The 56,823-nt window shown below is 69.6% G+C and carries 47 protein-coding genes and 6 pseudogenes (2 of these 53 cut by a window edge); 28 read left to right on the plus strand and 25 right to left on the minus strand.

Going from position 1 to position 56,823, the window contains the following annotated elements; translation table 11 throughout:
• The 3 genes from ACZ6TU_RS27970 to ACZ6TU_RS27980 form a co-directional block, all read left to right on the plus strand.
• Positions 1–13, plus strand: partial view of an SDR family NAD(P)-dependent oxidoreductase gene (locus ACZ6TU_RS27970; RefSeq protein ID WP_467677303.1) — the final stretch only. 746 nt of this gene lie to the left of the window's left edge; the window shows 13 of its 759 coding nt (coding positions 747–759); its start codon lies off the left edge, out of view; it ends in the stop codon at positions 11–13.
• Positions 10–1,077 (plus strand): aldo/keto reductase, encoded by a 1,068-nt coding sequence (locus ACZ6TU_RS27975; RefSeq protein ID WP_467677305.1) that lies wholly within the window; start codon positions 10–12, stop codon positions 1,075–1,077. Before ACZ6TU_RS27970 ends, ACZ6TU_RS27975 begins: the two co-directional genes overlap by 4 nt.
• Positions 1,078–1,539: 462 nt before the next feature.
• Positions 1,540–3,048, plus strand: coding sequence for a DUF1996 domain-containing protein (locus ACZ6TU_RS27980; protein WP_469551864.1), 1,509 nt, complete (start codon positions 1,540–1,542; stop codon positions 3,046–3,048).
• 675 nt (positions 3,049–3,723) lie between these two features.
• On the opposite strand, the gene ACZ6TU_RS27985 is transcribed toward ACZ6TU_RS27980, so the two are convergent.
• From ACZ6TU_RS27985 to ACZ6TU_RS27995, 3 genes are all read right to left on the minus strand, one after another.
• Complete coding sequence (locus ACZ6TU_RS27985; protein WP_469551865.1) at positions 3,724–6,117, minus strand: glycoside hydrolase family 95 protein; 2,394 nt, start codon at positions 6,115–6,117, stop codon at positions 3,724–3,726.
• Positions 6,118–6,399: 282 nt separating this feature from the next.
• Positions 6,400–8,418, minus strand: coding sequence for a glycoside hydrolase (locus tag ACZ6TU_RS27990; protein WP_469551866.1), 2,019 nt, complete (start codon positions 8,416–8,418; stop codon positions 6,400–6,402).
• A gap of 52 nt (positions 8,419–8,470) precedes the next feature.
• Positions 8,471–10,063 carry a glycoside hydrolase family 43 protein gene (locus ACZ6TU_RS27995; RefSeq protein WP_469551868.1) on the minus strand — a complete coding sequence of 531 codons (1,593 nt, stop codon included), beginning with the start codon at positions 10,061–10,063 and terminating at the stop codon, positions 8,471–8,473.
• Positions 10,064–10,431: 368 nt separating this feature from the next.
• Between ACZ6TU_RS27995 and ACZ6TU_RS28000 the strand changes: the two genes are divergently transcribed.
• Positions 10,432–12,078, plus strand: coding sequence for a glycoside hydrolase family 27 protein (locus ACZ6TU_RS28000; protein ID WP_469551869.1), 1,647 nt, complete (start codon positions 10,432–10,434; stop codon positions 12,076–12,078).
• Between the two features lie 284 nt (positions 12,079–12,362).
• Here the strand turns inward: ACZ6TU_RS28000 and ACZ6TU_RS28005 are convergent, their stop codons facing one another.
• The 3 genes from ACZ6TU_RS28005 to ACZ6TU_RS28015 all read right to left on the minus strand — a co-directional run bounded on the left by ACZ6TU_RS28005 (position 12,363) and on the right by ACZ6TU_RS28015 (position 17,678).
• Positions 12,363–14,816, minus strand: a complete 2,454-nt coding sequence (locus tag ACZ6TU_RS28005; RefSeq protein WP_469551870.1) for a SpoIIE family protein phosphatase — start codon at positions 14,814–14,816, stop codon at positions 12,363–12,365.
• Positions 14,817–15,107: 291 nt separating this feature from the next.
• A complete protein-coding gene (locus tag ACZ6TU_RS28010; RefSeq protein ID WP_467677317.1) occupies positions 15,108–17,339 on the minus strand; it encodes an alpha-L-fucosidase in 2,232 nt (743 codons plus the stop codon).
• 204 nt (positions 17,340–17,543) lie between these two features.
• A complete protein-coding gene (locus tag ACZ6TU_RS28015; protein ID WP_467677319.1) occupies positions 17,544–17,678 on the minus strand; it encodes a hypothetical protein in 135 nt (44 codons plus the stop codon).
• Positions 17,679–17,834: 156 nt separating this feature from the next.
• On the opposite strand from ACZ6TU_RS28015, the gene ACZ6TU_RS28020 reads away from it, so the two are divergent.
• Positions 17,835–18,557 (plus strand): FadR/GntR family transcriptional regulator, encoded by a 723-nt coding sequence (locus ACZ6TU_RS28020; RefSeq protein ID WP_467677321.1) that lies wholly within the window; start codon positions 17,835–17,837, stop codon positions 18,555–18,557.
• Positions 18,558–18,571: 14 nt separating this feature from the next.
• Here the strand turns inward: ACZ6TU_RS28020 and ACZ6TU_RS28025 are convergent, their stop codons facing one another.
• Positions 18,572–18,877, minus strand: a complete 306-nt coding sequence (locus ACZ6TU_RS28025; protein WP_467677709.1) for a DUF6805 domain-containing protein — start codon at positions 18,875–18,877, stop codon at positions 18,572–18,574.
• Between ACZ6TU_RS28025 and ACZ6TU_RS28030 the strand changes: the two genes are divergently transcribed.
• On the plus strand, positions 18,818–18,955 hold the full coding sequence (locus tag ACZ6TU_RS28030; RefSeq protein WP_467677725.1) for a hypothetical protein: 138 nt from the start codon (positions 18,818–18,820) through the stop codon (positions 18,953–18,955). The two genes, ACZ6TU_RS28025 and ACZ6TU_RS28030, sit on opposite strands and share 60 nt — an antisense overlap.
• A 138-nt stretch (positions 18,956–19,093) precedes the next feature.
• Here ACZ6TU_RS28030 and ACZ6TU_RS28035 read toward each other — a convergent pair.
• From ACZ6TU_RS28035 to ACZ6TU_RS28055, 5 genes and pseudogenes are all read right to left on the minus strand, one after another.
• A pseudogene (locus tag ACZ6TU_RS28035) lies at positions 19,094–19,186 on the minus strand (DUF4986 domain-containing protein); the annotation flags it as partial.
• Between the two features lie 46 nt (positions 19,187–19,232).
• Positions 19,233–19,397, minus strand: coding sequence for a hypothetical protein (locus ACZ6TU_RS28040; RefSeq protein WP_467677323.1), 165 nt, complete (start codon positions 19,395–19,397; stop codon positions 19,233–19,235).
• Between the two features lie 91 nt (positions 19,398–19,488).
• Complete coding sequence (locus ACZ6TU_RS28045) at positions 19,489–19,950, minus strand: GNAT family N-acetyltransferase (RefSeq protein ID WP_467677325.1); 462 nt, start codon at positions 19,948–19,950, stop codon at positions 19,489–19,491.
• Between the two features lie 116 nt (positions 19,951–20,066).
• Positions 20,067–20,822, minus strand: coding sequence for a metallophosphoesterase (locus ACZ6TU_RS28050; RefSeq protein WP_467677327.1), 756 nt, complete (start codon positions 20,820–20,822; stop codon positions 20,067–20,069).
• Positions 20,819–21,618 (minus strand): annotated as a pseudogene (locus ACZ6TU_RS28055) (NAD(P)-dependent oxidoreductase). The gene ACZ6TU_RS28050 and the pseudogene ACZ6TU_RS28055 overlap by 4 nt, the downstream one beginning before the upstream one ends.
• On the opposite strand from ACZ6TU_RS28055, the gene pdxR reads away from it, so the two are divergent.
• Positions 21,518–22,936: a MocR-like pyridoxine biosynthesis transcription factor PdxR gene (gene pdxR, locus ACZ6TU_RS28060; RefSeq protein ID WP_469551874.1), complete on the plus strand. Its 1,419-nt coding sequence runs from the start codon at positions 21,518–21,520 to the stop codon at positions 22,934–22,936. The pseudogene ACZ6TU_RS28055 and the gene pdxR overlap by 101 nt on opposite strands.
• A 153-nt stretch (positions 22,937–23,089) precedes the next feature.
• Here pdxR and ACZ6TU_RS28065 read toward each other — a convergent pair whose 3' ends face one another.
• The 4 genes from ACZ6TU_RS28065 to ACZ6TU_RS28080 all read right to left on the minus strand — a co-directional run bounded on the left by ACZ6TU_RS28065 (position 23,090) and on the right by ACZ6TU_RS28080 (position 27,707).
• Entirely contained in the window at positions 23,090–23,791 is a 702-nt protein-coding gene (locus ACZ6TU_RS28065; protein ID WP_467677331.1) for a FadR/GntR family transcriptional regulator, read from the minus strand.
• 87 nt (positions 23,792–23,878) lie between these two features.
• Complete coding sequence (locus tag ACZ6TU_RS28070; protein WP_467677333.1) at positions 23,879–24,922, minus strand: ABC transporter permease; 1,044 nt, start codon at positions 24,920–24,922, stop codon at positions 23,879–23,881.
• A 2-nt stretch (positions 24,923–24,924) separates the two neighbouring features.
• Positions 24,925–26,535, minus strand: coding sequence for a sugar ABC transporter ATP-binding protein (locus tag ACZ6TU_RS28075; protein WP_469551876.1), 1,611 nt, complete (start codon positions 26,533–26,535; stop codon positions 24,925–24,927).
• 119 nt (positions 26,536–26,654) lie between these two features.
• Entirely contained in the window at positions 26,655–27,707 is a 1,053-nt protein-coding gene (locus ACZ6TU_RS28080) for a sugar ABC transporter substrate-binding protein (RefSeq protein WP_469551878.1), read from the minus strand.
• Positions 27,708–28,560: 853 nt separating this feature from the next.
• On the opposite strand from ACZ6TU_RS28080, the gene ACZ6TU_RS28085 reads away from it, so the two are divergent.
• The 7 genes and pseudogenes from ACZ6TU_RS28085 to ACZ6TU_RS28115 all read left to right on the plus strand — a co-directional run.
• Positions 28,561–29,412, plus strand: coding sequence for a fumarylacetoacetate hydrolase family protein (locus ACZ6TU_RS28085; RefSeq protein WP_469551880.1), 852 nt, complete (start codon positions 28,561–28,563; stop codon positions 29,410–29,412).
• A gap of 14 nt (positions 29,413–29,426) precedes the next feature.
• A complete protein-coding gene (locus tag ACZ6TU_RS28090; protein WP_467677341.1) occupies positions 29,427–30,764 on the plus strand; it encodes an L-fuconate dehydratase in 1,338 nt (445 codons plus the stop codon).
• On the plus strand, positions 30,761–31,534 hold the full coding sequence (locus tag ACZ6TU_RS28095) for an SDR family NAD(P)-dependent oxidoreductase (RefSeq protein WP_467677343.1): 774 nt from the start codon (positions 30,761–30,763) through the stop codon (positions 31,532–31,534). Before ACZ6TU_RS28090 ends, ACZ6TU_RS28095 begins: the two co-directional genes overlap by 4 nt.
• On the plus strand, positions 31,531–32,559 hold the full coding sequence (locus ACZ6TU_RS28100) for an aldo/keto reductase (RefSeq protein ID WP_469551883.1): 1,029 nt from the start codon (positions 31,531–31,533) through the stop codon (positions 32,557–32,559). The genes ACZ6TU_RS28095 and ACZ6TU_RS28100 overlap by 4 nt, the downstream gene beginning before the upstream one ends.
• Positions 32,556–32,867: an L-rhamnose mutarotase gene (locus ACZ6TU_RS28105; protein WP_467677347.1), complete on the plus strand. Its 312-nt coding sequence runs from the start codon at positions 32,556–32,558 to the stop codon at positions 32,865–32,867. Before ACZ6TU_RS28100 ends, ACZ6TU_RS28105 begins: the two co-directional genes overlap by 4 nt.
• On the plus strand, positions 32,864–33,772 hold the full coding sequence (locus ACZ6TU_RS28110; protein WP_469551884.1) for an amidohydrolase family protein: 909 nt from the start codon (positions 32,864–32,866) through the stop codon (positions 33,770–33,772). Before ACZ6TU_RS28105 ends, ACZ6TU_RS28110 begins: the two co-directional genes overlap by 4 nt.
• A 67-nt stretch (positions 33,773–33,839) precedes the next feature.
• Positions 33,840–34,094: pseudogene (locus ACZ6TU_RS28115) on the plus strand (expansin EXLX1 family cellulose-binding protein); the annotation flags it as partial.
• A gap of 118 nt (positions 34,095–34,212) precedes the next feature.
• Here the strand turns inward: ACZ6TU_RS28115 and ACZ6TU_RS28120 are convergent.
• Together ACZ6TU_RS28120 and ACZ6TU_RS28125 are read right to left on the minus strand one after the other, a co-directional pair.
• Positions 34,213–35,352, minus strand: coding sequence for a glycoside hydrolase family 12 protein (locus tag ACZ6TU_RS28120; RefSeq protein ID WP_467677351.1), 1,140 nt, complete (start codon positions 35,350–35,352; stop codon positions 34,213–34,215).
• 234 nt (positions 35,353–35,586) lie between these two features.
• On the minus strand, positions 35,587–36,609 hold the full coding sequence (locus ACZ6TU_RS28125) for a LacI family DNA-binding transcriptional regulator (RefSeq protein WP_467677353.1): 1,023 nt from the start codon (positions 36,607–36,609) through the stop codon (positions 35,587–35,589).
• A gap of 133 nt (positions 36,610–36,742) precedes the next feature.
• Here ACZ6TU_RS28125 and ACZ6TU_RS28130 point away from each other — a divergent pair.
• Positions 36,743–37,011: pseudogene (locus tag ACZ6TU_RS28130) on the plus strand (cellulose 1,4-beta-cellobiosidase); the annotation flags it as partial.
• Positions 37,012–37,595: 584 nt separating this feature from the next.
• Here the strand turns inward: ACZ6TU_RS28130 and ACZ6TU_RS28135 are convergent.
• The 5 genes and pseudogenes from ACZ6TU_RS28135 to ACZ6TU_RS28155 form a co-directional block, all read right to left on the minus strand.
• Entirely contained in the window at positions 37,596–39,542 is a 1,947-nt protein-coding gene (locus ACZ6TU_RS28135; protein ID WP_469551886.1) for an alpha-L-fucosidase, read from the minus strand.
• A 101-nt stretch (positions 39,543–39,643) separates the two neighbouring features.
• Positions 39,644–39,829, minus strand: a complete 186-nt coding sequence (locus ACZ6TU_RS28140; RefSeq protein ID WP_469551888.1) for an RICIN domain-containing protein — start codon at positions 39,827–39,829, stop codon at positions 39,644–39,646.
• A gap of 43 nt (positions 39,830–39,872) precedes the next feature.
• Positions 39,873–40,016: pseudogene (locus ACZ6TU_RS28145) on the minus strand (beta-xylosidase); the annotation flags it as partial.
• Between the two features lie 20 nt (positions 40,017–40,036).
• The gene (locus ACZ6TU_RS28150; protein ID WP_469551890.1) at positions 40,037–40,375 is read right to left on the minus strand and encodes a hypothetical protein; all 339 of its coding nucleotides are present in this window, start codon (positions 40,373–40,375) and stop codon (positions 40,037–40,039) included.
• Positions 40,372–41,187, minus strand: a complete 816-nt coding sequence (locus ACZ6TU_RS28155; RefSeq protein WP_469551891.1) for a phytanoyl-CoA dioxygenase family protein — start codon at positions 41,185–41,187, stop codon at positions 40,372–40,374. Before ACZ6TU_RS28155 ends, ACZ6TU_RS28150 begins: the two co-directional genes overlap by 4 nt.
• A gap of 146 nt (positions 41,188–41,333) precedes the next feature.
• On the opposite strand from ACZ6TU_RS28155, the gene ACZ6TU_RS28160 reads away from it, so the two are divergent.
• A complete protein-coding gene (locus ACZ6TU_RS28160) occupies positions 41,334–42,188 on the plus strand; it encodes a helix-turn-helix transcriptional regulator (protein WP_469551892.1) in 855 nt (284 codons plus the stop codon).
• 333 nt (positions 42,189–42,521) lie between these two features.
• On the opposite strand, the pseudogene ACZ6TU_RS28165 reads toward ACZ6TU_RS28160, so the two are convergent.
• A pseudogene (locus tag ACZ6TU_RS28165) lies at positions 42,522–42,905 on the minus strand (nitroreductase family protein); the annotation flags it as partial.
• Between the two features lie 302 nt (positions 42,906–43,207).
• Between ACZ6TU_RS28165 and ACZ6TU_RS28170 the strand changes: the two are divergent.
• The 10 genes from ACZ6TU_RS28170 (at position 43,208) to ACZ6TU_RS28215 (ending at position 53,552) form a co-directional block, all read left to right on the plus strand.
• On the plus strand, positions 43,208–44,194 hold the full coding sequence (locus ACZ6TU_RS28170) for an NAD-dependent epimerase/dehydratase family protein (protein ID WP_467677365.1): 987 nt from the start codon (positions 43,208–43,210) through the stop codon (positions 44,192–44,194).
• Between the two features lie 389 nt (positions 44,195–44,583).
• The gene (locus ACZ6TU_RS28175) at positions 44,584–46,209 is read left to right on the plus strand and encodes a BCCT family transporter (RefSeq protein ID WP_469551894.1); all 1,626 of its coding nucleotides are present in this window, start codon (positions 44,584–44,586) and stop codon (positions 46,207–46,209) included.
• Between the two features lie 258 nt (positions 46,210–46,467).
• On the plus strand, positions 46,468–47,553 hold the full coding sequence (locus ACZ6TU_RS28180; protein WP_467677369.1) for an S-(hydroxymethyl)mycothiol dehydrogenase: 1,086 nt from the start codon (positions 46,468–46,470) through the stop codon (positions 47,551–47,553).
• Positions 47,553–48,188: an MBL fold metallo-hydrolase gene (locus ACZ6TU_RS28185; protein ID WP_467677371.1), complete on the plus strand. Its 636-nt coding sequence runs from the start codon at positions 47,553–47,555 to the stop codon at positions 48,186–48,188. The genes ACZ6TU_RS28180 and ACZ6TU_RS28185 overlap by 1 nt, the downstream gene beginning before the upstream one ends.
• Before the next feature lie 107 nt (positions 48,189–48,295).
• A complete protein-coding gene (locus ACZ6TU_RS28190; RefSeq protein WP_469551896.1) occupies positions 48,296–48,463 on the plus strand; it encodes a hypothetical protein in 168 nt (55 codons plus the stop codon).
• A gap of 39 nt (positions 48,464–48,502) precedes the next feature.
• Positions 48,503–49,564: a chorismate-binding protein gene (locus ACZ6TU_RS28195; RefSeq protein ID WP_467677373.1), complete on the plus strand. Its 1,062-nt coding sequence runs from the start codon at positions 48,503–48,505 to the stop codon at positions 49,562–49,564.
• A 123-nt stretch (positions 49,565–49,687) separates the two neighbouring features.
• On the plus strand, positions 49,688–50,599 hold the full coding sequence (gene folP, locus ACZ6TU_RS28200) for a dihydropteroate synthase (RefSeq protein WP_469551898.1): 912 nt from the start codon (positions 49,688–49,690) through the stop codon (positions 50,597–50,599).
• Positions 50,600–50,768: 169 nt separating this feature from the next.
• A complete protein-coding gene (locus ACZ6TU_RS28205) occupies positions 50,769–51,131 on the plus strand; it encodes a bifunctional 3-phenylpropionate/cinnamic acid dioxygenase ferredoxin subunit (protein WP_193478672.1) in 363 nt (120 codons plus the stop codon).
• A complete protein-coding gene (locus ACZ6TU_RS28210; protein WP_469551900.1) occupies positions 51,128–52,291 on the plus strand; it encodes an NAD(P)/FAD-dependent oxidoreductase in 1,164 nt (387 codons plus the stop codon). Before ACZ6TU_RS28205 ends, ACZ6TU_RS28210 begins: the two co-directional genes overlap by 4 nt.
• A gap of 130 nt (positions 52,292–52,421) precedes the next feature.
• Positions 52,422–53,552, plus strand: a complete 1,131-nt coding sequence (locus tag ACZ6TU_RS28215) for an aromatic ring-hydroxylating oxygenase subunit alpha (protein ID WP_467677379.1) — start codon at positions 52,422–52,424, stop codon at positions 53,550–53,552.
• Positions 53,553–53,615: 63 nt separating this feature from the next.
• On the opposite strand, the gene ACZ6TU_RS28220 is transcribed toward ACZ6TU_RS28215, so the two are convergent.
• A complete protein-coding gene (locus tag ACZ6TU_RS28220) occupies positions 53,616–54,362 on the minus strand; it encodes an IclR family transcriptional regulator (RefSeq protein WP_467677711.1) in 747 nt (248 codons plus the stop codon).
• A gap of 208 nt (positions 54,363–54,570) precedes the next feature.
• Between ACZ6TU_RS28220 and betA the strand changes: the two genes are divergently transcribed.
• Together betA and ACZ6TU_RS28230 are read left to right on the plus strand one after the other, a co-directional pair.
• Positions 54,571–56,229, plus strand: coding sequence for a choline dehydrogenase (gene betA / locus ACZ6TU_RS28225; RefSeq protein WP_469551902.1), 1,659 nt, complete (start codon positions 54,571–54,573; stop codon positions 56,227–56,229).
• Positions 56,230–56,426: 197 nt separating this feature from the next.
• Positions 56,427–56,823, plus strand: the start of a protein-coding gene (locus ACZ6TU_RS28230; RefSeq protein WP_467677383.1) for an aldehyde dehydrogenase family protein. 1,073 nt of this gene lie beyond the right edge of the window; the window shows 397 of its 1,470 coding nt (coding positions 1–397); it begins with the start codon at positions 56,427–56,429; its stop codon lies off the right edge, out of view.

Raw genomic sequence — 56,823 nt, forward strand, 5'->3', positions numbered from 1 at the left:
GGTCGGCGCATGAGAGCGACGACGCTGGGCGGCACCGGTGTCAGGGTCACCGAGCTGTCGTTCGGGGCCGCCGGCATCGGCAACCTCTTCCGCCCGGTCACCGACGAGGCCGCGTCCGCCGCGGTGGAGGCCGCCTGGGACGCGGGCGTACGCACCTTCGACACCGCCCCGCACTACGGGCTCGGGCTGTCCGAGAGACGCCTGGGCGCCGCGCTGCGCGGACACGACCGCGACACGTACACCGTCTCCACCAAGGTCGGACGACTGCTCGAACCCAACCCCGAAGGCGGCCGCGGCGACGATCTCACCCACGGCTTCGCCGTGCCCGACACTCACCGGCGGGTCTGGGACTTCAGCTCCGACGGAGTCCTGCGCTCCCTGGAAGCGAGCCTGGACCGCCTCGGCCTGGACCGTGTGGACATCGCCTTGCTGCACGACCCGGACCACCACGCCGAGCAGGCCCTCACCGAGGCGTACCCGGCGCTGGAACGGCTGCGCGGCGAAGGCGTCGTCGAGGCGATCGGCATCGGAGTGAACCAGTGCGCGCTCCCCGCCCGCTTCCTGCGCGAGACCGACATCGACGTGGTGTTGGTCGCCGGCCGCTACACCCTGCTGGAGCAGGAGGGGCTTGCGGAGGTACTGCCGGAGGCCGCCGCCCGCGGCAGGAGCGTCATCGTCGGCGGGGTGTTCAACTCGGGTCTGCTCACCGACCCGACCCCCGGGGCCATGTACGACTACGCGCCCACCCCACCACATGTGCTCGACCGGGCCCTGCGCATGAAGGCGGTCACCGGACGCCACGGCGTACCGCTGCGCGCAGCCGCTCTGCGCTTCCCGTTCGGCCATCCGGCGGTCGCGAGCGTACTGTCCGGCGCGCGTTCCGCCGAGGAGGTCCGCGACACAGTGGATCAGCTGCGGCGAACGATGTCGGCCGCGGTCTGGGACGGACTGCGCGCCGAGGGGCTGCTGCCCCCGCACGTCCCCGTCCCTGCCGCCACACCGGTCGAAGAAACCGATCGGCCGCAGGAGGAGGCGAAGCGTCGTGGGGATGACCGCCATGGAGGCGAACACCGGTGAGGGCGTCATCGACGCACACCACAGCTTCGGCCCCGGCACGGGCAACAAAGAACTGGGCCGGCCGGACCTTCCTCCTCAGCTCGTTCAGCCCAACTTGCATGTCAACCAGGGCTTCCGAAGCCATCGGTCGGTGCGGCGAGTTCTTACGAGAACCTGACGTGGCGACCCAATTCCTCAGTCGCGGCAGTCCCATGGGCAACTCTGGTTCCTGAACGAAGGTATCGGCGGATGCGTCGAGAGCCGGAGGAGCCGTGAACGCCCTGACGCGGGCTTTTCCGACATCGCTGCGAACGCGGACAGCAGTCAGAGTGTGTCGGCTCGTCAGGACGCTCGCACGACGGCCGACTGTCCCTTCGTCGGCAACAGGCCCCTCGAGGGGGCCGACAGGCAGGACATCGCTTTCCTCTGGCACGACTCGCCTCGTGAAGTGATGTTCCACCCGCAAGAGTTCGGAGGAGAACCATGGGGCGCAACACGCGCAAACGATCGAAGTCCCCGGGCGGCAAGGTTGTTGCCGCCGCTGCGGCTCTTGTGCTCGGAGCAGGGGGGCTGGTGGTCGTGAATGTGTATGCCTCCGCCCATGAGACTCCGGGCGGAAACACCGTCAAACGGTCGTCTCCCGGAGGGACCGGCCAAGCTTCGGTCTCGGATGCCTCGACCATTGACTGCCCCGACGTCGGCAGCCGGCTGCAGCAGGTGCCGGACCAGGCCAGGGCGGAAGTCGACAGGGAACTCGCCTCGCTGGACAGCCAGATCTCCGAGGCGTACCAAAGGCTGCAGAGTTCGGCCCGGGCCATACGGCAGGACAGCGGCTTCGCGAACAACGCGATCATGGGTCCGCTGAAGGACAAGCGGGTCGCGACGATCGACCGGATCGCCATTGCCATCGGCAGGGTGGGCGACAGGCCGCAGGGCCTTGAGTCTCTGGCCGCCTGTACGCTGCGCGCCTCCGGCAACCAGGGCGACGCAGGCAACGATCAGAACGGCCAGGAGAACGGTGAGGGAGGGGAGCAGAGCAACGGGCAGGGGCAGCCCGCCGGTGGCGGGCAGGCAGGCAACGGGCCTGTCGCTGCCGACTTCGTCGACATCACCACGGTCCAACCCAACGTGACAGCACCCCGCCTGTCGCGGAAAGCCTCGCGAGGGACCTTCACCACCCAGTGCGGTGTGAACGAGAACAAGCTCTACAACAGCGACAACGTCATCGTCGCGCCCGGTGTGGACAACGGTGCTCATCACACGCATGACTACGTCGGCAACCAGGCGAACGACGCGTTCGCCGACAATGACGACTTCGCCAATGGCGAGACGACATGCCAGAACCAGGGTGACAAGTCCTCCTACTACTGGCCGGTTCTTCGGCTCCAGGACGGCACCGAGGAATTCGACGCCAGGCAACAGGGCGGCGGCGCCGAGGGCAATGCCGGCAAGATCCTCACCGCGTCCGAGGTGACCCTGGAGTACGTGGGCAACGCGAGCACCAAGGTCGTGGCCATGCCCAAGTTCCTGCGGATCATCACCGGAGATGCCAAGGCGTTCACCAACGGCACCGCGAACGCCAACGCGGCGTGGAGCTGCACCGGCTTCGAGGACCGGCAGGTGACGGACAAGTACCCGGTCTGCCCCGAGGGCAGCAGCTTGGTTCGGACGTCCAAGTTCCAGAGCTGCTGGGACGGCCGGAACGTCGACAGTGCCAACCACCGCGACCACGTAGCGTTCGCCGATCCGAACAGGGGCGCTTGCCCGAACGGCTTCAAGGCCATTCCGCAGCTCGTACAGCGTCTGGTCTACGATGTGGACGCACCCAGCCTCAACGACAACGGACAGTCGAGCCCGTTCTATGCGGTGGACGGCTTCCCGGAGCAGACGCACAAACCGATCACGGACCACGGTGACTTCGTCAACGTCTTTGACGAGCAGCTGATGGACGAGATGGTCGAGTGCATCAACACCGGTCGCCGGTGCCAGTGATGTCACTGCATTGAGCCGTTGCCCGGGCTCTCGGCGACGGCCGGCGAACGCCCACGACTGAGACCGGAACGCGTCGGCGACGGTGTACGAAACCGTCGCCCGGCGAGGCGCTTCAGTCAGACGCTCCTGGTCGGCGGCGGTGCTCTACCCGGGAGCATGTCCATGCCGCCGAGGATTCCGCCCATCGGGGCCCTGGCCCTCGGCCCGCAGGCTGGTGATCCGGGGTGGTATCGGCCTGACGCCCCGTCAATCGCGGGCCGATCCCTGGATCAGTCGTGCTTCCGCGCGCTTCAGAGCGTTGCGCTGGACCCGCGGTGCGCGGGGCTGCCGCACCGCCTTCTGATCCACCTGTGATGCTCCTGTGAGCGGTGCTGTGTTCGCTACCTGCAGGGCGGCGGGCCACAGCTCCCCCGGCGGTCCGCCGCCTCCGCTCGTGCGGCAGCGCGGTGGCACCGACATCGCCTGTTGCAGGACAGTCAGGCCACGAGTCGGAGGACGTCGGCCAGGTCCCGGGTCGCCGGTGCGCTGTTCGGCCGGGAGGATGTAGGCGCGCTGCCCGCAGCCGGCCGCCTGGAACGAAGAGCGGCACATGAGGCGGACTCCCTCCGGGCTTTGTCGAAGCCTCGAAAACCGCGTCAAACGTGGCAGCCGCGCCGAGACGAAGGCGCCGGTGGGTCAGGACCCGTTGTCGTGCCAAACGTAACGCCGTCCGGCGATGGCCTTGAATGTGGTCTGACCGCCCTTCAACAGATCGCTGCGTACGGTGAGTTCGCGGGTGCGGGATGAGATGACCGCGATGTGCGTGGCGCGGCCGGCGGCCCAAGCGATGTCGACGGTGGCGCCGCCTCGGGCACGCAGACCGCGTACGGACCCCTCGGGCCAGGCGGCAGGCAGGGCCGGCAGCACCTCGATCACATCGAACTGGCTCTGCAGCAGCATCTCCACGATGCCGGAGGTGGCACCGAAGTTGCCGTCGATCTGGAACGGCGGGTGGGTGTCCCAAAGGTTCGGCAGCGTCGAGGATTTGAGCTGCTCGGAGAGCACCTTGTGCGCGTGGTCACCGTCACGCAGCCGCGCCCAGAAGTTGACCTTCCAGGCCTTGGACCAACCGGTACCGAGATCACCGCGCGCGGTGAGGGATACCTTCGCGGCCTGAGCCCACTTGCTGCCGGGCTCGATCTGCCGTCCCGGGTGCAGGGCGTACAGGTGGGAGACGTGACGGTGCTGGTCGGCCGGATCGTCCAGATCCGTCTTCCACTCCTGGAGTTGGCCCCAGGAACCTATGCGCAGGCCGGGGTCCAGCTTGGTGAGAACGTTCTCCAGTCGAGCGCGGAAGGCCGGTGCCTCACCCAGGATGCGTGCCGCCTCAAGGGTGTTGACGAACAGCTCGTGGACGATCTGCTGGGACATGGCGGCGCCGGCGGTGAAGTCACCGTGTTCGGGGGAGTAACTGGGCGACACGACGAGGGTGCCGTCGCGCGGGTCGGTGTGCAGGTTGTCCAGCCAGAACTCGGCGGCTTCCTTCATCGCGGGATACGCGGTGGAGCGCAGGTACCTGGTCGAACCGCCGAAGCGGTAGTGCTCGTAGAGCTGCGCGGTGAGCCAGGCCGCCGCCTCCGGGAACCAGAACGCGGTCGGCCAGTCGTGCACCCCGGTGAAGCCGTACGGGTTGGTCTCGTTGTGCACCACCCAGCCACGCGAGTCGAACATCTCCCGTGCACTGCGTCGCCCGGGGGCGCGCAGCGCTTCGACGAAACGGTCGTACGGGGCGGTGGTCTCGGGGAGGTTGGCGGCCTCGGCGGGCCAGTAGTTCATCTGCAGGTTGATGTTGACGTGGTAGTCGGCCGACCACGGAGGCTTGGTGCTCTGGTTCCAGACGCCCTGGAGGTTGGCGGGCAGGGAGCCGGGGCGTGAGGAGGCGATGAGGAGGTAGCGGCCGTACTGGAAGAACAGCGCTTCCAGCGCGCGGTCGGCCGCACTCCCTCCTCCCGTGTACCGCGTCAGGAGCTGATCCGTCGGCACGTCGTCGGGGGCGGTCTGGCCGATGTGGAGCGATACCCGGTCGAACAATGCACGGTGATCGCGGACATGGCGTGCCAACAGGTTCTGATAGCGCTCTCCCGCGGCCCGCACGGTGCGGGTGACGGTGGCGTGCGGGTCCTTGCCGCGGTAGTGGGGGTAGGTGTCGGTGTAGTTCGTGCCGGCGGCGAGGACGAACCAGGCGCTGTCGGCGCCGCGCACCGTGATCGTGCCGTCGGCGCCCGAGGTCACGGTGCCGCCCTTGCTGCGTACCTGAACCTGGGCCTCGAAGCGCAGCCCGTTGTCCGCCAGGGTGCCCCGCACGGTGAGCCGCCCGCCGGTCGAGGTGGCGGTGAAGTCGCTGCGGGGGGAGGCGTAGCGGAGTGTGAAGGTGACGCTGCCCGGCTGGTCGGCGGACAGTCGCCCGGCGACCACGCCGTCGGGGTGGGAGGCGAAGAACTCCCGTCGCCGGCCCACCCCTTGGTGGGTGTAGGTGACGGTGGCGACGGCGTTGCGGAGGTCGAGTGCACGGCGGTACGTGTCGGGCGTCGTGGTTGGCGCGTCCGGTACGTCGAGGTACAGGTCGCCGAAGGTCTGGTAGGCGCCGTATCCGATGCGGGGCTGGCCGAGGCGCGCCGCGACGGTGCCCGGGGCGAGCCTGGTCACCTCGTCGAGTTCCGCCTGCACGGCGGCGATGGCACCGGGCCGCTCCTCGCGCCAGTCGCCGAAGTCGTAGCCCTGCTCCGAACCCGGGCCGCCGGTCCACAGCGTCTTCTCGTTGAACTGCAGGCGCTCCGAGCCGAGGGTGCCGAAGACCATGGCGCCGAGGCTTCCGTTGCCGATCGGAAGGGCCTCGCGTTCCCAGTCGGCGGCCGGGGAGGTGTACCAGAGGGATAAGGCGGACGGGCCTGTCGAGACATCGGAGGAATTCGCCGCATCGTCGTCACCCGTGGCAGCGGCGGCCGCGGTCCCTGCCGCCGCGCCCACGGCCAGGCCGGCCCCGCCGAGAGCAGTCTTGAGGGTGCTTCTTCGTGAGATGTCTTGATGCATGACTCCGGACCCTAGGGGTCCGATGACCGGTGCTACAAGGGTCATGACGACCATCGGCGACGTGCGGGCCGAGGTCGATCCGCGCCCTTCCTCAGGCGCGGTCGGCCTCGGCCCGTAGCGCGTTGTAGTCCCGAAGGCGGCGTCGACGTCGGCACGGCTCGGGCCGTAGCGGTTCAGGTCGTAGACACGGGTCGAGCGGTCAGGCTCGCGGTGCCGATGGGATGGCAGAGGGAGAGTGGGCGCGTGCCCCGCACGAGCGGCTGGGCACACGTCGTCAACTGGTCAGCAGGTCGAATTGGTCTGGGTGAGCAGGCCCAGCCGCCACGGCAGGCTGTTGTAGTCACCGCCGGCGTTGGGGTCCTTGCCCTGGTACAGGTACTGCAGCTTGCAGGCCGGGATCGTGAGCGTCTGGTCGTTGCCCGCGCGGATCATCTCGCCGTGACTGATGTCCCGGGTCCAGGTACCGGCGGGGAACGTCACATTGCTCGACTTGGCGAACGGGTTGCCCTCGGACGCGGCCAGGGGTGACCACGAGCCGGCGAGGCTGCTCGAGGTCCAGGAGCGGAAGTAGCGACGGCCGTCCGAACCGATGGCCTCGACGAGGAGCAGGTACTGGTTACTGCCCTGCACCTTGTACACGTTGCTCGCTTCGAACAGGGCGTACTTGGAGTCCTGCGCCGCGATGACGGTGTCGGTGAAGCCGTTCGGGAACTGGCCGACGGTCGTCCGGGAGCGGTACAGGTGCCCGTTGTCGTCGGACGAGAACAGGTAGCAGTTGGCGCTGTCGCAGATCACCCACATGTCGACCCAGTGGCCGTTGCCGATGTTCTGCCTGATGATGTCGGGCATCGACGAGTAGAAGTTGCGCGGAGCGCTCCACCCATTGGGGTTGCTGATGTCAGGGTTGGTGGAGTACGAGGCGTTGCCGGTCTGGTAGACGAGGTACCACAGGCGTTGTGGCGCGTAGTAGAAGACCTGCGGTGCGGCCCGGTACCCGGCGCCGATGGCGGTGCGGTCCAGGTAGTGGTGCGTGGCCGAGCCGGCCTGGGACCAGTCACTGAAGTTCAGGTACACCAGGTTGTATCCGGAGGAGTTCGCGGTACTGGCGAACACGTGGTACTTGCCGTTGTGGTAGACGACCGACGGATCCTTGATCCCGGCGATCCTGTGGGTCGCGTCCGGCTTGGGGGAGATCCGTGCTCCGCTCGAGCTCCAGCGGAAGGAGGAGGGGAGTGCGGCGGCGGACCGGGCCGAACGGGCGTCCGTCCGCTGTGCCGCGACCGCGCCGCCCATCGCGGTGAGCGTTGCCCGGTAGGCCGGTTTCTTGTTGCCGTTGCGGTCGAACAGCAGGGGGTTCTCCCCGCTGCGCCAGGAGTCGCTGTCGCGGATGCCCCAGACGGTGATGCCGGTGCAGCGCGCCACGTTCATGCAGGCCCGCACGGTGTTCGCGTACCCGTTCGGCGGGGCCTGCGCGATGTCCAGCTCGGTGATCTGGACGTCCACGCCGAGGGCGGCGAAGTTCGACAGCGTCGTCTGGAAGCTGGCGGGTGGACCGCCGGTGCCGAAGTGGGCCTGGAGGCCGACGCAGTCGATGGGCACGCCGCGGGCCTTGAAGTCGCGGACCATGCGGTAGACGCCCTGGGTCTTGGCGTCGCTCCAGTTCTCGATGTTGTAGTCGTTGTAGCAGAGCTTGGCCGCCGGGTCGGCCGACCGTGCGGTGCGGAAGGCCTGCTCGAGGAAGCCGGTGCCCAGGACGTCCCGGAAGACCGAGCTGCGCAGTTGGCCGCTGCCTCCGTCGGCGAAGGCTTCGTTGACCACGTCCCAGGAGTGGATCCGGCCCTTGTAGCGGTTCATCACCGTGGTGATGTGATTGTTCATCACCCCGCGCAGCGTGTTCGCGTCCCTGATGGCCTTGACCCAGTCGGGCAACTGGGAGTGCCACACCAGCGTGTGGCCCCGCACGCGCTGACCGCGGGCTGTCGCACCGTTCACGATCTGGTCGGCGGCGCCGAAGGTGAACTGCCCGCGAGACCGCTCGGTCGCGTCCCACTTCATCTCGTTCTCGGGTGTGACCGAGTTGAACTCGCGGCCCAGGATGCCGGTGTACGTGCCGTCGCCGAGCCTTCCGGCGGCTACGGCGGTCCCGAAGTACCGTCCCGACTGGGCCGCTTGGGCCCCGAGGGTGGAGGCCCGGACGGCGTCGGGTGCGGCGGTCGCGGCAACGGGCGTCACCAGGGCGCCGATGGCCAGCAGGGATAACACCGACGCTCGGCGACGGCCGAGCCGTTTGAGCGGGTTCATGGTTCTCCTCGTGGTTGGCGGGGGGTTGGGTGGTGCGGTCGGTGGGATCGGATCAGGGCGTCGACAGCTCGAACCGCGAGACGCGGACCGCGCCGCCGAGCGCCTGCGTGGCGTGGTTGAAGAGGGCGAATCGGTAGCCCATGAAGAACCGCCAGTCGTTGCCCATGGAGAAGGCGGGCCCGAGGCGGATGAAGTGGGTGCCGTCGGTGCTGTAGGAGAAGGTGCCGGGGCGTGCCGCGCCGGGGCGGATGTCCGCGCTCGCGCGCAGCCAGATGCGGCCTCCGGAGACTGTGGCGCTCGCGACCTCGGTGCCGGTGCCGGTGGTGTTCCAGTTTCCGTCCATGGTCAGCCCGTTGACCATCACCACCCGCGTCACGCCGTCGTCGCGCTTGACACCGATCCAGGCGGAGGAGTCACGCAGCAGCGCGAGTCCGGCCCGGTCGCCGTCCCGCATTGCCGAGTGGTCGAGCACGGCCGTTGCGGTGGAGGTGGGCCCCTGGATGCGGTGCGTGAGGGTGTTGCGGGCCCAGTAGAGGTCGTTGGTGACGGTCGCGGTCCGCAGGGTCAGTCCGTTGTCGACGGACCACTTGGTGTTGTCCGGGTTGTGGTTCCACTCCCACCTCGGCTTGAGGGTCATGCCGTCGAAGGTGTCGACGCCGATCATGGGGGTGACCTGGCGGGGCGGAGTGGGCACGGCCGGACTGGGATACGAGGTGCCCCAGGCGCCGTTCACGAGTTGCACGACGGGCCAGCCGTCCGAGGTCCACGTGACCGGCGCCAGGGCAGGCACCCGGCCGCCGGGGTACGCGTCCACGAAGGCCAGGTAGTACCAGGCGCCGCTCTGCGTCTGGACCAGCCCGCCCTGGTGCGGGACGCCACCGCCGGGGATCGGCCCGCGCAGGTCGAGGAGGACCTGCCGCATCGTGTAGGGACCGAAGGGGCCGCTCGACGACTTCAGGATGTACTGACCGTTGGCGGGGCGGGTCAGGAAGATGTAGTACTGCCCGTTGATCTTGTAGAAGCGGGAGCCTTCGAGGGTGCCGACGCTCGACGGTGTGGTGAAGACCTGCTGTGTGCGGACCTGGGTGCGGCCGTCGCGCGAGAGCTGGGCCACGCTGATGGTGGTGTTCCCGTACGCCACGTACAGGGTGTCGTCGGTGTCGACGAGCAGTCCCGCGTCGTAGTACGGCGTGCCGATCGTGGTGAGTCTGCTCCACGTTCCCTCGACCGCGGCGGCGGTGTAGAGGTACGTCCTGGCGAAGTCGATCTGGCCGAGCCAGTAGAAGGTCCCGTTGCTCGGGCGGTAGGCCAGCGACGACGCCCAGATCCCTCTGACATAGCCACGGCCACCGTTCAGGTCGTACTTGGCGCCGAAGTCGAGGGTCGGCACCGAATGGCCGACGATCTCCCAGTTCACCAGGTCGTACGAACGCAGGACAGGGGCGCCCGGCGAGTAGTGCATCGTGGAGGCCGAGGCGTAGTAGGTGGCGCCGACGCGGATCACGTCGATATCAGCGAAGTCCTGCCAGATGACCGGGTTCGTGTACGCCGGGGCGGCCGCGGCGGTCCGGGAGGCTCCGGCCGGCGGCAGAAAGGCACCTGTGACCAGGCCGGTGCCGACGGCCAGCGCCCGGCGGCGGCCCATGATTTGACGAGGGCATGACATATCCATGTGTCGCTCCCTCTGTGATGTTCGGGATGGCGAACGGTAATCGACTGGTGAGCATCCTGGATCGTAGGGGGTTGAGAGCTCCCGTCAATACGTCTCGCATGATTCGTTAGATGCGTCGAAATATTTCGCTCCCCGGCCCGCTCGGGCGGTGCTCATGGAAAATCGTGAACGGCCGACGGAGTTGACAAGCTCGGAAAGCTCCCTAGTATCCGTGACGTCGGCGATCCGAAAGTAGATCGAAATTTCGATTGACCGTAAATGTCATGTACCTGCCACAAATTGAGGTCGGTGCGGCAGACATCCACTGTCTTGTGTCGGTCTGCCGACGAAAGGAGCCCACGGTGCCCAGACGATCAGGCAGACGACTGCTCCGTCTCTTCGCGGCCGCCGCGCTGACGGTCACCGCGTCCGTGACTGCCTCCGTTCACTCCACTGTCTCGGCCGCGCCCGGCAGCCCGGCACTCACCCCACCGCTGGGCTGGAACAGCTGGAACAGCTTCGGATGCGGGATCACCGAGGCACAGGTCCGTCAGGCCGCCGACGCGATGGTGTCCTCGGGCATGCGGGAGGCCGGCTACCGGTACGTGGTGGTCGACGATTGCTGGTTCGACCCACAACGCGACGCGGCGGGCAACCTGCGGGCCAATCCGGCCAAGTTCCCGAGCGGGATGAAGGCCCTCGGGGACTACATCCACAGCAAAGGCCTCAAGTTCGGCATCTACCAGGTGCCGGGCGAGCGCACCTGCGCGCAGACCACCGGCGCGTATCCCGGGTCGACGGGCAGCAGGGGGCACGAGGCCCAGGACGCCGCCACGTTCGCCTCGTGGGGCGTCGACTACCTCAAGTACGACTGGTGCTCCTCCAGCGGTACCCGTGACGAGCAGGTCGCGCGTTTCACGCTCATGCGCGATGCCCTGCGCGCCACGGGGCGGCCGATCGTCTACAGCATCAACCCCAACAGCTTCCACGCCATCACCGGCGCCACGTACAACTGGGGCGAGGTCGCCGACCTGTGGCGGACGACCGAGGACCTGCTCGACATATGGCAGAACGGCAACACCAACAGCTATCCGATGGGCGTCGGCAACGTCCTGGACGTCACCGCGCCGCTGGCGGCGCAGTCGGGCCCGGGGCACTGGAACGACCCCGACATGCTGGTCGTCGGCCGCCCCGGCCTGTCACTGACCGAGTCCCGCTCACACTTCGCGTTGTGGGCGCTGATGAGCGCACCGCTCATGGCCGGCAACGACATCCGCACCATGTCCGCCGACGTGAGCGCGATCCTGCGCAACCCGCGTCTGCTGGCGGTGAACCAGGATCCGCTGGGCGCGGGCGGGCGCCGGGTGCGCGACGACGGCAGCACCGAGGTGTTCGCCAAGCCCCTGTCCGACGGCTCGGTCGCGGTGGGCCTGTTCAACCGGGGAGGCGGCACGGCGACGGTCACGACCACAGCCGCGCAAGTCGGCCTGGCCGACGGGCCGTTCACTCTCACCGACCTGTGGACCGGCGGTTCGTCGAGCACGTCCGGGCAGATCTCGGCGAGCGTCCCCGCGCACGGCGTGGCCGTGTTCCGGGTGAGCGGGGGCAGCCCGCTGGCCGCCACCACCTCGCGGCTGCGCGGCAACGCGTCCGGCCGCTGCCTGGACGTGGACAACGCCTCCACCGCGGCCGGGGCCACGGTACTGATCTGGGACTGCCACACGGCCGCCAACCAGCTGTGGACCACGTGGGCCGGCGGTGAGATCCGCGTCTTCGGCGACAAGTGCCTCGACGCCTACAACCGGGGCACCGCCAACGGCACCCGGGTCATCACCTGGCCCTGCAACGGCCAGGACAACCAGAAGTGGACCGTCGGCTCCGACGGGTCGATCCGCAACGTCCACGCCGGGCTCTGCCTCGACGTCAACGGGGCCGGCACCACCAACGGAACCCCGCTGGTGCTGTGGACCTGCAACGGCCAGGCCGGCCAGAAGTGGAACCGCGCATGAGGGACCGCTTTTTCAGAAGGGGAGTTGCATGAGGGGGAGTCGCATGATGACAAGGACAAGATCCCTCTTATGGCGATCCGGAGCAACGGCAAGAACCGCAGCTTCGTCCTGCGGATCCCGGAGGGGTACGACCGCGCAGCCTGACGCACCGGGTCACCACCTACTCGGGCTGCTCGGCCGGGCATCCGGTCGCCTGGGCCGCGTTCGACGAAGGACACATCGTACGCAGTTCCAGTCCTCCGACCCGTCGCCGGGACCGGCGACCTGACGGGTCACCGACACCGTCAAAGCGGCTGAGGCTCGGCGAGGGTCTGCGCGCACCAGATCGTCTTGCCGTCGGTGGTGTGGCGGGTGCCCCACCCCTGGGTGAGCTGGGCGACAAGCAGCAGGCCCCGGCCGCCTTCGTCGAAGGCGCGCGCCCGGCGTAGGTGCGGTGCGGTGTTGCTGGCGTCGGAGACCTCGCAGATCAGGGAGGAGTCGCGAATCAGCCGCAGCCTGATCGGCGGCTCGCCGTATCTGATGGCGTTGGTGACCAGCTCGCTGACCACCAGTTCGGTGACGAACGACGCCTCCTCCAGGCCCCAGGTCTCCAGCTGGACGAGGGCGAACTTCCTGGCATGCGGCACCTCTGCGGGGTCCGGTGCGACGTCCCAGTCGGCGACATGCCGGGGATCCAGCGCGTGAGTGCGAGCGAGCAGGAGGGCGGCGTCGTCGGTGCGGCGTTCGGGAAGCATGGCGTCCATCACCGTGTCGCAGAGGCCCTCCAGCGAGGTGACCGCATGGTTCAGGACCCGCAGCAGTTCGGCGATCCCCTGGTCGACGTCGCGCTCACGGCTCCCCACCAGTCCGTCGGTGAAGAGGGCGAGCAGACTGCCCTCGGGCAACTCGAGTTCGGTGGCCTCGAACGGCAGCCCACCGATGCCGAGCGGTGGTCCCGGCTGTGCGGGTGCCGGGGCCCCGGCACCGTCCGGGGAGATGATCAGCGGCAGCGGATGACCCGCGCTCGCCATCGTGAAGCGGCGGGACACCGGGTCGTAGACGGTGTAAAGGCAGGTGGCCCCGAACTCGCCGGTCGGCTGGAAGCGGCCGGCGGGCTGGAGGTCGCTGGCGAGGTGGATGACCAGGTCGTCCAGGTGGGTCAGCAACTCGTCCGGCGGCAGGTCCACGTCGGCGAGCGTGCGGACCGCCGTACGCAACCGGCCCATGCTGGCCGAGGCGTGCAGACCGTGACCGACCACATCGCCGACGACCAGGGCGACCCGGGCACCGGAGAGCGGAATCACGTCGAACCAGTCACCACCCACTTCCGCGCCGGTCCCGGCGGGCAGGTAGCGGGATGCCACCTCGAGCGCCTCCTGGCTGGGCAGCTGCTGCAGCAGCAGACTGCGCTGCAGGGTCAGCGCGGTCGTGCGCTCGCGCGAGTACCGGCGGGCGTTGTCGATGGCGACGGCTGCCTTGGCGGTCAGCTCTTCGGCGAGGATCAGGTCGTCGGCGGTGAAGGCCTCGGGCCGGTCGCTGCGGGAGAACGCGACGACGCCGAGCAGCGCGCCGCGGGCCCGGAGCGGCACCGTGATCCGGCCGGTCAGCCCGTCCGCGGTGAGGGACTCGTCGATCAACGGGTTGCCCGGCGGCCAGTGGGCCGGGTCGGCGGCGAGCCCGGGCCCGAAGGCCCATTCGCCGCCAGGGCCGGGCTCGGCCGCGAGCTGAACCGTGGACCTGCCGGTGGCCATGCAGCGGGTGGCGACCGAACCGGGAGCGTGACTGACCGGCATCAGGTGCCCGGGAGTCCGGTCGGTGTCATACTTCGCGCCGTGCTGGGCGGCGCGGTTGAGCGTGATGGCCTCACCGGAGGCGGGGTCGGGGGAAAGGGGCGGTTCCTCTCCGCGCAGCACCTCGTCGAAGAGATCGACGGTGACGAGGTCGGCGAATCCCGGCACCGGGGCCCTGGCCAGTTCCCGGGCGGTGCCCAGTACGTCGAGTGTCCGGCCGATGCCGCCGCTGGCCTCGTTGAGGATGAGCAGGCGCTGCCGGGCCCAGTACTCGGCGCTCATGTCGAATCCCCAGTTGGCGACCGCGCGGACCCTGCCCTCGGCATCCCGGACGGGCCACATGCTGGTGGCCCAGGCGTTGGCGTAGTCGCTGCCGAGCGGACGGAAGACGGTGATGAGACGCGCGGGCTCGCCCGTCCTGGCCACCTCGGCGAGCTGGTCGGTGTAGGGCTTGTCGTCTCTTTCGGGAAACAGCTCGCGGTCGAATTCGGGAAACAGCTCGCGGTACTTCTTACCGAGCACTTGCTCCTCGGAGTGCGCTATCACCCGGCCCGAGGAGGCGTTGATCCACAGGAACCGCAGCTCAGGGTCGTAGACGCCCAGAGCGAAGGGGCACTGTTCGAAGGCCAGGTCGGCGATCACCGGGCGGCGTTCCCAGCGGTGGACGGTCAGCGCATGGCCCAGCGCCCGGCCGTGGGCGCCGAACAGCGGGTGAGCCGACACCAGTGCGTCCACCGTGGAGCCGTCCCGGTGGCGCAGGGGGATGAGCGCCGGGTGGTCGGGGCCGCTGCCGGAGCTCTCGGGGAAGCCGGGAGGTGGGGGAGCGGCCAGCAGGTCGGTCACGGGGCGCCCGACGGCGTCCTCCGCCGTCCAGCCCAGCAGCAGCCACCCGCTCTCGCTCCAGCCGCTCACCACGCCGTCCGGGCCCACCACGAGCGCGGCAGTGCGGGCGTCCTGCTCGCCGGCCATGTCCACGCGCCTCGCCTCCGTCCGGACAGCTGGGCCCGTCAGGGCTGGTTTCCAGCCGCAGCTTCCAGCCTAGGTCGGCTCCTGCTCCACGGCGCCCCGGCCGGTGCGTACCCGACCGCCGGGGGGCTGAGTCGGGTCGAGCGCGTGGTGTCGCCGCTCAGGAGCGCCGCCATCAAGGCGGTCACCGCGGCGAGCACTCCCGTACGCCTCCCACCTCCCCACTCACGCTGAATGTCATATGCATGACATCCCTCTGCATTCGTGTTCTCTTCACGGCAGGGGCTCCGCCGCCTACAGCGCGGTGAAGGTCCACAGCAGGTTTGTGCTGCTGCCGTAGGCCCACTGCTTGGTGGTGGAGCCCGAGACGACGTTGCCGCCGCCGTCGAGGACCAGGCCGGTGGTGCGGTTGGCGATCGAATAGCGGTCGCCGCCCCGGTGAGTGATGGTCCACTGCTGGTTGGTGCCGCCGTTCCAGGCGGCCTGCCTGGCGGCGGATCCGTCGGCAGTGGCGCCCCAGCCGTCGGCGACCATGCCGTTCGTGCGGTTGACCAGCCTGTAGTAGCCGCCTCCGACAGCCTCCGCATGCCACTGCAGGTTCGAACTGCCGTCCCAGGTCCACTGCTTGAGGTCGGAGCCGGAGGCCACGTTGCCGCCGCTGTCCAGGGCGAGTCCGTTGGTGGCGTTGGTGATCCGGAAGTACGTCGCCGGGTCGAACCGGACCCTCAGCGAGGTGACCTGGTCGTTGTTGCCGGTGACCCTGAGATCGGGGTTGTCGGCGGTGAAGGTCCAGGAGGTACCGGTGAAGTCGTCTCCGGAGTAGCCGATCACCTCGTACCCGGCGGCAGGCCGGAGGGAGGAGAGGGTGCGCGGGCCCAATCCGGCCGCGGACAGGTCGGCCGCGGTGTGGTCGCCGACGGCGAGGACCGCGGAGCCGCCGGTGTAGTGGACGTCCGTGAAGGCGACGGCGCCGGCGAGCGGCCGCAGGCCGGGGATCGTGCCGGAGAAGTTGAGCTTCAGGACGTAGGCGTCGGCGCTGTACGGCACCGAGGACGGCAGGGTGACCCTGAGGCCGGAGGCACTTTGGGTCGGCGTGGGCAGGTCGATGCACGTGCCGGCGGTGGTGCCGAGGAGCTTCACCGAAGTCAGCGAGGAGAGGTTGATCCGGTCCGAGTTGAGGGTCTTGATCGTCAGCGAGCTCCCGGGCCAGCCCAGGACGGTGGCGTACAGGGCGTTGTTCGCCTTGTTGCGGGTGAAGCGGATGTCCTGCGCGGTGCCGGCGTGCGGGGTGGTGAACGAGCCGCCGCCCATCTTCGTCGGGCCTTCGCCGTACGCGGTCCAGGCGCGGGTCGCGTACACCGACTCGCCGAAGCGCTTCAGGTGGTCACCGATGGCGAGCAGGATGTCCTTCTGCGCCTGGGGGATGGTGCCGTCGGCCATCGGTGCGATGTTCAGCAGCACGTTGCCGTTCTTGCTGACCCGGTCGATGAACGAGTGCAGCATCTGCTGGGTGGTGTAGTACCCGATGCCCTGCGTGTAGCACCAGCTGCTGCTGGAGATGCTGTCGTCGGTCAGCCAGTACGGGGTGGTGAGATCGGCCGGGCCGCCGCGTTCGTAGTCGAAGACCTCGCCCTTGCCGTTCATGCCGTCCTTGTGGGTGGCGACGACTTCACGGCCCCAGCTGTTTGCCTGGTTGTAGTAGTACGCCAGGAAGTTCAGGCGCTGTTGCTCGTCGACGGCGTCCAGATTGAAGTCCTGCCACAGGATGTCGGGCCGGGCGCGGTCGATGATCTCCTTGAGCTTGTCGAACCAGAGCTGGTTCTGTGCGGCCGGCCCCAACTGTCCGTAGAGCTTCTTGAGGCTGGGGTCCGTCTGAGCGGGGACGTGCTCGTAGAAGCCGGTGAAGTTGTACGCGTGGTGCATGGCCACCAGCAGCTTCAGTCCCTTGGCGCGGATGGCCGTGGAGAGCAGCCGCAGCAGGTCCAGACCGGGTCCCTTGTTCACCGAGTTCCACTCGTTGACCTGGCTGTCCCACATGGAGAAGCCGTCATGGTGCTCGGCGACCGGGCCGGCGAACCTGGCGCCGGCGTCGACGAACAGCTGCACCCACTCGTCGGGGTCGAACTTCCCGCCGGCCGACTTCAGCTTCGGCGCGAACTTCACGGTGTTGCCCGCCAGGTCCTTCGCTCCGTTGATGAAGTTGTGGTACGGCCATGCCGAGGGCTGGCCGTAGGTCGCGATGTGGTGCCGGTTGGCGTTGCTGCCCGCCTGATACATGCTGCGCGGGTACCACTCGTTGTCGAAGGCGGGGACGCTGAAGGCGCCCCAGTGGAAGTAGATCCCGAACTTCGCGTCCCGGAACCACTCCGGAGCCGGCGGGTGCTGGTCGACCGAGTTCCAGTCGGGCGTGTACGTGCTGGGCGCCGCCTCGGCGACACCGGCACCGAACACATCACCGGCAACGGCCGCCGCGGCCACGCAGGTTGCGGAGGCCACGAACTGGCGTCTGTTGATGGAGCTCGACATGGGCACGTCCCTGATGCGGAAGGGGGCAGGGGGAATGCAGGGCCACGCATGAAGGTCGGTCATGTCGCCATGGGATGTCAACCAGTGTGCAGGGATGAAAGTGGCCATTGCTTCAGGGGAGTTGACTGATTTGCCTTGATCTAGCGTGTATTTGATCACGCAAACATGGCATGTCTTGCAGTGCTTCATGGCTGGGGCGAGCTTTCACGCCGCGACGATGGACGGGATGACGTTCGGGACGCCCACGTCGGCAAGGGCCAGGAGTGAACCGGGCGGCCGTACGGGCCGCCCGACACCCTCCGCCGTGATCGTCTTCCCGGACCCGCGTCCCAGTATCATCAACGTCACCCTCGGCATGCGGACTCCGGAACAGGTCGGACGAAACGTGAAACTCCGTGATCAGCAAGTCCTGGACGGCCTCTGGGACGATCTCCGCACTCAGGGGCTGATCAGGTCGGACGTGCTCACGGGGCACGGTGGGGGGAGGGGCGAGCGGTGTCTCTGACGGACAAGGCCATCGAGCAGATCCGTGAGCTGATCCGGACCGGTGCCCTGCCGCCGGGCTCGAAGCTCCCGCCGGAGCCGGACCTGGCCGCTCAGCTGGGCCTGTCCCGCAACCTCGCCCGCGAAGCGGTCAAGGCGCTGGCCGTCGCACGGGTCCTGGAGGTTCGGCGGGGCGACGGCACGTACGTGACCAGCCTCCAGCCGAGCCTGCTGCTGGAGGGTCTCGGCGGCGCGGTGGAACTGCTGCAGGGCGACTCGGTCGCCCTGCAGGACCTCATGGAGGTACGGCGGCTCCTCGAACCGATCGCCACGGCCCTTGCCGCGACCCGAATCTCCGACGCCCAACTGGCCGAAGTGAAGCGGCACCTGGACGCCATGCGCGAGGCCCGCGACGACGTCGCACAGCTCAACGCCCATGACGCCGCCTTCCACCGCGCGGTCGTCTCGGCCACGGGCAACGAGTCCCTCCTCACCCTTCTCGAAGGCATCTCCGGCCGCACCCTGCGCGCCCGCATCTGGCGCGGCCTGGTCGACGACAAGGCGGCGGGCCGCACCCTCGCCGAGCACGAGGCGATCTTCAACGCGCTGTCCGCGCGTGACGCCGCCCTCAGCCAGGCCGCCGCGCTGCTCCACGTGAGCAACACCGAGCAGTGGCTGAGGGAACACCTGCGCTCCGGCGAATCCCTCCCCTTCGGAACGACAGAGCGGAACTGACGGGCGGGCGGCGGTCACGTCAGCGCACCAGGCGTACTTCGCGCAACCGGATGGTGATTGCGGAGCCAACCGCTTCGAACCGGACCTCGGCCGTCGACCAGCACACGGGTAGATCCGGCACATCGTTCCGAGAGGTGGGTCACCTGCGGGCCGGTGGCGGTTCCTTCCGGGTCAGTCAGGCGGTAGGACCACCATCCCGTGGCGGCCCGCCAGGCCAGCCCGTCGGTGAGGCCCGACCAGGTGCGCCGCCCCTCGAACCGGTGGTCGTTTTCGGGCTGTTGCTCGCCGACGGCAACGGCGCCACCGGTGCGGTCGCGCAGCGCGAGTGCCGCTCCGTCGGCCGCGCGCAGCTCCGCCCGCCGCTCCAGGAGCCGCTCCCGTTCCGTCAGGGGAAGTAGAGGTGCAGCGGGAGTCGTGGATGTCGGCGAACGGGGCGAGAACGACGGACTCGCCCGGGCGCGTGTCCACGTGATCCAGGGTGAACGCCGGCCGGTCCGGGGCGAGTCGGCGTACGCCGGCCGCCGGATCGGAGCTGCTCGGGCGAGCACGACGGGCAGGCGCTCCAGGGGGCGCAGTGGGCCGGCGGCGACGTGACCCATCCTGGAGTCATCGGCGAAGAGCCCGACCAGGTCGTTCCGGTCGCCCTCGGCCGCGAGGACCGTGGGCCCGAAGCAATTACACCCACGGCGAGCCGTCGGGGAGCAGCTCGGCGCTGATGCGCGGGCGAATGGAGGTCTCCTCGCTGCTGGCCGTGGCCGTCCGCTGGGGGAGGGGGCGGCGTGGGCCGGTGTCGTCGTCGGGCAGTTCTTGCGTTGGCAGGTCCGGCAGTAGACCGATCACCACCCCCCGGCTCGGCGCCGGGGTTCGACCCGTGCGAACCGGCCCGCACCCGTTCCCGCACCCGTTCCCGCACCAGCCTTCACCAGGAAGATCACGAGCTGCGCCCCAAGCCTGAGCGTGACAGTTCGATCTGATATCGGATGAAGCCACGGTTCTCCGCTACCTTGTCGTAAAGGTGCCGCGCCGTGCTGTTGGACTCGTGGGTGTTCCAGTACACGCGGCAGCAGCCGCGAGCCTGGGCCCAGTCGGACACGGCAGCGATCAGCGCGCGAGCCGCGCCCTTGCCGCGCACGTCCGGTGCGGTGAAGAGGTCTTGCAGGTAGCAAACGTCCGGCCCCGACGTGTTCGGGTGGACGAGGAAGTGCGTGATGCCGACGAGCCTGTCATCCAGCCTCGCCCCGAGGGCGTGCATACGTGTGTCCGCCTGGAATTCGCGCCACGCCCGGTCGTACATCTCGGGCGGCTCGACTCGCTGATAGAACTCGATGTACGCGCGGAACAGGGCCTCCCAGACATCCCTGTCGGACGGCACGAGCTTGCCGATCCGGATCATGCGGCACCCCCAAATGCATGTGGATCCTAAAGGTCACCGACTACCGGTCGGCGGTCTCGTCGTCGATCTTTACGCACCGCGTGGTCAACAGGGTTCAAGGTCTGCTGACCACGTGATCAGGCGTTGACGCACCGGTAATGAGTGGTCAGCCCTCCCTCGTCGTCAAGCACATGGAAGGCGAGCGCGGGTGGCTGGTCGAGGTGGACGTGGTCCTCCGCATGGGCCCGGTGCTCCCAGGGGAGCCGGAGTGCGGAGACGACTCCCGGTGCCACCAGCAGCGGGCGTCCGGCGAAGGCGGTCGCCGCCGGGGTGTGGGCATGCCCGCACAGGAAGGCCGTGATGTTGGGGTGACGGCCTGTGAGCGCGGCGAGCCGCTCTGCTCCGAACTGTCGGATGCCGTCGACGAAGGGGACGTGCAGCGGGGCAGGCGGGTGGTGGAACCCGACCAGTACCGGCACCGCGTCCGGGGTCTGGGCCAGGACCTCCTCCAGCCACGCCAGCGTCTCGTCCTCGAGGAAGCCCTCGTCCTTGCCGGGCACCGAGGAGTCGCACAGCGCGATGACGACACCGGCGGCGCGGTGCACCAGGTTGACCGGTGCTGCCGAACCCGGCTGCCCGAGCAGGTGGTGCCGGAAGGCGGCGCGCTCGTCGTGGTTGCCGGGGCAGACCATGACCGGGTGCCGAGAGGTCAGCAGTCGGCGGGCCTGCTCGTACTCGGTGGGCAGGGCATGGTCGGCGATGTCTCCGGTAACCAGGACCGCGTCCAGGTCGTAGGGGAGGTCTTCGAGGTAGTCCATGACGGCCCGGGTGCGTTCGATGCTGCGGGGCCCGCTGTCGATGTGAGTGTCGCTGAGGTGGGCGATCACGTTCACCGCTGGAGTCCCTTCGTAGCAGCGTGCGGGACGTGGGGATCGACGGCCGAGTAGTCCTGAGCGAGGGATTCGCCCAGCATGCCAAGTACACCGAAGAGTGCGTTGTCGGCGACGAGTTTCGCCGCGGTGCCGGCCCCCAACTCCCCGACCCGCAACGGTGCACCCAGCTGCGCCAGAAGGGGCAAGCATCGCTCGACCAGCTCTTGTGGGCCACCCACCAGGATCCGCAGCGCCCCTGACGCCGCCTCGGCCACGCTGCCGAGCACCGGCGCGTCCAACAGTCCCGTACCCGCTGGCAGCACATGCGCGAGACGGGTCACCGAGGACGGCGACACCGTCGACATCTGCACGACGACCGCTCCAGGGAGGACCCCGGCCGCGATCCCGTGCTCGCCCTCGGTCACTGCCGGCAGTGCCTGCGGGTCGGCGACCATCACCATCACCGTCTCAGCCCCCGCACCGCGTCCGCCGGACTCGCCCCGACCGCGGCGCCCGCCTCCTGCAACGCCACCACCCGCTGCGGCGAGCGATTCCAGACGGTGACCTGGCAACCGTTGCCCGGTAACCGGCGGGCGATCGGCGCACCCATCGCGCCGAGCCCGATGACAGCGACCCGTTTCACGCTCATGCTCCCTCCGTCCAGGCGTCCAACACGAACGTAGAGGGCCGCAGGACCAGGATTAAGATCCAGTTCCATGCCAGAAAAATGGTCCAGTTCCCGGCTCGACCTGCACATCGATTTCGATGCCGCAGGGGGGCGTCGCTCCGGCCTTGAGTCCGCGCTCCGGGCGGCCATCCGCCAGGGACGCCTGCCCGCCGGAACGCTCCTGCCGTCCACCCGCGGGCTGGCCAGGGAACTCGGGCTCTCGCGGGGCACCGTCAGCGCCGCATACGACCAACTGGTCGAAGAGGGCCACCTGACCACGCGGCCGGGATCGGGCACCACCGTGGCCGAGATACCGCAACACGCCACGGATCCCGCACCCCCCGCACCCGCGCCGACGATTCCCCGCCACGACCTTCGCCCTGGGCTACCCGACGTCAGCGCCTTCCCCACCCGGGCCTGGCTTGCCTCCACCCGCCGAGTGCTCAACCGCGCCCGCCCCGATGTCTTCGGCGCCGGAGATCCGCAGGGCCGGATCGAGCTGCGCCACGCGCTCGCCGACTACCTGGGCCGCACTCGCGGCGTGATCACGACCCCGGACCGCATCGTGATCACCTCCGGCTACTACCAGGGCCTGGGCCTGCTCAGCGGCGTACTGGCCGCGGGCGGCATCGGCACCGCGGCCGTGGAGGACCCGGGCCACAACAGCTTCCGCGAAGTCGTGCAACGCGCCGGGTTCACCACCGTCGCCCTGCCCGTCGACGCCCACGGCGCCCGCGTGGAGGCGCTGACACAGCGCACGGGAGCCGTGTTCCTCACCCCCTCGCACCAGTACCCGACCGGTGTCCCGCTGCATCCGGGCCGCCGCCAGACACTGTGCGTATGGGCGCGCTCCACGGGCGGACTGATCGTCGAGGACGACTACGACGGCGAGTACCGCTACGATCGCCTACCCGTCGGCGCCCTCCAAGGCATCGCCCCTGACCATGTCGTCTACTGCGGAACCGCGTCCAAGACCCTTGGCCCTGCCCTACGTCTTGCCTGGATGGTCCTGCCGCCCCGCCTGGTGCCACCGTTGGTGCGGGCCAAGCGGGAAGCCGATTTGTACACCGAGACCCTGGGCCAGCTCGTCCTCGCCGACCTGATCACCACTCACGCCTACGACCGCCACATCCGCGCCGCCCGCCTGCGCTACCGCCGCCGCCGCGAACTCCTCGTCAACCGCTTGGCCGCCACCCCCGGCCTTACCACCCACGGCGTACCCGCCGGTCTGCACGCCCTCGTCACTCTCCCGTCCGACGGCCCCACCGAACACCAACTCCTGGCCAGATGTGCCCAGCACGGCCTCGCCCTGCGCGGTCTCACCGAACTCCACCACGACCCCGCCAACCGCCCGCAGGGCCTGCTGATCGGCTTCGCGGCCCCGTCCGAACACGGCTACCCAGCCGCCCTCGACACCTTGTTCACATCCCTGGCTTCGGATAGACCGGGTGGTGCTCCCGGCACGTAAGCACCACCGCCGGGTTTGGGGGGCCGCAGCCGGACCGGGCTGGAGCTGTCCAAAACGGTCGTCCCGCCGCGGCATTGTCAGGTGCTGGAGATCCACTATCCGAACGGTGAGGGAGACCGGATGGCGGCGCGGGCTGAGGGGGAGCGCTCGAGGTCAGTCGTCGATCGCCCGTATCGGGTCATCGGTCAGACTGGTGGCCAGCCACTGCTCAACGGCCGTGATGTGGACGGTCGCCGCAGAGGCGGCGAGCAGGGCGTCGCGTGACTGAAGCGCGCTGAGGATCTGCTCGTGGTCCTCGTGGGCGTTGTTCAGGGCGTGGCTGGTCTGGCTGCCGCGGACGATGCGGACGCGCTGTGTGCGGGTGGAGAGCACCTGCAGCAGCATCGACAGCACGGGGTTGCCGACCGCCTCGACGATCCTGAGGTGGAAGGCGATGTCGTGGGCGACGAACTCCTCCACGGTGGCGACGGTCCGGGACCGCTTGAGGATGTTGCGTAGTTCCCGGAGGTCCTCCTGCTTGAGCAGCGAGGCGGCCAGTCCTGTCGCCTGCGGTTCGAGCAGCCGTCGTACCTGGAGCAACTGCAGGGCCGTGTGGCCCTGGGAGACGTCGGCGGCGAAGGAGAGGCTCTCCAGCAGGAGATGGGGCTCCAGACTGGAGACGTACGTGCCGTCACCCTGCCGGGTGATCAGGATGCGCATGGCCGTCAGCGCCCGGACCGCCTCGCGCAGGGAGTTCCGGGACAGGCCGAGCTGTCCGGCGAGTATCTCCTCCTTGGGGAGCCGGGAGCCGGGCGCGAGTTCGCCGGCCAGGATCATCGCCTTGATCTTGTCGATCGCCTCGTCCGTCAGTGCCACGAGGGTGCCTCTCTGAGTAGGGGACGCGCCGGCGGACGCCTCTGCCGGGCCCGGCTCGGGGCCCGCGGAGCCGCTCGTGGTACGTGGCTATTCCTGCTTCTCGCCGGAGGCGAAGCGGGAGATGATCAGTGCGACGATGATGATGGCTCCGTTGAGGAACTGGTTCCACAGCGGTGGCACACCCGCCAACGTCATGACGTTCACGACGAGTTGCAGCGTCAGCACACCGGTGAGCGCGCCGAAGATCGAGCCCTTGCCGCCGTTGAGGCTGACCCCGCCGATGACGGTCGCGGCGAAGACCTGGAAGATCCAGCCGCTGCCCTGGGTGGCGGAGATGGAGCCGTAGTGGCCGCTGTAGAGGATACCGGCGAACGCGGCGAGGACGCTGCCGAGGATGAGGACGATCCACACGATGCGGTCGACGCGGATGCCGGCGGTGCGGGCCGCCTCCGGGTTGCCGCCGATCGCGTAGAGCGCCCGGCCGTGGCGCAGCCAGGCCAGCGCGCTGCCGCCGAGGGCGAAGAGCACCACGCAGATCCAGATCGCGGCCGGAACACCCAGCCACGACGACTTGCCCAGGTAGGTGAAGGAGGACGGCAGTTCCACGATGGACTGGCCCTCGGAGAGGGCGACCTGGAGTCCGCGCAGCATGGTGAGCATGCCGAGGGTGACGATGAAGCCGTTGAGACGCAGCTTCAGGATCAGGAAGCCGTTGACGGCCCCGATCACCACGCCCACCAGCAGACAGAGCGGTACGGCCGTCCACTCGGGGAGCAGCCCGAGGCCCGTGAACCGGGCTCCGCTGGTCGGCAGGACCAGCCACACGGCGATGACGGGCGCCACGCCGATGGTGGACTCCAGGGACAGGTCCATCCGGCCGCAGATCAGGATCAACGCTGTGGCCAGCACCAGCAGGCTGAGCTCGGTGGACTGCTGGGCCACACCGATGAGGTTGTCGGCGGTCAGGAAGGCCGGCGAGACGATGAACCCGATCAGGCCGAGGACGAGGATCGCCGGGACCAGGGACAGTTCACGGAAGCGCCCGAAGTCGACCCGGCGGTGCGTAGGATCCGCGGCGGCCGGCTCGGCCTTGCTCACTGCGGGCTCGGTGAGTTCTGTGGTGGCGGACATGACTACCTTCCGTGCTCGTCTGCGCCGGTTGAGGCGGGTACGGCGGATGCGGGGGACGCGGTGACGGGTGCCGTGTCACCGGCGACACCCTCGATGGCGGCGACGAGGGCCTCGTCCTTCCAGCCGCGGTCGAACTCGGCGACCAGGCGCCCGTGGAACATGACGACGACCCGGTCACAGACCTTCAGGTCGTCCAGTTCGTCGGAGACGATCAGCGCGGCCTTGCCGCCGTCCGCGGCCTGCCGGATGCGGCGCAGGAGGAACTCCTTGGACTTGACGTCCACTCCGTTGGTGGGGCGGATGGCCACCAGGACGTGCGGATCGGTGGCCAGGGCCCGGGCGACGACGACCTTCTGCTGGTTGCCGCCCGAGAGGGCGGAGACCGGGGTGGCGGCTCCCGGCGTCTTGATGTCGAGGTCCCTGATCATGCGTCCGGCGAACGCCTTGGTGCGGGCGGGCAGAACCGTGCCGAGCGGACCGAGCTGATCGGTGACGGTGAGCGTCGCGTTCTCCGCCACGCTGCGGTTGTTCACCAGCCCTTGGAGGTGGCGGTCCTCGGGGACCAGACCGACTCCGACGTTGAGGGCGGACGGCACACTGCCGGTGCGCACGGTCCTGCCGCCCACCGTGATACGGCCGTCCTTGGCGCGGTGCAGACCGGCGATCGTCTCACCCACCTGCACATTGCCGCTGGCGGTGGCACCGGCGAGCCCGACGACCTCGCCGGAGCGGACCGAGAGGGAGATGTCCTCGCAGACGCCGGGCAGGGTCAGGCCGTCGATCGCCAGCAGTTCCGGGGCATCCTCCCGCACGACCGGAGACCCTCCGGCAGCGGTGATCGTGGAGGCCGACTCGCCGGTCATGGCCTCCACCAGTGCCTGGTGACCGAGTTCGGCAACGGGCGCCGTCAGGATGTGGGCCGCGTCGCGGTAGACGGTGACGGTGGTGCAGAGGTCGTACACCTCTTGCAGATGGTGCGAGATGAAGAGGAAGGCGACGCCCTGCCGTTGGAGGTCGCGGAGCTTGTCGAAGAGGCGGTTGATGCCGCGGGCGTCGAGTTTCGCGGTCGGCTCGTCGAGGATGATGAAGCGTGCGCCGAACGACAGGGCCCGTGCGATCTCGACGAACTGCCGCTGCTCGACGGTGAGGTCCTTGGCCCGCGCGGTCGCGTCGACGGCCACGCCGTACTCGCCGAGCAGTTCCTCGGCACGCCGGCGCAGTTGCTTCCAGCGGATGGGCTGCACCGCCCCGGCACTCTGCCGGTTCAGGAAGAGGTTCTCGGCGACGGTCAGGTCACCGATGACGGTGGAGTGCTGATAGACGCAGGCCACGCGGGAGCGCCAGGCGTCGATGTCGCCGAAGGCAGGCGCCGGCTCGCCGGAGAAGCGCAGCGTGCCGGTGTCGGGTTGCTGGAGGCCGGTGAGGATGGACACGAGGGTCGACTTGCCGGCGCCGTTGCGTCCGACCAGGGCGTGCGCATCGCCGGGGGCGACGGTGATACGGGCGTCGCGCAGTGCGACGGTCGCGCCGAATCGTTTGCTGATACCGGTCGCCTCGGCCACGGGGGCCGGAGTGCCGGGGCCGGTCGCCGGGGCGGTCGCGGTGTCCGCCATGGTGGATACCGTCCTTCGTGTGCGGAGGCTGGAGCCGAGGGGTGCGGAGGCTGTTCGTGTCCGGGGGGGAGGGGGGAGGGGGCTGTGCGTCCCCCGACACGGCGGGCAGGGAGTGCCGGTCATCCGCCGACGTTGTTGCCCCACAGGGTCTTGTCGTCGACGTTGTCCTTGGTGACCAGAGGGGCCGGCAGCTGGTCTTCGAGGCCGTTGGGGAGCTTGATGATGGTGGAGTCGTGGTCGGTCCTGCCCGCCTTGAAGGTCTTGCCCTCGGCCGCGGCCTTGGCGTAGTACAGCGCGTACTTGGCGTAGAGGTCGGCGGGCTGGGAGACGGTGGCGTCGATCTGGCCCTTGCGGATGGCCTCGAACTCCTGCGGAATGCCGTCGTTGGAGACGATCGAGATGTGCCCCTTCTGGCCGGCCGGCTTGAGCAGGCCCTTCTGCTCGAGCAGCGCCAGGGTCGGCTGCAGGAAGACACCGCCCGCCTGCATGTAGATGCCGTTCAGGTCCGGGTGCTGGGCGAGCAGTGACTGCAGCTTGGCCGAGGCCACGTCGCCCTTCCAGTCGGTGGGCAGCTCGAACACCTTGATCTTCGGGAACTTCGTCTTCATGCACTCCGCGAAAGCCTCGGAGCGGTCGCGTCCATTGATCGAGTCCAGGGCGCCCTGGAACTCGGCGACCTTGCCCTTCCCGCCCAGCTGCTTGCCGAGGAACTCGCAGGCCTTGGTGCCGTAGGCCCGGTTGTCAGCCCGCACGACCATGTAGACGTCGCCCTTGTCGGGTCTGGTGTCGACGCTGACCACGGGGATCTTCTTCGACGCGAGCGTGTCGAGGGTGGAGGCGATGGCTCCGGTGTCCTGGGGGGCCATGACCACGGCCTTGGCGCCGGTGTTCTGGAACACCTGCACGTTGGCGACGAGCTTGGTGACGTCGTTCTGCGAGTTGCTGATCGGCAGCGCGTTGATGCCGTCGGACTTGACGCCCTTCTCGATGTACTGCGCGTAGGAGTTCCAGAAGTCGGAGTCGGAGCGCGGCAGGTCGATCCCGACGGCGGGCTTGTCGCCGCCCGAGGCGACGGAGGCGGTGCTTTCGCGGTTGCACGCGGTGGCGAGGGCCAGCACCGCGAGGACGGCGGTGGCGGCTGCGGCGGTGGAGCGGGTGCGAGCGAGCTTCATGGCCGTGTTCTCTCCTTAGCCAGGGCACAGGGCCGCAGGGCAACGGTGGGAGGGCGTACCTGCCTGCGGGGGGAGGGGCGAGGTCGCCGGACGGGCAGTTGCCGATCCGGCGCGGAAACGCGCGGATCGTGCCCTGAGGGGGGGTGTGAGGGTCAGCTGGGGGACCGAGGATGCGGAGGCGGAGCGACCGCACGGATGTGAGCCGAATGGGCGCACTGGACGGTGCAACCATTCCTCCGATGTATCCCGGACGCCGAGGACGTTACGACGGCGTTGCCGACGTTGACAAGGGTTCGCCGCCAGAGATTTGCGGGACATCACGTCGTAGGGCGCCGAGGTGCCGTCCCGCCTTCGCGACGCCGCGCTGACACCCCCTACGACCTGCAGCGTTCCGGCCTCCGTGCGAGACGGGCGATGAGCTGCGACAGCTCACGATTCGACAACGGGGCCTCCTGGACCGGCGGGGGCGAAGGCAGAGACGGGCCTCCGGGGGCCGTACCCCCTCGGGGTGGCCGGTGAATACCCGCCGGCCTCGCTCTCACCAGGGGAGAGTGGTCCTGCGACTCGCATGGGATTCATCGGATGGGGGGCTCGCGTGGCGGCCCCGTGGTCAGGCGTGATCACGAGGAATCCGTCGTTGTGAGCGCTTGACTGGCAAGGCCGACGAAATACACCCGAGGAATCCATTGTCAGGCGCGATCCTCGCCTCTAAGGTCACTGTGCCGCCATACATCCGATGACTGCGATGCGGATGAGCGAAGCCGTCTGACAGGCCCGGCCCGGCGCACCACAGGCGGCCAGCCCTACGGCCGGCCACCCCTCACACGAACCCCGCACGGCAAGGGAGCCCCCAGTGAAACTGCTACGAGTCGGCGCCCCCGGCGAGGAGCGACCCGCGGTCCGTACCGACGACGGCCGGCTGCTGGACCTCTCCTCGGTGACCGGGGACATCGACGGCGACTTCCTCGCCTCCGGGGGAGTGGACCGGACTCGCGCGGCCGTCGTGGCAGGCGGACTGCCTGAGCTCGGCACCGACGGCCTGCGGATAGGCGCTCCACTCGCCCGTCCCGGCAAGATCGTCTGCGTAGGTCTGAACTACCGCGACCACGCCGCCGAGACCGGCGCCGCGATCCCGCCCCGCCCGGTGGTCTTCATGAAGGACCCGGGCACGGTCGTCGGTCCGTACGACGAGGTGCTGATCCCCCGAGGCTCGGTCAAGACCGACTGGGAGGTCGAGCTGGCGGTCGTCATCGGACGGCGGGCCCGCTACCTCGACGGACCCGAGGCCGCGCGGGCCGTGATCGCGGGCTATGCGATCAGCCATGACGTCTCGGAGCGGGAGTTCCAGCTGGAGTACTCCCCGCAGTGGGACCTGGGCAAGTCCTGCGAGACCTTCAACCCGCTCGGCCCCTGGCTGGTCACCGCCGACGAGGCCGGTGACCCGCAGAACCTCGGCCTGCACCTGAGTGTCAACGGCGTGAAGCGGCAGGGCGGCCACACCAGCGACATGATCTTCCCGGTCGACCACATCGTGTCGTACCTGAGCCAGTACATGGTCCTGGAACCGGGCGACGTGATCAACACCGGTACGCCCGCGGGCGTGGCCCTCGGCCTTCCCGGCACCCCCTACCTCCGCCCCGGCGACACCGTCGAGCTTTCTGTCGACGGCCTCGGCAGCCAGCGCCAGACCTTCGCCCAAGCGTGAAAGGCAGCACCACCTTGACTACAACCTCCGCCCGGATCACCGCCGTCGACACCTACGACGTCCGCTTCCCCACCTCGCGGGAACTGGACGGCTCCGACGCGATGAACCCGGATCCCGACTACTCCGCCGCCTATGTCGTGCTGCGCACGGACGCGGCCGACGGGCACGAGGGCCACGGCTTCACCTTCACCATCGGACGCGGTAACGATGTCCAGGTCGCCGCGATCGGCGCCCTGCGGCCGCACCTCGTGGGCCGCTCCGTGGAGGAGCTGTGCGCCGACCCGGGCTCGGTCAGCCGTGACCTGATCGGAGACAGCCAGCTGCGCTGGCTGGGCCCCGAGAAGGGCGTGATGCACATGGCCATCGGCGCGGTCGTCAACGCCGTGTGGGACCTGGCCGCCAAGCGCGCCGGGCAGCCGCTGTGGCGGCTGCTCGCCCACGCCGCCCCCGAGTGGCTCGTCTCCCAGGTCGACTTCCGCTACATCGCCGACGCCCTCACCCCCGAGGACGCCCTCCGACTGCTGCGCGAGGGCCGTACCGGCCTCGCGGAGCGAGAGTCCGTCCTGCTGGAGCGCGGCTACCCCGGCTACACCACCTCTCCGGGCTGGCTCGGCTACTCCGACGAGAAGCTCACCCTGCTGGCCAAGCAGGCCGTCGCCGACGGCTTCACCCAGATCAAGCTCAAGGTCGGCGCCGACCTCGACGACGACATCCGCCGCATGCGCACCGCCCGTGCCGCCGTCGGCGAGGAGATCCGCATCGCCATCGACGCCAACCAGCGCTGGAACGTGGACGAGGCGGTCGAGTGGACCAAGGCGCTCGCCGAGTTCGACCCGTACTGGATCGAGGAACCCACCAGCCCCGACGACATCCTCGGCCACGCCGCCGTCCGCCGGGGCGTCGCCCCCGTGAAAGTCGCCACCGGCGAACACGTTCAGAACCGCATCGTCTTCAAGCAACTCCTCCAGGCCGGCGCCATCGACGTCCTCCAGATCGACGCGGCCCGGGTCGGCGGCGTCAACGAGAACCTCGCGATCCTGCTGCTCGCCGCCAAGTTCGGGGTGCCGGTGTGCCCGCACGCAGGCGGAGTCGGCCTGTGCGAGCTGGTGCAGCACCTGTCGATGTTCGACTATCTGGCGCTGTCCGGCACGACCGAGAACCGCGTCATCGAGTTCGTCGACCACCTTCACGAGCACTTCACCGCACCCGTGGTGATGCGCGACGGTCACTACACCGCGCCGCTGACCCCGGGCTTCTCCGCCACCATGCACCCCGAGTCCCTTGCCGAATACCGTTACCCGGACGGCGCCTTCTGGGCCGCCGACCTCGCTGGACGGGAGGAGGTGGCATGACCGGCCTGTCAGGACTCAGGGCCGTCGTCACCGGCGGCGCCTCCGGCATCGGGCTCGCCACGGCCCGCGCACTGGCGGAGCAGGGCGCGGCGGTCGCCGTGCTCGACCTCGACCCGGGCGGCGTCAGCGAACCACTGCTCGGCCTCCAGGCCGACGTCAGCGACGACGCCTCCGCGCGCTCCGCCGTGGAACAGGCCGCCGAGCGGCTCGGCGGCCTGGACATCGTCGTGAACAACGCGGGCATCGGCGCGGTGGGCACCATCGAGGACAACCCGGACGAGCAGTGGCACCGGGTTCTGGACGTCAACGTCCTCGGCATGGTGCGCACCACGCGCGCCGCCCTGCCCCACCTGCGCCGCGCTGCCACTGCCCGTCCGGGCACTGCGGCCGTCGTCAACACATGCTCGATCGCCGCCACCGCGGGCCTCCCGCAGCGCGCCCTGTACTGCGCCAGCAAGGGCGCGGTCCTCTCCCTGACTCTCGCCATGGCCGCCGACCACGTCCGCGAGGGCATCCGCGTCAACTGCGTCAACCCCGGCACCGCCGACACCCCCTGGGTCTCACGGCTGCTGGACGCGGCCGACGATCCCGAGGCCGAGCGCGCGGCCCTCAACGCCCGCCAGCCCATGGGACGCCTGGTCACCGCCGACGAGGTCGCCGCCGCCATCGTCTACCTGGCGAGTCCGGCCGCGGCGTCCGTCACCGGCACCGCGCTCGCGGTGGACGGCGGCATGCAGGGACTGCGACTGCGCCCGGTGGACCGGTCATGAGGACCACCACGCTGGGCGGCGGCACGGTACCGGTCTCGGAACTGGCGCTGGGCTGCGCCGCCCTCGGCAACCTCTTCCACCCGGTCACCGACGAGGCCGCCCACGCCACGGTGGAGGCGGCCTGGGACGCCGGCATCCGCACCTTCGACACCGCGCCCCACTACGGTCTCGGCCTGTCGGAACGCCGGCTCGGCGCCGCGCTGCGCGACCGCCCCCGTGACGCCTTCACCCTCTCCACCAAGGTCGGCCGGCTTCTCGTACCGGACCCGGACGGCAGCGCCGGCGACGACCTCGCCCACGGCTTCGCGGTCCCGGCGACCCACCGCCGCGTCTGGGACTTCAGCGCCGACGGAGTGCTGCGCTCCCTGGAGGCCAGCCTGGAACGCCTCGGCCTCGACCGGATCGACATCGCCCTGCTGCACGACCCCGACGACCACGCCGACCAGGCGCTGCGTGAGGCGTACCCGGCGCTGGAGCGGCTGCGCGCCGAAGGCGTGGTCGGGGCGATCGGCATCGGGATGAACCAGTCCGCCCTGCCCGCCCGGTTCCTGCGCGAGACCGACATCGACGTGGTTCTGCTGGCCGGCCGCTACACCCTCCTGGAACAGGACTCGCTCACCGAACTGCTCCCGGAGGCAGCAGCCCGCGACCGGAGCGTGGTCATCGGCGGGGTGTTCAACTCCGGGCTGCTGACGGCTCCCCGGCCCGGCGCCACGTACGACTACGCACCCGCGCCGCAGCCGGTCCTCGACCGGGCGCTGCGGCTCCTCGCGGTCTGTGAGCGCCATGACGTGCCGCTGCGCGCCGCCGCACTGCGCTTCCCGTTCGGCCATTCCGCGGTCGCGAGCGTCCTGACCGGCGCGCGCTCTCCCGAGGAGGTGCGCGACACGGTGGAGCAGTTGCGGCGCCCGATCCCGGACGCCCTGTGGGACGAGCTGCGCGCCGAGGGACTGCTGGACCCGGACACCCCCGTCCCCGCAGCCGCGCCGACCGGGAAAACCGCGCCGTCGAAGGAGCCGTCATGAGGGTTGCCCTGCACACCAAGGTCCGTGCCGACCGCATCGAGGAGTACGAGGCCGCGCACCGGGAGGTGCCCGAGGAACTCACCGCCGCGATCCGCGCCGCGGGGGTGAGCGAATGGACGATCTGGCGCAGCGGCACGGACCTGTTCCACGTGCTGGAGGTCGAGGACTACCAGGCGATGATCGCCGAACTCGACAAGCTGCCCGTCAACATCGCCTGGCAGGCCCGGATGGCCGACCTGCTCGACGTCGTCCACGACTACTCCGCGCAGGGCGCGGACGCCTCACTGCCGGTGGTGTGGGAACTGTGACCGGACCGGAGACCGTGCCCGGCATCGTGGACGCCCACCATCATGTGTGGGACCTTTCCGTCCGCGACCAGGACTGGATCAGGGGAGACGCACTCGCCCCGCTGCGACGCGACTTCACCCTCGCCGACCTGGCACCGGAGGCCCGCGCGGCCGGTGTCACCGCCACGGTGCTGGTGCAGACGATCGCCGTGCCGGAGGAGACCCCGGAGTTCCTGGCCCTGGCCGCCGACAGCGACCTGGTCGCCGGCGTCGTCGGCTGGACCGACCTGACCGCCCCCGATGTCGCCGAGACCCTCGCGGGTCTGGGCGCGGGCCCCGGAGGGGAGCGCCTGGTGGGCATCCGCCACCAGGTGCAGGGCGAGCCCGACCCGCACTGGCTCGTACGACCCGACGTACTGCACGGCCTTTCCGCGGTCGCCGAGGCGGGACTCGTCTACGACCTGGTGGTGAAGCCCCACCAACTCGCGGCGGCCGTCGAGGCCGCGGAGCGCCTGCCGGACCTCACCTTCGTCCTCGACCACCTCGGCAAGCCGCCCATCGCGTCCGGCGAACTCGCCCCCTGGGCGCGGCAGATCCGGCGCCTCGCCGCCCTCCCCAACACCGTCTGCAAACTCTCCGGCATGGTCACCGAAGCCGACTGGGACTCGTGGACCGTCGCGGCCCTCACGCCGTACGCCGACACGGTGCTCGACGCCTTCGGACCCGGGCGGCTGATGTTCGGCTCGGACTGGCCGGTCTGTCGGCTCGTCGCCACGTACGCCGAGGTGATCGCCGTCGCACGGCAGCTGACGGCCGAGCTCGGCCCGGCCGAGCGTCACGACGTCTTCACCGGTACGGCCATGCGGACCTACGACCTGCGCGTCACCGCACGTCCGGCCCCGCCCCAGGAAACCCCATGCGCATAGCCCTGCGATGCCGGCCGACAAGATGCGCCATGTGCAGGACACCGGCGCGGAGTTCCTGTGTGCGGACGGATCCAGCCCCTACTGGTGCGGCATTCAGGCAATCGGCCACCGCAACCCGCTCGCTCGGCTGGAGGTCCGTGCCGGCGGCGGCTGGCGCCGACTGACCCGCACCGACTACAACTACTTCCTCTCTCCCGACGGCAGCGGGTGCGGCGGCGAGATCAGGCTCACCGACATCTACGGCGAACGGCTGACCATCAACGGGATCGCCGTGCGGCCGGACGCCGTGCAGCCGACGCGGGTCCAGTTCGCCCGGCACTGACCCCGCCACCGACCGTTGCCGCTCCTCCGAACGGAACGCTCGGAGGACCGGCGACACTGGCTCGTGGCTCACTGCTCTGCAAGGGGCTGAAGGCAGAGCCCCGGAGGGTGGGTGCGTGTCACTCGGTGGTGCAGGCGGTGCCGTTCAGGCTGAAGCCGGAGGGCTTGGCGGAGGCGCCGTCGGAGGTTCCCTGGAACCCGAAGGTCGCCCGGCCGCCGGCCGGCACCTCTCCGTTGTGAGCCACGTTGCTCGCCGTGACAGCTCCTGACGACCCGGACAGGTTCGCGTTCCAGGCGTTGGTGATCCGCTGCCCGGAGGGGAGGGTGAACGCGAGCTTCCAGCCACTGACAGGGGACGAGCCGGTGTTGGTGATGGCGACGTCGGAGGTGAAGCCGCCCTGCCAGACGTTCGTCGTGTAGGCCACCTTGCAGGCCGAGGAGCCGCCGGGGTTGCCGGGGCCGCCGGGCTCACCGGTGGAGCCCGTGTTGACCGTGGAGGAGAACGAGTTCACGCCGAGGCCCGTACCGTTCTGCCAGGGCTCGAACCCCGCCTGAACACTCGTCATGTACCAGTTGTTCTGCGCGAGTCCCCGGGACACGGTCTGCCGGACGAAGTCCATGACGTCGAAGGACCAACTGGTGATCGCCGACGGTGCGACGAACGACAGCACATCGTTCGAGCCGTTGCTGCCGGACCACAGCTGCCACTCGCGCCCGGCCACGGTGGCGGTGCCGACCGGGGAGCCGATGGGCTGGATGGGTCCGACCTTGTTGAACCAGATCATGATCTCGGTCCGGTTCACGCCGTCGGTGCGGGGCGTGGGGTCGAGCCAGATGTCGTACGAGGCGTTGTACGCCGCGCCGTTCACGTAGGTGTAGGAGATGCTCGAGGGTGCGGAGGAGATGGTGCTGAGCTGAGCGGGAAGCTTGGTGCCGGGCGAGCAGTTGGTGTAGTGGCAGCCGTTGTAGACGGACGGGTAGGACTTCGGAGCGCCGTTCGTGGGGACGGAGCCGTCGGCCTGGGTGATCCTGAACCCCGAGTCGGTGACGGCGATGCACTGGGTGGCGTTGGTGCCCCAGCGGTTGTTCTGCACCACGTAGCGGCCCTGGATGGTCGTGGAACCGAAGGGTTGGCAGATCGTGGTGTCGGCCTGCGCCACCGAGGACGCGGTCAGCAGCGCGGCGAGTGAGACGAGCGAGGTGAGCAGCGCGCCGAGCAGGCCACGCGCGCTGTGGGCATGGTGGGGTGAAGGACGCATGCGGATCCTCTTCGAGGAGGGGGGTGGGGGTAATGGAAGTGCTCCCGGGAACTTGTGAATGGGAGCGCTCCCAATTCTGGGGATCGGCAGGGACTGTAGGGACGCTTCAGGTCCCTGACAAGACTGCTGGCATGAACCTGTCGGCACTGATTCCGGAGACGCAGGTCAGACGACGGCGTCGAGACACAGTGCGCCCCGACTCCGGTGCGGTCCGGAGGAGTTGGCCGGCGAACGTCAGGTCGAGTCGCGGACCACCAGCTCCGTGCGGAGGATGACGTGACGCCAGGCCACGGCACCTTCCTCCATCTCCTCCAGGAGGAGTCGGACCATGGCACGACCGATCTCCTCGATCGGCTGGCGTACCGTGGTCAGCCGTGGCTCGGTCCGCTGAGCCAGCGGAAAGTCGTCGAAGCCGATCACGGCGACATCCTCCGGCACCCGGCGCCCGGCCGCGCGCAGCGCCTCCAGAGCCCCTGCGGCGGTGGTGTCCGACGCGGCGACCACACCGTCGATGTCCGGATGCCGTCCGATGAGCTCGGCCATGGCGCGGCGTCCGCTGTCCGCCGTGAAGTCGCTCTCGGCGACACGGGTCTGCTCGCTTTCCAGGCCCGCCGACGCCAGAGCCTCCTGGTAGCCGCGCAGTCGGCACTGGGCGGCGTACAGGTCGAGCGGCCCGGTGATGGTGGCTATGACTCTGCGGCCCCGTTGCAGAAGATGGGAGACGGCGCTGCGGGCTCCGCCGATGTTGTCCGCGTCGACGTAGCTGACGTACTCGTCGCCCGAGCGGCGCCCCAGCAGCACGGTCGGCATCCGGGCCTCGGCGAGCATGTCCGGCAGCGGATCACCGGCGTGCACGGACATCAGCAGGACACCGTCGACCCGTCCGCCGCGGGCGTACTCGAGGAAGCGCTGCCGCTCGGCTTCGGAGCGGACCAGGGTCAGCAGCAGCTGTATTCCGGTGTCCGTCAGTGCGTCGCCGAGCGAGCTGACGATCTCGGAGAAGAAGGGCTCCGCAAACTGCCGCCAGTCCGGCTCCGTCATGACCAGGGCGACGGCGTCGGCCCGCCGCCCGGCCAGGGAACGGGCCGCGAGGTTGGGCACGTAACCCAGCTCGTCGATGGCCCGCTGTACGGCCCGACGCGTCGACTCCTTCACTCCCGCCGCGTTGTTGATGACGCGGGAGACCGTGCCTCGACCCACCTGCGCGTGGGCGGCCACCTCCTCCAGCGTCGGTGTCCCCGGGCGTCGCCTGCCCATGACCACCTCCCCCACGAGATCACCGATCTTACCGGCCGGAGGCAATCGAGCACATGACTTCGGCAACGGCACCGGGTCAGGCGGGCACCCCGCACCGCAGGGTTGGGAGCGCTCCCGTTCCTGGTGCGGCAACCCCTACACCGGCGCCGAGGTGTACGTGAACCCCGAGTGGTCCGCCAAGGCCGCCGCCGAGCCCGGCGGCAGCCGCATCGCCAACCAGCCCCCCGTCCCCAACGACGAGGGCAAGGGCTTCGACCGGACGTGCGACCCGACGTACGGCGGCAACCCGCGCAACGGCAACACCCCCCCCCGGGCTCACTGCCGAACTCGCCGCTGGCCGGGCACTGGTTCTCCACCCAGTTCCGGCAGCTGATCCAGAACGCCTACCCGCCGCTGTCGTGACCTGCTGAAGCGGTGAGTGACCGCCGGGGGCCGGTCCCGCTCGGCAGGACCGAGGGACGGATCCCGGCGGATCCCGCGCTCCACGGACGAGTGCGCCCCATCGCGTCGGCTGTGCCGTCTGATCTGGCAGGCTTGCCGACTGGCCGTCCTGGCGCAGACACTCGCCGCCGCGGCACTCGTCCAGCCGACCGGACGCCCGGTGGCCTCCCTCAGCGGTGCGGGCGCGACTCTGCTGACCGGTCGCCCCGTCCCCGGTGAAGTGCGTCCATCAGGTAGCCGGGATCGGCCGCGGCGGCCCGCTCGGGTGCGGTCACGACCTGGGCGGTGAACAGCAGGCAGGCGGCGACCAGTATCGCCGACAGCCGTGCGAGAACAGCGGACCTGTGCGTTCCCCGACTTTCTGCGGGTGCCTCGATGAGAGTGGAGGTCTTGGGCGAAGCCCGACGCAGTACGTGTGGACGCTGACGGGAAATCAGGCACGCGCGCGTTCTGCGGGCGGGCCGGAGTGCCCAACCGCCCCGCGCCCGCAGAGGGCCGCCCCTCTCCTCCTCACAACAGGCCGAGGAGAGGGGCGGAGAGAAGGGTCAGGAGGGGATGATCTGCCACTGCTGCTCGGTCCGCGCCGCGTACGGCTGCTGTTCGATGGCGGCTCCGTTGGTGGTGCTGCCCTCGTCGACGGCGAGGGAGAGCCCGCTGTAGCGGTTGATGAGGAAGTAGTGTCCGTCGCCGGTGGGTGTGACGGCCCAGTGCTGCTGGGGGGCGCTGGCGTCCCCCCAGATGCCCACAGTGCCGCCGTCCGCGCGGGAGAGACCCTGGACCTCCAGGAGCTTGCCGCTGGCCACACCCTTGATCTTGTAGTAGCCGTCGCCGGTCTTGGTGAAGGTCCACTTCTGGTTCGTCTGGTTGAGCCAGGACCACTGCAGGACCTTGGTGTTGTCGGTGGTGCGCCGGCCCTCCACGTCGGCGGCCTTGCCGCTGTGCCGGGCGACCAGGCGGTAGACGGTGCCGTCGCCGGGGAGTGCGGTGGACACCAGCGCGGGCTTGACCGACCGGCCGCCGATCCTGACACCGCTGATGTTGGCGTAGCCGCCGGCGGCCGCGTTGACCTGGATCCGTACGAAGCCCACGTTCCGGTTGGGCCACTCGACCAGCTTGGTCTTCTTGTCGCCGGCCCAGGTGCCGGTGGCGACCTGGGTGAAGTTGACCCCGTCGGTGCTGGTCAGGATGGTGTATGAGGTGATGTCACCGTCGGTGGAGTTGTTGCGGTTCCACTGCTTGGGCAGGTACTCCAGGGTCGAGACGTTGCTCCACACACCGCCCAGGTCGATGGTGATGGACTGCGGCAGCGACAGCCCCCAGGTCGACCAGCAGGTCTCGTAGCGGACGTCGCTGAGTCCGTCGATGGCGTGGAGGGGACCCTCGCCGGTGTGGAAACCGGTGGCGTACGCGTTGACCGGTGTGACGGGGTGCTCGGCGCGCAGCAACTGGGTGGGCAGCGGCGGCCTGGAGGTGTCGGGGCTCCATGCCGCGCCGACCTCGGCAAGCCGGTTGACCACGTTGGTGTCCAGCAGGCCGTTGCGGTTGGGCGGGCAGTTGAGGATGAACGAGGTGTACTTCGGTTCCAGATCGGCCAGGTGCGAGAGGATCGCGGCCTTGCTCATGAGGCTCTCGGTCGGGGTGGAAGGGTGCCAGAACCAGCCGTTGCTGATGGTCTGCCCCTGCATGCCGGCGTAGGTGTTGCCCGTCGGCGCCGTGACGCCCAGCGGCTCCTCGAAGAAGATCGCGTCGCTGAGGAAGGGCTCCGACAGTCCGCCGATGTCGATCATGACGCAGTCCGGCTGCAGCTCCTTCACCAGCGAACGGATCCGCTGGTAGGAGACGGCCTGCTGCCCCATCTGCCAGGCATAACCATCGGTCATGAACATGTCGATGGTGCCGTAGTCGGTGAGCAGCTCGCGGATCTGACCGAGCATGAAAGTCATGTGGCTGGGCTGGATGGCATCGGTGATCTGGAGCCCGCTCACCTTGTGCCGGCTCTCCCATGCCTCGACGCCGAAGGTGCGGTCCCAGATCGAGTAGTAGAACCCGACCTTCAGCCCCTTCGCGCGGAAGGCGTCGCAGTATGCCTGGACGACGTCGTGCTTGTAGGAGCTGTTCGCGACGTTCTGAGTGCCATAGGCACTCGGCCACAGGGCGAAGCCGTCATGGTGCTTGGTGGTCAGGATGCCGTAGCTCATCTTCGCGGCGGCCGCCGCGTCGGCCCACTGCGCGCAGTTGACACTCGGGGGAGCGAAGAGGGCGGGGCTCTGGTTGGGTTCCGCCCACTCCTCGTTGGTGAACGTGCCCAAACTGAAGTGGTTGAACATGCCGAACCGCATGTCGACCATCCTGCTCAGGTTCGTCTGTGTGTCTGCGGCGTTCGCCTGCGACAGAAGGCCGGAGAAGCCGGGGACGAGCGGCAGCGCGGTCGCGGCGGTCGCCGCTCCCGCAGCACCGAGAAACGTACGACGAGACATTCTTGGTGAGGACATGGCCCACTCCTGTGAATCGATGGCATTGCTTGCGGTGACGATGAGCTGGGACGGTCGACGGCGGCCAAGGTGTCGGGGCGTGCCGGGCGGCAGGGCTGCCCTCACGCCGCGCGCCGTTGGACCTGCTGACTGGTGCCGGTGCCGCAGGGCCACCGGATGAGGCGGCCGCCGTTGGGGGTGGATGCGTCCTTCACGTCGAGGCACTTGCCGCTGTGCCGGGCCACCAGGTTGTAGTAGGGGCCGCCGCCCGTGCCGGTGACCGTGCCGGCCTCGGCGTCAATGGACACACCGGGCCCGGGCGCGCTGCCCCCGGAGGGCACCCAGCCCCCGAATGGTGACGACCGCCGGCTCGGGGGCGCTGGCCCGGGTCAGGACGTCATTCCTGAACTCCCAGGTCTTCAGGTCCGTCGAGCGGTAGGCGGAGACGGCCTTGAAGGTGTTGGCGGCGTTGCGGTTCCAGCCGAACCAGTAGTACCTCTGCTCCTGGAGAATGCCTACGGATGCCCTGCAGCCATGTCGACGATCCGTTCGAAGAAGAACTCGTGCTTGAGGAAGGAGACGTCGTACTCGTGGCCCGGATACGGCGGGATCAGCTGAGCTGCCTGGATCAGCCGCCAGCCGTCCCGCAGCGCCGCCATTCCCGACTCGTACGGCGGTTCGTCACTGTCGCCCGTAGTGGGTGAGGTGCGGCCGGTGCCGTCGTACAGCGACCATCCGACGACGTGGGAGTCCAGGGCGGAGTTGGCCAGGTACAGCACCAGCACCTGTTGCCGCAGCACCGGGGTGAGTTCCGTCTGCGGGGAGTGGGTGCGGGCCATGAGTTCGCTCGTCATGCCACGGCCTCCTGCGGGCGGTTGGAGACCCTGGTCACCCAGTAGTCGATGTCGAAGGAGTCGTCGCCGGTCAGTGCCCGCCACAGCAGGATGCGGTTGTACCGCTCCAGACGTCCCGTGGCCGGTTCGTACCAGGGGAACGTCACGTCCAGTTCCCGGGTCACCTGCGGGTCGTCCAGGTCCGAGGTGTCCCACAAGCGCTGTTGGCGGACCGCGGGATTGAAGCGGATCTTGAACATGTAGCGGGCCGTGTCGCTGTCGTTGCGCCTGCCGGCGTGCCAGAGGCCGTGGTGCAGAAACACCACCGTGCCGGCCGGGCAGACCAGCCGGCTCTGGCCGCGCAGGTTCTGGTAGCGGCCGGTGTCGGACTCGTTGATGCGGCGCAGGTGGCTACCCGGCACGCTGAGGGTGCCCCCCATCTCGAGCGTCACCGCCTGCGGGTAGTACATCAACTGCACGTCGAAGGCGTCCGGCCGGACATCGATGACGGCGTCCCCGTGCAGCGGCTGCGCGTCCCCGCCACGGGCTTCGCGGACGTGGACGAAGTGGTGGTCCACCGTCGGCTCCCGGCCCACCAGGCTGCGCAGAGCCCCCGCAACCCGCGGAACGTCCAGCAACCCGCGGACGAACGAATCCGCCGCGTACGCCTCCGGCAGCGGCGTACCGTACGGCACGGGCGGCACCCCGTCCGCAAGCACCGCCAGGCCCTCGGCGTTCATCTCCGCGGGGACCACCGCGTCCAGTCGCAGCGACCCGTGCGCCACGAAGCGCGCCATCTCGACCGAGCTGAGCAACTCCTGCCTCTTCTCCATGACCGCCACGCTAGGCACCGCCCGCCGCTCGCCGCGTGGGTCACGTTCACCCTCCACTGGTCGATTCTCACCACGAAGACCGGAAAGGGAGTCGGGTACGGCGATCCCGGTGCGCACCTACGGACGTCGTGGTAGAACACCTGCCCATGCACACGGCCCTCGTCCATCTCGACGAGCCTCCCGCTCTCGCCGCCGTCGGAATCGGCGTGCACGGCCCCGCAGGCCAGGTGGACGAGTTTCTGCTGCCTGACCTGTGGCAGCTCCATCTCTACGGCTATGAGGCCGACCTGACGGTGAACGGCACCCCGCACCCGATCAGCCCCGGCAGGGTCAGCCTCGTTCCCCCCGGCACGGAGGTCCGCTATCGCTACCGGGGCCGCTCCGAGCACCTCTACGTCCACCTGCGCCTGAGCTCGTCCGGCACGCCCCGAAGCGTCCCGGTGATCCAGGACGCGGGGCCGGAACTGCCGCTGCTCACAGCGCAGTTGCGGCAGGCGCTGGCTGTCTGGCCGAACACGGCGGCGCGGGCGGCGGCCGAGGTGTGGGCGGCGCTCTGGCGGGTCGCCCAGCTCGCCCCGCCGACGACGCGGGACACACAGGCCGCCCATCCCGCCGTCGTGGCGGCGGTGGCACTGATCGAGACCCGGCTGGCCGAGCCGCTGACCGTGTCCGAGATCGCGAAGGCGGCGGGCGTCTCGCACAACCACCTGACCCGGCTGTTCCGCGCCGCCACCGGGGAGACGGTCGTCGGCTACATCCGAGCCCGGCGGATGGAGCGGGCGCGCCACTTCCTGCGGGCCACCACGCTGACCATCCCCGCCGTTGCCGCCTCCGTCGGAATTCCCGACCTCCAGGCCTTCAACAAGGCCTGTCGCCGCGAACTCGGAGCGGCCCCGCGCAGCATCCGAGCCGCCCAGACCGCGACGGACAACGCCCGGCCCGTGGCATCGCAAGGGTTCGGGGCCGATCGCGGCCCAAGGGTGACGGGTGCGGAGAGCTGAGGCGCTTCCCGCAAGAACGTTTCGATACCACGGTCGCGCAACATCCCCGATCGTCCGGAGGGTCGCGCATGTCCACGCGCTGCTTCGAGAGCTTCGCACCCGGCCGCGGCATGCTCCCACCCCGCTCGGCGCTCGACTCCGACGCTCCCGGGATCGACCTCGACGGTGCGTGGGCGAGCGGTTGGTGTGTGGATGGTCAGGCTGGTGCGGCGGGGATCAGCGACGGCCGGGGCGGTCCTCAGGAGGGGCGGCGCCGCCCCGGACTCCGGTGCTGGGACGGCCGCCGGGCGGTGCCTCGAAACCCGTCGTCCCGGGGCACCCGTGAGGCGTGGGTCAGAGGGTCGTGCTGACCTCGGAGAAGTCCAGGCGTGGGCAACGCGGGAAGTGGCCGTCGATGGCGGGCTTGCCGATGTTGACGACCATCAGCGGGAGGTGGTCCCCGTCGAGGAACTCCTTCTGGATGCCGGCGTGGTCGATGCCGTTCATGGGACCGGCGGCCAGACCCATGGCACGGATGCCGAGGATGAAGTACGCCGACTGCATCGCGGCGTTCAGCACGGCCGACTGCTCGCGGACCGGACGCTCGGAGAAGAACGCGTCCTTGGCCGCTGGGAAGGCGGGGGAGAGACGCGGCAGGTCGTCGTGGAACTCGGCGTCGGCGGAGAGGATCACCGACAGCGGGGCGGCGGCGGTCTTGGCCTGGTTGCCCTCGGCGAGGAGCGGCACCGGGGCACTTTCGCCGCGTCGCGCGCCATCGCGGGGACCACCGTGATCGCGGTCGCGCCGCTGCCGATCACGACGACACGCTTGCCGGCGTGGTCGAGCCCCTCGGGCCAGAACCGCGGACGCACCACCGTGCCGGCGAAGGACTCGATGCCCGGCGAGCACGGCGGGTGGGAGGGACGTCCCGCGCCAGGGCGAGTCGGCGGGCAGGAGAGCGCGGGCTGCGACGGCTCTGCCCACGGCAGAAGCCTCTTGGTGTGATCGGTCCGTGCTGATTGAGTTCCACTATGGAGCGCATGGAGATCCTGGTCCTCGGCGGTACGGCCTGGCTGGGGCGTGAAGTGTCCCGGCAGGCCCTGGACCGGGGCCACCGCGTGACATGCCTGGCTCGTGGCGACAGCGGCCCCGTGGCGGAAGGCGCACGCCTGGTGGCCGCGGATCGGCGAGACCCCGCCGCGTACGCGTCCCTGCCCGGCCGGGAATGGGACGCCGTGCTCGAAGTGTCCTGGCAACCCGGCTTCGTGCGGAGAGCGGTTGCGGCCCTGGGCGCACGGGCACGTCACTGGATCTACGTCTCCTCGGTCAGCGCATACGCCTCCCACGGTGAGCCCGGTGCTGACGAGTCCGCCGCCCTGCTGCCCCCCACAGACCACGAAGAGGTCGACCGTGACCGGTACGGCGAGGCCAAGTCCGCCTGCGAAACGCTCACCCGCACGGCCCTGGCCGACCGCCTCCTGATCGCACGTGCCGGACTCATCGGCGGGCCCGGCGACCCCAGCGACCGCTCCGGCTACTGGGTCGCCCGCGCCGCCCGTGCCCCCCAGGCACCGCTACTCGTCCCGGACACCCCGAGGGTCCCGACGCAGACCATCGACGCGCGCGACCTGGCGACGTGGCTCCTCGACGCCGCGCAACGCCGAACCACGGGCACCTACAACACGGTCGGCCCGACTGTGCCCTTCGCGGAGTGGGTCGAGCTGTCCCGAAGCGTCGGCGGACACACCGGGCCGGTCGTCGCCGTCGCGTCCCAGCTGCTCCTCGCGCACGGAGTGGCCCAGTACATGGGCCCCGACTCACTGCCCATGTGGGTGGTGGAACCGGGATGGGAGGGCTGGGCGGCGCGCGACGGATCTGCCGCCACCACCGCGGGCCTGCGCCACCGCTCCCGTACCGACCTCCTTGCCGACGCGCTGCGTTGGGAACGCGAACGGGGACTGCACCGGCCGCGCCGCGCGGGACTCGCCCCGGACAGGGAGCGCGAACTTCTGGCAGCCTTTGGATGAGAGCACGACGGTTTGGGTCCATGTACCCCTGCCGCCCGCTGCATGCCCGGGGGAGCGTCATACGCGCTCGGCATCGCGCACGTCCCGTCGGCCCATCTCCCCTTGGGTGTCCTGATGTTCGGTCTGAGTGTGCGGGCGTCGGCCCCGGCGCTGAGGTCCGATACGGAGCCGCCGGGGCCAACCAGGTTCCAGGCGGCCTGCGGCGTGACTGCCGACCCACGGGGCAACGGTGTGCTCGACGCGGGCTCGGCACAGGGGGTTGACGCACCGGGACGCGACAGGAACTGTGTTGCACATCGAGCTCGAAGTTGCGTGTTGCGCACCGCCGCGAGCGGTGCACTCGCAGGGATGCAGACCCGCCACCCCCGTCCCCTGTCGGAAGGCTGCGGATGAGTACCGCGACGACGAAGAAAACGACATCGGCCCTCGCACGGGTGGATCCGGCCGTCCTCTATATATCTGTCACGCTGTCCGCCCTGTTCGTCGCCTGGGGGGTGTTCTTCACCGACAATCTCGCCACGGTCGCCGAGACGACGCTGAACCGGATCATCGACAACTTCGGCTGGCTGTTCGTCCTGACGAGTTCCGGGTTCGTGGTGCTGGCGACGGTGCTCGCGTTCAGTCGGTTCGGCTCCATCCGGCTCGGCAGAGACGGTGAGCGCCCGGAGTTCAGTACCGCGTCCTGGGTGGCGATGATGTTCAGCGCCGGCATGGGGATCGGCCTCATGTTCTACGGGGCGAGCGAGCCGATCATGCATATGGCCGACCCGCCACCGGGCGCCGCGAAGGCGGGCAGTGAGGACGCCGCCCGCCTGGCGCTGGAGTACTCGTACTTCCACTGGGCGATCCACCCCTGGGCGATGTACGCCGTCGCCGGGCTGGCGCTCGCCTACTTCGGTTTCCGCAAGAGTGGCAACGGCCTGATCAGCTCCGCCTTCCGGCCGCTGCTCGGCGACCGGGTGGACGGACCGCTGGGCAAGTCCATCGACATCCTGGCGATCTTCGCCACCCTCTTCGGGTCCGCCGTCTCCCTCGGGCTGGGCGCGCTCCAGGTCAACCGAGGCCTGAAAGAGGTCTGGGGCGTCCCCGACTCCACCGTGCTGGCCGTCTCGATCATCGCGGTCCTCACCGTCCTGTTCGTGATCTCCGCCCTCTCCGGCGTGCACCGCGGTATCCAGTGGCTGAGCAACGGCAACATGATCCTCGCCGCCGTCCTGCTGCTCTTCGTCTTCGTGGTGGGCCCCACGGTGTTCATCCTGGAGAGCCAGACCGAGGCGCTGGGCGGCTATCTGGCCTCGCTGCCGAAGATGAGTTTCACGACGGGTGCCTTCGGCGGCGGCGAATGGCTCTCCGGCTGGACGGTCTTCTACTGGGCGTGGTGGATCTCCTGGACGCCGTTCGTCGGGACCTTCATCGCCCGGATCTCCCGTGGCCGCACCATTCGGGAGTTCATCGTCGGTGTGATCATCGCGCCGAGCCTGGTGAGTGCCGTGTGGTTCGCGATCCTCGGCGGGACCGCCCTGAACCAGGAGATGCACGGCGGTCACCTGGCCGCGGCGGTCGCCAAGGGCGAGGAAGCGGGCCTGTTCGCCACCCTGCAGAACCTTCCCTGGTTCCCTGTCACCTCGGTTCTGGTGATCATTCTGGTCGGCCTGTTCTTCGTGAGCGGCGCGGACGCGGCATCCGTCGTCCTCGGCATGCTCTCCTGCCGGGGCAGCATGGCCCCCGGTCGCCTCGTCGTGATCCTCTGGGGCGCGCTGACCGGTTTGGTCGCGGCCGTGCTGTTGCTGGCCGGGGGTCTGGAGGCGGTCAAGCAGGTGGCCATCATCGCCGCGTTCCCGTTCCTCTTCGTGATGATCGGCCTGTGCGTCTCCCTCGTGAAGGCGCTGCGCGCCGAGCCGGTCCCCGCCCCGTCGGCGGAACGGGAAGGCGTTGCCGACGCCGTCGGCGAGCCGGGGCCGGACGACGGTGTACGGCCGGCCGAGGTCATGGCGGACTCGCAGCCCGCGGGCTGAGCTGCCCGGCCGGGCAGCGCGACTAGGCCGGAATCGGACGAAGGTGAGGGCCGCATCCCCGGAGTGTCCGAGGGACGCGGTCCCTCATGTGCGCCAGTGATGAGCCCCTTGGTTCCGACGGATCCGGCCGAGCCGACCCGGTTGGTGCCAACCCCTTGACCCTCGGCGTGCTCCTCCACGATGCTCAGTTGCGTATAGCGGTGCGTGTATCTGATGAGGCAACGCACTCGCGAGGGTATCCCGCTTGAGGAGAAGCTCATGGCTCACGAGGTTCGTGCCGTCGTCGCCCGGAAGAAGGGCGCACCCGTCTCCGTCGAGACGATCGTCGTCCCGGATCCTGGTCCGGGTGAGGCGCTGGTCAAGGTCGAGGCGTGCGGCGTCTGTCATACCGATCTCCACTACCGCGAGGGCGGGATCAACGACGACTTCCCCTTCCTTCTGGGGCACGAGGCGGCAGGTCGCGTCGAAGCGGTCGGGGAGGGAGTCACCGGCGTCGAGCCCGGCGACTTCGTCATCCTGAACTGGCGTGCGGTGTGCGGCCAGTGCCGGGCCTGCAGCAAGGGCAAACCCTGGTACTGCTTCGCCACCCACAACGCGACACAACCGATGACGCTGCTCGACGGCACCCCGCTCTCGCCGGCACTCGGCATCGGCGCGTTCGCGGAGAAGACGCTGGTCGCCGCAGGTCAGTGCACCAAGGTGGACCCTGCGGCCTCGGCGGCGGCAGCCGGTCTGCTCGGGTGCGGCGTCATGGCCGGCTTCGGCGCGGCCGTGAACACCGGCGCCGTCGGCCGGGGCGACTCCGTCGCCGTCATCGGCTGCGGCGGCGTCGGAATGGCCGCCGTCGCGGGGGCGAGGCTGGCCGGAGCGAGCAAGGTCATCGCCGTCGACATCGACCAGCGCAAGCTGGACCGGGCCATGGCCATGGGGGCCACCCACACGGTCGACGGGGCCAAGGGCGACGTCGTGGAAGCGGTGCGCGAGCTGACGGGCGGCTTCGGCGCGGACGTCGTCGTGGAGGCGGTCGGCCGCCCCGAGACGTACCGGCAGGCCTTCTACGCCCGCGACCTGGCCGGCACGGTCGTGCTGGTCGGCGTGCCCACCCCGGAGATGAAGGTGGAGCTGCCCCTGCTCGACGTCTTCGGGCGGGGTGGCTCGCTGAAGTCCAGCTGGTACGGCGACTGCCTGCCCTCGCGCGACTTCCCGGCCCTCATCGACCTGTATCTGGGAGGCCGTTTCGACCTGGACGCGTTCGTCTCCGAGACCATCGGCCTCGGTGACGTGGAGGAGGCGTTCGAGAAGATGCACCGCGGCGACGTGCTGCGCTCGGTGGTGGTGCTGTGATGGCCGGCGCACCGCGCATCGAACACCTCGTCACCAGCGGGACGTTCAGTCTCGACGGGGGGACCTGGGACGTCGACAACAACGTCTGGATCATCGGTGACGACGACGAGGTGGTCGTCATCGACGCGGCGCACGACTCCGACGCCGTCCTGGCGGCCGTCGGTGACCGTCGTCTGTCGGCCATCGTGTGCACCCACGCCCATGACGACCATGTGCGCGCCGCGCCGGACGTCGCTCTGGCCACGGGCGCGCCCATTCTCCTGCACCCTGACGACCAGGTGCTGTGGAAGATGGTGCACCCTGGTCGGCGGCCCGACGGCCCGCTCGCCGACGGTGAGGAACTCATGGTGGCGGGCATCGGCCTGCGTGTCCTCCACACACCCGGACACGCCCCGGGTGCCGTGTGCCTGTACGCACCGGAACTGGGCGCACTGTTCAGCGGTGACACGCTGTTCGCCGGAGGCCCCGGCGCGACCGGGCGCTCGTACAGCGACTTCGGCACGATCATCGGCTCCATCGGTGACCGACTGCTGACCCTCCCGGGCGAGACGGTCGTCCACACCGGACACGGTGAGACCACGACCGTCGAGGCGGAAGCACCGCACCTGGAGGAGTGGGCCGCCCGCGGCTGGTGACAGGGGCGCCGCCATGCCGACCGGGGCCACGAGTGCCCGCATATCTCCCCGGGCGAGACCCGCGAACGAGGGCCAGCCCCGGCCGGCATGCCGACGAGCCCGCCGGTATGCCCGTGTACCTGGCCGGCAGGCCGGGGCCCCCGGCCGTCGTGGCCGTGCCCCCGGCCGTCGTGGCCGTGCCCCCGGCCGTCGTGGCCGCGCCCCCGGCCGTCGTGGCCGTGCCCCCGGCCGTCGTGGCCGCCCCCGGCCGTCGTGGCCAGGAACGACCGTCATGACCAAGGACCATTCGCCCCGTCGGCCCTGGACGAACCGCCGTGCACGCTCCCGCCCCGATGGCCCGCTTCGGCGGCCTCGTCGCCGCTGATCTGCTTGATGTCACCGGCGATCCCGCCGCCCTGGCCTCCTCCGGCTTCTGGGCTGTCGTCGCGGACTTCGAAGGCCGCCTGGTCTGCGCGCGGTTCGGCCGGCTGCGTTCCGCGCCGGTGCCCGCTCCGCAGACCGGGGCATGGCGGGGCCCGGTCGCCGGCGACTGGACCTCGTCGCTCGACCGCACCGCCTACACCGCGGGCGTGCGCCGCATCCGCGAGCACATCGCGGCGGGCGACGTCTACCAGGCCAATCTCTGCCGCGTGCTCTCCGCACCCCTGCCCGACCCGGCCGTCGCCGACATCGACGCGTTGACCGCGCTGCTCGCCCGCGGCAACCCCGCGCCCTACGCCGGTACGGTCCGGCTTCCCGCGCACGGCGTCGAGGTGGCCACCGCCTCGCCCGAACTCTTCCTGCGCCGCACCGGCCGGACCGTGGAGTCCGGACCGATCAAGGGCACGGGCCGTACCGCGGGCGACCTGCTGCCCAAGGACCACGCCGAGAACGTGATGATCGTGGACCTGGTCCGCAACGACCTGGGGCGGGTCTGCGCCACCGGATCCGTGACCGTCCCCACTCTCTGCGCCGTCGAGCGGCACCCGGGCCTGGTGCATCTCGTCTCCACCGTGCGCGGGGAACTGGCGAAGGGCGCGGGCTGGCCCGAGCTGATGGCCGGGACCTTCCCACCGGGCTCCGTGACCGGCGCGCCCAAGTCCAGCGCACTGCGCATCATCGACGCCCTGGAGACCGCGCCCCGCGGCCCCTACTGCGGTGCCGTCGGCTGGGTCGACGCCGACCGGGGGACCGGTGAACTGGCCGTGGGCATCCGCACCTTCTGGATCGACCGTGCCGCCCCGGCGGGTCCGGTGCTGCGCTTCGGAACGGGCGCCGGCATCACCTGGGGGTCCGACCCCGGGAGGGAGTGGGACGAGACCGAACTGAAGGCCTCTCGGCTGCTCACCCTGGCGTCGAGGCCGCGGGGGGAGGCCGGGGCCTTCCACCTGCCTTGACAGTGCCGCGCGGCCGTCCTCACACTCGTTGCTCAAATCGCACATTGTTCCTCTATACGCAACGAGGTCAACAGGTCCCATGATGCTTCCCGCGCGCCCCCTCGCCGACCCGCTCCGAGTCGCATGAGTACCGCCGCCCGGCCCGACGAGGCCGCTCCCGCGCTCCATCCGCGAGGTCTTCCCCGCCCCGGCCGGACCCTGGTGATGGGCATCGTGAACGTCACGCCCGACTCGTTCTCCGACGGCGGGCGGTGGTTCGACCCGGAACGGGCCGTCGCGCACGGCCTCGCGCTGCTCGACGAGGGCGCGGACATCCTGGACGTGGGTGGCGAGTCGACCCGCCCCGGCGCCGCGCGTCCCGACATCGAGGAGGAGATGCGGCGCGTGCTGCCGGTCGTCCGTGAACTCGCCGCCGCGGGCGCGACGGTCAGCGTCGACACGATGCGGGCCGAGGTCGCCGCCCACGCCGTCGAGGCCGGCGCCGCTCTGGTCAACGACGTCTCCGGCGGGCTCGCCGACCCGGCGATGCTGCCGCTGATCGCGCGGGCAGGCACGCCCTACGTGCTCATGCACTGGCGCGGGCATTCCGCGGGGATGCAGGCGAACGCCGTGTACGACGACGTCGTCACCGACGTGGTCGACGAGTTGCGGGCGAGAGTCGAAGCGGCCCTGCACGCCGGGGTTCCGGGGGACTGTCTCATCGTCGACCCGGGGCTCGGTTTCGCCAAGCACGCCGAGCACAACTGGCGGCTGCTCGGCCGTCTCCGGGAGGTCGCCGCGCTCGGCCGGCCGGTCCTGGTGGGTGCGGCGCGGAAGTCCTTTCTGGGGCACCTGCTCGCGGACCCGGAGACGGGGCGGCCCCGCCCCGCGCACCTTCGGGACGCGGCCACGTCCGCGGTGTCGGTCCTGGCCGCCGCGCAGGGCGCCTGGTGCGTGCGCGTCCACGACGTCGCCTCGACGGCCGACGCGGTACGCGTGACCGCTCGGTGGGGCCTCGAATCCGCGGCGACGCCGCTGCCGACGCCCCAGTTCTGAGGGGTGCCCGCCTCTGACCTGCGTTTCTTATCACGCAGGGAGTTGCGCCCTTCGCAACACAAAATAGGGGCGTCAGGTGACCCGTGAACTCCTTGACAAGGGTTTGTGGGCGCCCTCAAACTGGCGTTGCGTTCACCGCAATCCGTTCCGCTATACGCACCGAGGTGTCATGATGATTGCCGCGTGCCGTCTCGTGGATCTGCCCCGAGGCGAGGCCCACAGGCTCGACATCGACCCGCCGGTCTCGGTGTTCCACACCGACGACGGCGAACTCTTCGCCATCGACGACACATGCACCCACCAGGACGCCTCGCTCGCCGACGGCTGGCTGGAGGGCTGTGAGGTCGAATGCCCGCTGCACGCCTCGAAGTTCAACCTCAAGACGGGAGCCGTCGACGCCCCGCCGGCCAAGCTCCCGGTGCGCACGCACGAGGTCTTCGTCGAGGACGGCATGATCTACGTCCGGCTGTCCACGGCAGCTCCGAACCTGCCTCCCTGCATCGCCGCCCGGCTCGTGGGGGGCGTCGCGTGAGGACCGTGGCCGTGGTGGGCGCGTCGCTGGCCGGTCTGTCGGCGGCGCGCTCGTTGCGGAAACAGGGATACGACGGACGGCTGGTCGTCATCGGCGACGAAGTCCATCGCCCGTACGACAGGCCGCCACTGTCCAAGGAGTTCCTGGCCGGCGGCATCGGCGAAGCCGATCTCGCACTGGAGCCGGACGACGAGGACCTGCAAGCGGAGTGGCTGCTCGGAGCCCGCGCCGCCGGACTCGACGCCACGCCCCGCGCCGTGCGGCTCGCCGACGGCAGGGAGGTGCGGGCCGACGGCATCGTCATCGCTACCGGCGCCGCCGCCCGGACCCTGCCCGGCATGGACGGACTGGCCGGTGTGCACACCCTGCGCACACTGGACGACGCCCGCGCCCTGCGGGACGAACTGGCCCGGGGCGGACGCCTGGTCGTGATCGGCGGCGGCTTCATCGGTGCCGAGGTCGCCTCCACCGCCTACGCTCTCGGCCTCGACGTGACCATCGTCGAGGCGGCGCCCACACCACTGGCCGGTCCGCTCGGTGCGGCCATGGGGCGCATCGTCTCCGCTCTCCACGCGGACCACGGCGTACGCCTGTTGTGCGGCGTGGGCGTCAAGGGGCTGAGCGGCGAGAACCGCGTCGACGCAGTCCTGATGGAGGACGGCCGGAGCATCCCCGCCGACATCGTGGTCGTGGGTGTCGGGGCCCGTCCCTGCGTCGAGTGGCTGGCCGGATCCGGTGTCGAACTCGACGACGGCGTCAAGTGCGGTGCGGACGGCCGTACCAGCGTGGCCGGGGTGGTCGCGGTCGGCGACTGCGCCTCCTGGTACGACCCGCGCGCAGGCACGCACCGCCGCGTCGAGCACTGGACCGGAGCCCGCGAACGCCCCGACGCGGCCGTGGCCGCCCTGCTGTCCTGGGGCGAATCCGAACCGGGCCTACCCCGGCCTCCGTACTTCTGGTCCGACCAGTACGGCGTGAAGATCCAGTTCGCCGGCAACGCGGCCCGCGCCGACAGCGTGACGATAGAGGAGGGCACCGCGGACGATCGCAACGTCCTGGCCGTCTACCGGCGTGCCGGACACCCGGTCGCCGTACTCGGGATGAACCAGCCGCGGCTGTTCATGCGCTGGCGTAAGCAGCTCGCGGCCAAGGCGCCCTGACAGGGGCGTAGACCTCGCCCTCACGGCCGCTGTTGTACGGAGCCGCGCTGCTCATCACCCAACGACGTCCGGTGTCGCTCTTCCCGGCGCGTGCATGCCCGATCCACGACGTATCCCCGAGGAGTGCACTGTGACCTCGACCGGCCTGCCGGAAAGCCTGATCGCCACCCTCCCCGGTTCCTCCTACACGGATCCCGAGATCTTCGCCCGGGAGCAGGAACACATCTTCGAGGCGATGTGGTTCTGCGCCGTGCGCTCCGCCGACCTCGCCAGGCCGGGTGCCTTCCGGACCGTCGAGGTGGGCCGCGAGAGCATCCTGATCACCCGGGCACGGGACAACTCCATACGTGCCTTCTTCAACGTCTGCCGGCACCGCGGAGCCAAGCTCTGCACTGCGGAGACCGGCGAGGTCAAACGTGCCTTCCAGTGTCCCTATCACGCCTGGACCTACGACCTGACGGGCAAACTTGTCGCGGCACCCAACCTCACCAAGATGCCCGACATCAGCCGCACCGAGTACGGCCTGGCAACGGTGGCCACGCGGGAATGGCTCGGCTATGTGTGGGTGTGCCTCGCAGAGAACCCGCCCCCTTTCGACGAGGTCGTGGGGGATGTGGTCGCGCGCCTGGGCGACACGGAGTCGATCGAGCACTACGACATCGACAACCTCGAAGTCGGTGAACGGATCGTCTATGACGTGAAGGCGAACTGGAAACTCATCGTCGAGAACTTCATGGAGTGCTATCACTGCGCGACGATCCACCCCGAGCTGACCGAGGTGCTCCCCGAGTTCGCCGACGGATACGCCGCCCAGTACTACGTGGGACACGGCGCGGAGTTCGGCCCCGAGGCCAAGGGCTTCACCATCGACGGTTCCGAAGGCCTCGACCGCATTCCAGGCGTCACCGAGGACCAGGACCGCCGTTACTACGCGATCACCGTCCGGCCGCAGGTGTTCATCAACCTCGTGCCCGACCATGTGATCTTCCACCGGATGTACCCGGTCGCCGCGGACCGCACCATCGTCGAGTGCGACTGGCTCTACCTCAAGCACGTCGTCGAGAGCGGCAAGGACGTCAGCCGGTCGGTGGAGCTCTTCGACCGCGTCAACCGGCAGGACTTCGACGCGTGCGAGCGCTGTCAGCCCGCGATGAGCTCCCGGCTGTACACCAAGGGCGGCGTCCTCGTGCCCAGCGAGCATCACATCGGTGAGTTCCACGCCTTCGTCCAGGAGCGTCTGGGCGCGGGGCGGCCACAGTAGCGGCGGTTCACGGCGGGCCGGCCCTTGGTGGGCAGGGCGCCCGTCGAAGGCGGCGCGGCGGGATCAGCCCAGGTAGCCCATGCGGTGGCTGATCTCGTCCGCGCCCTTGACCAGCACCGGTGCCAGCTCGTGCATACGGTCCTCGGTGAGCCGGTACGCCGGTCCGGAGGCGCTGAGCGCGGCGATGACCTCTCCGTCCCTGTTGCGGACCGGGGCGGCCATGGCGTGCAGCCCCACCTCGAACTCCTCCAGGGTCCAGGAGTAGCCACGCTCGAGCGCCTCGGCGAGGTTCTTCTCGAGCTTCGTCTTCGCGGTCAGGGTGCGGGGGGTCACCTTCTTCAGGCCGATCTCCGACAGCAGCGCGGCACGCTCCTTCGCCGGCATGTGGGCCAGCAGGATCTTGCCGCTGGAAGTGGCGTGCAGCGGCGTCAGCTGGCCGACCCAGTTGAACGCCGTGACAGCACCCGGACCGCGCACCTGGTACAGGTTGATCGCGTAACGCTCCTGCATCACGGCGAGGTTCACGGTCTCGCCGATCTCCTCCGCGAGACGCTCGCAGACCGGGCGGCTCTGCTGGGTGATGTCGATGCGCTCGGTGACCGCGCCGGCGAGGCGGACGATGCCGAAACCGAGGCGGTACTTGCCGCGCTCGCCTGCCTGCTCCACCAGCCCGCGCACCTCCAGGGCGCCGAGCAGCCGGAACGCGGTGGACTTGTGCACATCGATCTCGGCGGCCACCTCGCTGACACCGGCCTCGCCACGCTGGGCCAGGATCTCCAGCACGGTGATGGCGCGGTCGACGGACTGCACGCCACCGGTCGGCGCAGTTGTCGTCTCGGAATCTGCATGGTAGTTGCTCACAACGCAACTATACGGGCGTTAAACATAGCCGAAAGCTGTGCAGGTCACGGGCTTGGCATGACACTGCAGAAGTTGCGTGGCTCGCAACCTGGTGCACATAGAGATACAAGTACTAGCATGCCGCGCATTCTCTACGGCGCGACCGAGGCGAGGCCCCATGGCTCACGTGCAGTACGACTTCGTCATCGTCGGTGGTGGATCGGCCGGCAGTGCGCTGGCCAACCGGCTCTCCGCGGACCCCGGCAACCGGGTGCTGGTCCTGGAGGCGGGCAGGTCCGACTACCCCTGGGATGTCTTCATCCACATGCCCGCGGCACTGACCTACCCGATCGGCAGCCGGTTCTACGACTGGAAGTACGAGTCCGAACCGGAGCCCCACATGGGCGGCCGGCGCGTGTACCACGCGCGAGGCAAGGTGCTGGGCGGTTCCAGCAGCATCAACGGCATGATCTTCCAGCGCGGCAACCCCATGGACTACGAGCGCTGGGCGGCCGACCCGGGCATGAGTACCTGGGACTACGCGCACTGCCTGCCGTACTTCCGGCGGATGGAGAACTGTCTCGCCGCCGACCCGGACGACGAGTTCCGCGGTCACGACGGCCCTCTCGTCCTGGAACGCGGCCCGGGGGCCAGCCCGCTCTTCGAGGCCTTCCTGAAGGCCACCGAGGAGGCGGGCCACGCTCCCACCGACGACGTGAACGGCTACCGGCAGGAAGGTTTCGCCAGGTTCGATCGCAACGTCCACCGCGGCCGCCGCATGTCGGCATCCAAGGCCTATCTCAAGCCCGCGCGAAAGCGCCCCAACCTCACGATCAAGACGCACACCCTGGTCACCCGCGTCCTCTTCGAAGGCAAGCGGGCCGTCGGCGTCGAGTACCGGCGTGGCCGCGGCAGACCCCAGCGGGTACATGCCCGCGAAGTCATCCTCTGCGGAGGCGCGATCAACTCCCCGCAACTGCTCCAGCTCTCGGGCGTCGGCAACGCCGAGGAACTGCGCGAGCTCGGCATCGACGTCGTACACGACCTGCCGGGCGTCGGCGAGAACCTCCAGGACCACCTGGAGGTGTACATCCAGTACGCCTGCAAGCAGCCCGTGTCCATGCAGCCGTACCTCGCGAAGTGGCGCGCCCCCTTCATCGGCCTGCAGTGGCTCTTCCGTACGGGCCCCGCCGCGACCAACCACTTCGAAGCGGGCGGCTTCGTCCGCGGCAACGAGGACGTGGCCTACCCCAACCTGATGTTCCACTTCCTGCCCGTCGCGGTCCGCTACGACGGCTCCGTGCCCGCCGGCGGACACGGCTACCAGGTGCACGTCGGGCCCATGTACTCCGACGCCATCGGCTCGGTGAAGATCAAGAGCAAGGACCCGGCCGAGCACCCCGCGCTGCGCTTCAACTACCTGTCCACCGAGCAGGACCGCCGCGAGTGGGTCGAGGCCGTCAGGGTCGCCCGCGAGCTGCTCAACCAGCCCGCCATGGCCCCCTACAACGGCGGGGAGATCTCGCCGGGACCCTCCGTCGAGACCGACGAGGAGATCCTCGCCTGGGTCGCCAAGGACGGCGAGACCGCGCTGCATCCGTCATGCACCTGCAAGATGGGCACCGACGAGATGGCCGTCGTGGACCCGGCCAGCATGCGGGTGCACGGGGTGGAGGGGCTGCGTGTCGTCGACGCGTCGGTGATGCCCTACATCACCAACGGCAACATCTACGCGCCCGTCATGATGATCGCGGAAAAGGCGGCCGACCTCATCCTCGGGAAGGACCCGCTGTCGCCGTCCACCGCCGCGTATTACCGGCACCGCTCCCTGCCGTAACCAGCAGTTTTCAGACAGTCGATCGGCCCGGAGGCGAGGCGTTCCGGGCCGGCCGGCGTAGTCTCCCCGTGGTTGTCTCCTTGGCGAAACCGTCATCGGTCACCCCCTTGACGTGGGGTGCAGCCTTCTACAGAGTGTTCCACCACAAGCAATACGGTGCACGATGCGCAACGCTATTCGCTCGAAGGGCCCTCGACGTGGCAGACCTGTACGTGGACGGAAAATGGCGGGATCCCGTGGCCGGCGGCCACCGGGACATCCGCTGCCCCGCGGACGGCACGCTTTCCGTGACCGTGTCCGAAGGTACCCGTCCGGACACCGAGGCGGCCATCGCCGCGGCTCGCCGGGCCTTCGACGAGGGGCCCTGGCCGCGCACCTCCGAGCGAGAGCGCGGCGCGCTCCTCCTGCGCACAGCTGACCTGCTCGAACGCGACGCCGACGCGTTCGCCCGCGCCGAATCGCTGGACACCGGTAAACGGCTGGTGGAGAGTGAGTACGACATCGCCGACGTCGTCTCCTGCTTCCGCTACTACGGAGGGCTCGCCGGCACCGACGCCGGCCGGGTGATCGACACAGGCCGCGACGACGCCGTCA

The sequence above is a fragment of the Streptomyces sp. NPDC052064 genome (assembly GCF_055585925.1).

What these genes read in the sequence shown, in the direction of transcription:
- ACZ6TU_RS28005 (WP_469551870.1), bottom strand. Translation starts at nt 14,816, where the DNA reads ATGGCCGGCGAGCAGGACGCCCGCACTGCCGCGCTCGTGGTGGGCCCG.
- ACZ6TU_RS28100 (WP_469551883.1), top strand. Translation starts at nt 31,531, where the DNA reads ATGAGGACCACCACGCTGGGCGGCGGCACGGTACCGGTCTCGGAACTG.
- ACZ6TU_RS28160 (WP_469551892.1), top strand. Translation starts at nt 41,334, where the DNA reads ATGCACACGGCCCTCGTCCATCTCGACGAGCCTCCCGCTCTCGCCGCC.
- ACZ6TU_RS28045 (WP_467677325.1), bottom strand. Translation starts at nt 19,950, where the DNA reads ATGATCCGGATCGGCAAGCTCGTGCCGTCCGACAGGGATGTCTGGGAG.
- ACZ6TU_RS28120 (WP_467677351.1), bottom strand. Translation starts at nt 35,352, where the DNA reads ATGCGTCCTTCACCCCACCATGCCCACAGCGCGCGTGGCCTGCTCGGC.
- ACZ6TU_RS27985 (WP_469551865.1), bottom strand. Translation starts at nt 6,117, where the DNA reads ATGCATCAAGACATCTCACGAAGAAGCACCCTCAAGACTGCTCTCGGC.
- ACZ6TU_RS28135 (WP_469551886.1), bottom strand. Translation starts at nt 39,542, where the DNA reads ATGTCCTCACCAAGAATGTCTCGTCGTACGTTTCTCGGTGCTGCGGGA.
- ACZ6TU_RS28015 (WP_467677319.1), bottom strand. Translation starts at nt 17,678, where the DNA reads ATGATACTGGGACGCGGGTCCGGGAAGACGATCACGGCGGAGGGTGTC.
- ACZ6TU_RS28175 (WP_469551894.1), top strand. Translation starts at nt 44,584, where the DNA reads ATGAGTACCGCGACGACGAAGAAAACGACATCGGCCCTCGCACGGGTG.
- ACZ6TU_RS28150 (WP_469551890.1), bottom strand. Translation starts at nt 40,375, where the DNA reads ATGACGAGCGAACTCATGGCCCGCACCCACTCCCCGCAGACGGAACTC.
- ACZ6TU_RS27995 (WP_469551868.1), bottom strand. Translation starts at nt 10,063, where the DNA reads ATGGGCCGCCGCCGGGCGCTGGCCGTCGGCACCGGCCTGGTCACAGGT.
- pdxR (WP_469551874.1), top strand. Translation starts at nt 21,518, where the DNA reads ATGCCAGAAAAATGGTCCAGTTCCCGGCTCGACCTGCACATCGATTTC.
- ACZ6TU_RS28010 (WP_467677317.1), bottom strand. Translation starts at nt 17,339, where the DNA reads ATGTCGAGCTCCATCAACAGACGCCAGTTCGTGGCCTCCGCAACCTGC.
- ACZ6TU_RS28205 (WP_193478672.1), top strand. Translation starts at nt 50,769, where the DNA reads ATGATGATTGCCGCGTGCCGTCTCGTGGATCTGCCCCGAGGCGAGGCC.
- ACZ6TU_RS28080 (WP_469551878.1), bottom strand. Translation starts at nt 27,707, where the DNA reads ATGAAGCTCGCTCGCACCCGCTCCACCGCCGCAGCCGCCACCGCCGTC.
- folP (WP_469551898.1), top strand. Translation starts at nt 49,688, where the DNA reads ATGAGTACCGCCGCCCGGCCCGACGAGGCCGCTCCCGCGCTCCATCCG.
- ACZ6TU_RS28095 (WP_467677343.1), top strand. Translation starts at nt 30,761, where the DNA reads ATGACCGGCCTGTCAGGACTCAGGGCCGTCGTCACCGGCGGCGCCTCC.
- ACZ6TU_RS28070 (WP_467677333.1), bottom strand. Translation starts at nt 24,922, where the DNA reads ATGTCCGCCACCACAGAACTCACCGAGCCCGCAGTGAGCAAGGCCGAG.
- ACZ6TU_RS28075 (WP_469551876.1), bottom strand. Translation starts at nt 26,535, where the DNA reads ATGGCGGACACCGCGACCGCCCCGGCGACCGGCCCCGGCACTCCGGCC.
- ACZ6TU_RS27990 (WP_469551866.1), bottom strand. Translation starts at nt 8,418, where the DNA reads ATGAACCCGCTCAAACGGCTCGGCCGTCGCCGAGCGTCGGTGTTATCC.
- ACZ6TU_RS28125 (WP_467677353.1), bottom strand. Translation starts at nt 36,609, where the DNA reads ATGGGCAGGCGACGCCCGGGGACACCGACGCTGGAGGAGGTGGCCGCC.
- ACZ6TU_RS28105 (WP_467677347.1), top strand. Translation starts at nt 32,556, where the DNA reads ATGAGGGTTGCCCTGCACACCAAGGTCCGTGCCGACCGCATCGAGGAG.
- ACZ6TU_RS28185 (WP_467677371.1), top strand. Translation starts at nt 47,553, where the DNA reads ATGGCCGGCGCACCGCGCATCGAACACCTCGTCACCAGCGGGACGTTC.
- ACZ6TU_RS27975 (WP_467677305.1), top strand. Translation starts at nt 10, where the DNA reads ATGAGAGCGACGACGCTGGGCGGCACCGGTGTCAGGGTCACCGAGCTG.
- ACZ6TU_RS28190 (WP_469551896.1), top strand. Translation starts at nt 48,296, where the DNA reads ATGCCCGTGTACCTGGCCGGCAGGCCGGGGCCCCCGGCCGTCGTGGCC.
- betA (WP_469551902.1), top strand. Translation starts at nt 54,571, where the DNA reads ATGGCTCACGTGCAGTACGACTTCGTCATCGTCGGTGGTGGATCGGCC.
- ACZ6TU_RS28170 (WP_467677365.1), top strand. Translation starts at nt 43,208, where the DNA reads ATGGAGATCCTGGTCCTCGGCGGTACGGCCTGGCTGGGGCGTGAAGTG.
- ACZ6TU_RS28155 (WP_469551891.1), bottom strand. Translation starts at nt 41,187, where the DNA reads ATGGAGAAGAGGCAGGAGTTGCTCAGCTCGGTCGAGATGGCGCGCTTC.
- ACZ6TU_RS27980 (WP_469551864.1), top strand. Translation starts at nt 1,540, where the DNA reads ATGGGGCGCAACACGCGCAAACGATCGAAGTCCCCGGGCGGCAAGGTT.
- ACZ6TU_RS28180 (WP_467677369.1), top strand. Translation starts at nt 46,468, where the DNA reads ATGGCTCACGAGGTTCGTGCCGTCGTCGCCCGGAAGAAGGGCGCACCC.